Source organism: Curtobacterium sp. AC272, assembly GCF_979258155.1.
The window spans coordinates 1,764,384-1,820,743 of record NZ_OZ409838.1 but is presented as its reverse complement, the minus strand read 5'-3'; the positions used below and the strand labels follow the sequence as shown (position 1 = coordinate 1,820,743).

Annotated in this window: 51 protein-coding genes and 8 pseudogenes (2 of these 59 cut by a window edge); 19 read left to right on the top strand and 40 right to left on the bottom strand. The window is 67.1% G+C overall.

The features are described from left to right. The 6 genes and pseudogenes from ACZZ0J_RS09330 to ACZZ0J_RS09305 all read right to left on the bottom strand — a co-directional run. A protein-coding gene (locus ACZZ0J_RS09330) for an acetyl-CoA acetyltransferase (protein ID WP_463436399.1) crosses the window boundary here: on the bottom strand, positions 1-951 show its 5' portion. Its footprint begins 609 nt before the window's first position; 951 of the gene's 1,560 nt are visible here — the first part of the coding sequence; its start codon is at positions 949-951; its stop codon lies beyond the left edge, outside the window. Next, a complete protein-coding gene (locus tag ACZZ0J_RS09325) occupies positions 948-1,961 on the bottom strand; it encodes an MBL fold metallo-hydrolase (RefSeq protein ID WP_463436397.1) in 1,014 nt (337 codons plus the stop codon). Before ACZZ0J_RS09325 ends, ACZZ0J_RS09330 begins: the two co-directional genes overlap by 4 nt. Positions 1,962-1,964: 3 nt before the next feature. After that, positions 1,965-2,795: a crotonase/enoyl-CoA hydratase family protein gene (locus ACZZ0J_RS09320; protein WP_463436395.1), complete on the bottom strand. Its 831-nt coding sequence runs from the start codon at positions 2,793-2,795 to the stop codon at positions 1,965-1,967. Next, on the bottom strand, positions 2,792-3,397 hold the full coding sequence (locus ACZZ0J_RS09315; RefSeq protein ID WP_463438164.1) for a CoA transferase: 606 nt from the start codon (positions 3,395-3,397) through the stop codon (positions 2,792-2,794). Before ACZZ0J_RS09315 ends, ACZZ0J_RS09320 begins: the two co-directional genes overlap by 4 nt. Before the next feature lie 29 nt (positions 3,398-3,426). Next, positions 3,427-4,035 (bottom strand): annotated as a pseudogene (locus ACZZ0J_RS09310) (CoA transferase); the annotation flags it as partial. A gap of 272 nt (positions 4,036-4,307) precedes the next feature. Beyond that, positions 4,308-5,210: a CoA transferase gene (locus ACZZ0J_RS09305; RefSeq protein ID WP_463436393.1), complete on the bottom strand. Its 903-nt coding sequence runs from the start codon at positions 5,208-5,210 to the stop codon at positions 4,308-4,310. Between the two features lie 62 nt (positions 5,211-5,272). Between ACZZ0J_RS09305 and ACZZ0J_RS09300 the strand changes: the two genes are divergently transcribed. Then, a complete protein-coding gene (locus tag ACZZ0J_RS09300; protein ID WP_463436391.1) occupies positions 5,273-6,007 on the top strand; it encodes a TetR/AcrR family transcriptional regulator in 735 nt (244 codons plus the stop codon). Positions 6,008-6,049: 42 nt separating this feature from the next. Then, a complete protein-coding gene (locus ACZZ0J_RS09295) occupies positions 6,050-6,859 on the top strand; it encodes an alpha/beta fold hydrolase (protein WP_463436389.1) in 810 nt (269 codons plus the stop codon). A gap of 227 nt (positions 6,860-7,086) precedes the next feature. Here ACZZ0J_RS09295 and ACZZ0J_RS09290 read toward each other — a convergent pair whose 3' ends face one another. The 10 genes from ACZZ0J_RS09290 to ACZZ0J_RS09245 form a co-directional block, all read right to left on the bottom strand. After that, positions 7,087-8,697 carry a hypothetical protein gene (locus ACZZ0J_RS09290; RefSeq protein WP_463436387.1) on the bottom strand — a complete coding sequence of 537 codons (1,611 nt, stop codon included), beginning with the start codon at positions 8,695-8,697 and terminating at the stop codon, positions 7,087-7,089. A gap of 1,337 nt (positions 8,698-10,034) precedes the next feature. Further along, positions 10,035-11,198, bottom strand: coding sequence for a hypothetical protein (locus ACZZ0J_RS09285; RefSeq protein WP_463436385.1), 1,164 nt, complete (start codon positions 11,196-11,198; stop codon positions 10,035-10,037). Next, the gene (locus tag ACZZ0J_RS09280) at positions 11,195-11,917 is read right to left on the bottom strand and encodes a serine/threonine protein kinase (protein WP_463436383.1); all 723 of its coding nucleotides are present in this window, start codon (positions 11,915-11,917) and stop codon (positions 11,195-11,197) included. The genes ACZZ0J_RS09285 and ACZZ0J_RS09280 overlap by 4 nt, the downstream gene beginning before the upstream one ends. A 715-nt stretch (positions 11,918-12,632) precedes the next feature. Then, complete coding sequence (locus tag ACZZ0J_RS09275; protein ID WP_463436381.1) at positions 12,633-13,526, bottom strand: hypothetical protein; 894 nt, start codon at positions 13,524-13,526, stop codon at positions 12,633-12,635. A gap of 134 nt (positions 13,527-13,660) precedes the next feature. Next, positions 13,661-13,906: a hypothetical protein gene (locus tag ACZZ0J_RS09270; protein ID WP_463436379.1), complete on the bottom strand. Its 246-nt coding sequence runs from the start codon at positions 13,904-13,906 to the stop codon at positions 13,661-13,663. Next, positions 13,903-14,754 (bottom strand): hypothetical protein, encoded by an 852-nt coding sequence (locus ACZZ0J_RS09265; RefSeq protein ID WP_463436378.1) that lies wholly within the window; start codon positions 14,752-14,754, stop codon positions 13,903-13,905. Before ACZZ0J_RS09265 ends, ACZZ0J_RS09270 begins: the two co-directional genes overlap by 4 nt. 340 nt (positions 14,755-15,094) lie before the next feature. Next, the gene (locus ACZZ0J_RS09260) at positions 15,095-16,105 is read right to left on the bottom strand and encodes a hypothetical protein (protein ID WP_463436376.1); all 1,011 of its coding nucleotides are present in this window, start codon (positions 16,103-16,105) and stop codon (positions 15,095-15,097) included. Next, on the bottom strand, positions 16,098-16,412 hold the full coding sequence (locus ACZZ0J_RS09255) for a hypothetical protein (protein WP_463436374.1): 315 nt from the start codon (positions 16,410-16,412) through the stop codon (positions 16,098-16,100). Before ACZZ0J_RS09255 ends, ACZZ0J_RS09260 begins: the two co-directional genes overlap by 8 nt. Continuing rightward, positions 16,405-16,878 (bottom strand): hypothetical protein, encoded by a 474-nt coding sequence (locus ACZZ0J_RS09250; RefSeq protein ID WP_463436372.1) that lies wholly within the window; start codon positions 16,876-16,878, stop codon positions 16,405-16,407. The genes ACZZ0J_RS09255 and ACZZ0J_RS09250 overlap by 8 nt, the downstream gene beginning before the upstream one ends. Before the next feature lie 818 nt (positions 16,879-17,696). Beyond that, positions 17,697-18,359, bottom strand: coding sequence for a helix-turn-helix domain-containing protein (locus ACZZ0J_RS09245; RefSeq protein WP_463436370.1), 663 nt, complete (start codon positions 18,357-18,359; stop codon positions 17,697-17,699). Between the two features lie 123 nt (positions 18,360-18,482). Here ACZZ0J_RS09245 and ACZZ0J_RS09240 point away from each other — a divergent pair, with 123 nt between their 5' ends. From ACZZ0J_RS09240 to ACZZ0J_RS09195, 10 genes and pseudogenes are all read left to right on the top strand, one after another. Then, positions 18,483-19,382, top strand: a complete 900-nt coding sequence (locus ACZZ0J_RS09240) for a hypothetical protein (protein WP_463436368.1) — start codon at positions 18,483-18,485, stop codon at positions 19,380-19,382. 1,166 nt (positions 19,383-20,548) lie between these two features. After that, positions 20,549-21,382, top strand: coding sequence for a TnsA-like heteromeric transposase endonuclease subunit (locus ACZZ0J_RS09235; RefSeq protein ID WP_463436366.1), 834 nt, complete (start codon positions 20,549-20,551; stop codon positions 21,380-21,382). A 252-nt stretch (positions 21,383-21,634) separates the two neighbouring features. Further along, positions 21,635-23,404: a Mu transposase C-terminal domain-containing protein gene (locus ACZZ0J_RS09230; protein WP_463436364.1), complete on the top strand. Its 1,770-nt coding sequence runs from the start codon at positions 21,635-21,637 to the stop codon at positions 23,402-23,404. Continuing rightward, positions 23,404-24,432, top strand: a complete 1,029-nt coding sequence (locus ACZZ0J_RS09225; RefSeq protein ID WP_463436362.1) for an AAA family ATPase — start codon at positions 23,404-23,406, stop codon at positions 24,430-24,432. Before ACZZ0J_RS09230 ends, ACZZ0J_RS09225 begins: the two co-directional genes overlap by 1 nt. Beyond that, entirely contained in the window at positions 24,429-24,599 is a 171-nt protein-coding gene (locus tag ACZZ0J_RS09220; RefSeq protein WP_463436360.1) for a hypothetical protein, read from the top strand. The genes ACZZ0J_RS09225 and ACZZ0J_RS09220 overlap by 4 nt, the downstream gene beginning before the upstream one ends. Positions 24,600-24,862: 263 nt before the next feature. Beyond that, positions 24,863-25,687 (top strand): annotated as a pseudogene (locus ACZZ0J_RS09215) (zinc-ribbon domain-containing protein); the annotation flags it as partial. Beyond that, entirely contained in the window at positions 25,615-26,334 is a 720-nt protein-coding gene (locus ACZZ0J_RS09210) for a zinc-ribbon domain-containing protein (protein WP_463438163.1), read from the top strand. The pseudogene ACZZ0J_RS09215 and the gene ACZZ0J_RS09210, both read left to right, overlap by 73 nt. 43 nt (positions 26,335-26,377) lie before the next feature. Further along, positions 26,378-26,596 carry a hypothetical protein gene (locus ACZZ0J_RS09205; RefSeq protein ID WP_463436358.1) on the top strand — a complete coding sequence of 73 codons (219 nt, stop codon included), beginning with the start codon at positions 26,378-26,380 and terminating at the stop codon, positions 26,594-26,596. 1,403 nt (positions 26,597-27,999) lie between these two features. Further along, on the top strand, positions 28,000-28,440 hold the full coding sequence (locus ACZZ0J_RS09200) for a hypothetical protein (RefSeq protein ID WP_463436356.1): 441 nt from the start codon (positions 28,000-28,002) through the stop codon (positions 28,438-28,440). Continuing rightward, a complete protein-coding gene (locus ACZZ0J_RS09195) occupies positions 28,383-29,066 on the top strand; it encodes a hypothetical protein (RefSeq protein ID WP_463436354.1) in 684 nt (227 codons plus the stop codon). The genes ACZZ0J_RS09200 and ACZZ0J_RS09195 overlap by 58 nt, the downstream gene beginning before the upstream one ends. A gap of 1,215 nt (positions 29,067-30,281) precedes the next feature. Here ACZZ0J_RS09195 and ACZZ0J_RS09190 read toward each other — a convergent pair. Together ACZZ0J_RS09190 and ACZZ0J_RS09185 are read right to left on the bottom strand one after the other, a co-directional pair. Further along, positions 30,282-31,331 carry a methionine synthase gene (locus ACZZ0J_RS09190; RefSeq protein WP_463436352.1) on the bottom strand — a complete coding sequence of 350 codons (1,050 nt, stop codon included), beginning with the start codon at positions 31,329-31,331 and terminating at the stop codon, positions 30,282-30,284. Between the two features lie 20 nt (positions 31,332-31,351). Further along, positions 31,352-32,313: pseudogene (locus tag ACZZ0J_RS09185) on the bottom strand (putative oxygenase MesX). Between the two features lie 118 nt (positions 32,314-32,431). Here ACZZ0J_RS09185 and ACZZ0J_RS09180 point away from each other — a divergent pair. Next, positions 32,432-33,372 (top strand): annotated as a pseudogene (locus ACZZ0J_RS09180) (LysR family transcriptional regulator). Positions 33,373-33,446: 74 nt separating this feature from the next. Here the strand turns inward: ACZZ0J_RS09180 and ACZZ0J_RS09175 are convergent. Next, entirely contained in the window at positions 33,447-34,940 is a 1,494-nt protein-coding gene (locus ACZZ0J_RS09175; RefSeq protein ID WP_463436350.1) for a family 20 glycosylhydrolase, read from the bottom strand. Between the two features lie 169 nt (positions 34,941-35,109). Between ACZZ0J_RS09175 and ACZZ0J_RS09170 the strand changes: the two genes are divergently transcribed. Beyond that, on the top strand, positions 35,110-36,207 hold the full coding sequence (locus tag ACZZ0J_RS09170) for a GDSL-type esterase/lipase family protein (protein ID WP_463436348.1): 1,098 nt from the start codon (positions 35,110-35,112) through the stop codon (positions 36,205-36,207). Between the two features lie 66 nt (positions 36,208-36,273). Here the strand turns inward: ACZZ0J_RS09170 and ACZZ0J_RS09165 are convergent, their stop codons facing one another. The 16 genes and pseudogenes from ACZZ0J_RS09165 to ACZZ0J_RS09090 form a co-directional block, all read right to left on the bottom strand. Beyond that, positions 36,274-36,495, bottom strand: a complete 222-nt coding sequence (locus ACZZ0J_RS09165) for an SDR family oxidoreductase (RefSeq protein WP_463438162.1) — start codon at positions 36,493-36,495, stop codon at positions 36,274-36,276. Between the two features lie 169 nt (positions 36,496-36,664). Beyond that, a complete protein-coding gene (locus ACZZ0J_RS09160; RefSeq protein ID WP_123341214.1) occupies positions 36,665-37,501 on the bottom strand; it encodes an alpha/beta fold hydrolase in 837 nt (278 codons plus the stop codon). A gap of 109 nt (positions 37,502-37,610) precedes the next feature. Further along, entirely contained in the window at positions 37,611-38,264 is a 654-nt protein-coding gene (locus tag ACZZ0J_RS09155; protein WP_463436345.1) for an esterase/lipase family protein, read from the bottom strand. Between the two features lie 240 nt (positions 38,265-38,504). Continuing rightward, positions 38,505-38,552: pseudogene (locus ACZZ0J_RS09150) on the bottom strand (hypothetical protein); the annotation flags it as partial. Beyond that, on the bottom strand, positions 38,545-40,353 hold the full coding sequence (locus tag ACZZ0J_RS09145; RefSeq protein ID WP_463438246.1) for an ATP-binding protein: 1,809 nt from the start codon (positions 40,351-40,353) through the stop codon (positions 38,545-38,547). The gene ACZZ0J_RS09145 and the pseudogene ACZZ0J_RS09150, both read right to left, overlap by 8 nt. A 344-nt stretch (positions 40,354-40,697) precedes the next feature. Continuing rightward, positions 40,698-41,132, bottom strand: a pseudogene (locus ACZZ0J_RS09140) (ATP-binding protein); the annotation flags it as partial. A 55-nt stretch (positions 41,133-41,187) separates the two neighbouring features. Further along, entirely contained in the window at positions 41,188-42,654 is a 1,467-nt protein-coding gene (locus ACZZ0J_RS09135; protein WP_463436343.1) for an SDR family NAD(P)-dependent oxidoreductase, read from the bottom strand. An 18-nt stretch (positions 42,655-42,672) separates the two neighbouring features. Further along, entirely contained in the window at positions 42,673-43,746 is a 1,074-nt protein-coding gene (locus ACZZ0J_RS09130) for a threonine aldolase family protein (RefSeq protein ID WP_463436341.1), read from the bottom strand. Positions 43,747-43,750: 4 nt separating this feature from the next. After that, positions 43,751-44,421 (bottom strand): annotated as a pseudogene (locus ACZZ0J_RS09125) (SDR family oxidoreductase). After that, a complete protein-coding gene (locus tag ACZZ0J_RS09120) occupies positions 44,418-45,899 on the bottom strand; it encodes a DUF6421 family protein (protein WP_463436339.1) in 1,482 nt (493 codons plus the stop codon). The pseudogene ACZZ0J_RS09125 and the gene ACZZ0J_RS09120 overlap by 4 nt, the downstream one beginning before the upstream one ends. A gap of 190 nt (positions 45,900-46,089) precedes the next feature. After that, positions 46,090-46,386 carry a hypothetical protein gene (locus tag ACZZ0J_RS09115; RefSeq protein ID WP_463436337.1) on the bottom strand — a complete coding sequence of 99 codons (297 nt, stop codon included), beginning with the start codon at positions 46,384-46,386 and terminating at the stop codon, positions 46,090-46,092. Next, a complete protein-coding gene (locus tag ACZZ0J_RS09110) occupies positions 46,386-47,111 on the bottom strand; it encodes a hypothetical protein (RefSeq protein WP_194673168.1) in 726 nt (241 codons plus the stop codon). The genes ACZZ0J_RS09115 and ACZZ0J_RS09110 overlap by 1 nt, the downstream gene beginning before the upstream one ends. Next, entirely contained in the window at positions 47,108-47,557 is a 450-nt protein-coding gene (locus tag ACZZ0J_RS09105; protein WP_463436335.1) for a hypothetical protein, read from the bottom strand. The genes ACZZ0J_RS09110 and ACZZ0J_RS09105 overlap by 4 nt, the downstream gene beginning before the upstream one ends. A gap of 113 nt (positions 47,558-47,670) precedes the next feature. Beyond that, a pseudogene (locus ACZZ0J_RS09100) lies at positions 47,671-47,940 on the bottom strand (ATP-binding cassette domain-containing protein); the annotation flags it as partial. A 62-nt stretch (positions 47,941-48,002) separates the two neighbouring features. Continuing rightward, positions 48,003-48,257 carry a hypothetical protein gene (locus tag ACZZ0J_RS09095; RefSeq protein ID WP_131921396.1) on the bottom strand — a complete coding sequence of 85 codons (255 nt, stop codon included), beginning with the start codon at positions 48,255-48,257 and terminating at the stop codon, positions 48,003-48,005. 59 nt (positions 48,258-48,316) lie between these two features. Then, entirely contained in the window at positions 48,317-48,607 is a 291-nt protein-coding gene (locus ACZZ0J_RS09090) for a hypothetical protein (RefSeq protein ID WP_463436332.1), read from the bottom strand. A gap of 316 nt (positions 48,608-48,923) precedes the next feature. Here ACZZ0J_RS09090 and ACZZ0J_RS09085 point away from each other — a divergent pair, with 316 nt between their 5' ends. Together ACZZ0J_RS09085 and ACZZ0J_RS09080 are read left to right on the top strand one after the other, a co-directional pair. Next, positions 48,924-49,499, top strand: coding sequence for a TetR family transcriptional regulator (locus ACZZ0J_RS09085; protein ID WP_463436330.1), 576 nt, complete (start codon positions 48,924-48,926; stop codon positions 49,497-49,499). Positions 49,500-49,531: 32 nt separating this feature from the next. Next, positions 49,532-49,753 (top strand): hypothetical protein, encoded by a 222-nt coding sequence (locus ACZZ0J_RS09080; RefSeq protein ID WP_123341204.1) that lies wholly within the window; start codon positions 49,532-49,534, stop codon positions 49,751-49,753. Positions 49,754-49,798: 45 nt separating this feature from the next. Here the strand turns inward: ACZZ0J_RS09080 and ACZZ0J_RS09075 are convergent, their stop codons facing one another. Beyond that, the gene (locus tag ACZZ0J_RS09075) at positions 49,799-50,443 is read right to left on the bottom strand and encodes a GntR family transcriptional regulator (RefSeq protein WP_463436328.1); all 645 of its coding nucleotides are present in this window, start codon (positions 50,441-50,443) and stop codon (positions 49,799-49,801) included. Between the two features lie 120 nt (positions 50,444-50,563). Here ACZZ0J_RS09075 and ACZZ0J_RS09070 point away from each other — a divergent pair, with 120 nt between their 5' ends. The 3 genes from ACZZ0J_RS09070 (at position 50,564) to ACZZ0J_RS09060 (ending at position 54,288) form a co-directional block, all read left to right on the top strand. Then, positions 50,564-51,271: a DUF969 domain-containing protein gene (locus tag ACZZ0J_RS09070; RefSeq protein WP_123291728.1), complete on the top strand. Its 708-nt coding sequence runs from the start codon at positions 50,564-50,566 to the stop codon at positions 51,269-51,271. Next, positions 51,268-53,379 carry a 5-oxoproline transporter, DUF979 family subunit gene (locus ACZZ0J_RS09065; protein WP_463436325.1) on the top strand — a complete coding sequence of 704 codons (2,112 nt, stop codon included), beginning with the start codon at positions 51,268-51,270 and terminating at the stop codon, positions 53,377-53,379. Before ACZZ0J_RS09070 ends, ACZZ0J_RS09065 begins: the two co-directional genes overlap by 4 nt. A 150-nt stretch (positions 53,380-53,529) precedes the next feature. Next, the gene (locus ACZZ0J_RS09060; protein ID WP_194647001.1) at positions 53,530-54,288 is read left to right on the top strand and encodes a glycoside hydrolase family 16 protein; all 759 of its coding nucleotides are present in this window, start codon (positions 53,530-53,532) and stop codon (positions 54,286-54,288) included. An 11-nt stretch (positions 54,289-54,299) separates the two neighbouring features. On the opposite strand, the gene ACZZ0J_RS09055 is transcribed toward ACZZ0J_RS09060, so the two are convergent. The 4 genes from ACZZ0J_RS09055 to ACZZ0J_RS09040 form a co-directional block, all read right to left on the bottom strand. Further along, positions 54,300-54,602, bottom strand: coding sequence for a putative quinol monooxygenase (locus ACZZ0J_RS09055; RefSeq protein WP_111086660.1), 303 nt, complete (start codon positions 54,600-54,602; stop codon positions 54,300-54,302). Positions 54,603-54,667: 65 nt separating this feature from the next. Further along, on the bottom strand, positions 54,668-55,567 hold the full coding sequence (locus ACZZ0J_RS09050) for a 5-oxoprolinase subunit C family protein (protein WP_463436321.1): 900 nt from the start codon (positions 55,565-55,567) through the stop codon (positions 54,668-54,670). After that, positions 55,564-56,196, bottom strand: coding sequence for a 5-oxoprolinase subunit B family protein (locus tag ACZZ0J_RS09045; protein ID WP_463436319.1), 633 nt, complete (start codon positions 56,194-56,196; stop codon positions 55,564-55,566). The genes ACZZ0J_RS09050 and ACZZ0J_RS09045 overlap by 4 nt, the downstream gene beginning before the upstream one ends. Continuing rightward, positions 56,193-56,360: the 3' end of a LamB/YcsF family protein gene (locus tag ACZZ0J_RS09040; protein WP_463436317.1), read on the bottom strand. Its footprint extends 594 nt past the window's final position; only the last 168 of its 762 coding nucleotides appear in the window; the start codon falls outside the window, past its right edge — the gene reads right to left on this strand; its stop codon occupies positions 56,193-56,195. Before ACZZ0J_RS09040 ends, ACZZ0J_RS09045 begins: the two co-directional genes overlap by 4 nt.

The following is a 56,360-nucleotide window of genomic DNA, read 5'->3' as shown; positions in this document are numbered from 1 at the left end:
CGCGCGCTCGATCGCCATCGCTGCGGCTCGCACGGATGCGGGGCTGGTCGACAGGTCAGGGCGGTTCAGGAGTGTTCGTTCGCAGAGGTCGGCGTGGCCGTGCAGATAAACCCACCGTGCTTCAGGAACGCCTGCTGCCCGTGCTGACGCGACGCTCGTCAACAGCACGGCAGCGCCTTGGTTCACCTGGTCGCGTGCGACCACGAACCGCGGGTACGGGTCGGCGATCATCCGGTTGCGTTCGGTGACGGTCATCAGGTCGTCCGCGTCCCGTCGAACCGGCGCGGCAGCGAAGGGGTTGGCCGCGGCGACATCGGTGAACGGCGCGAACAGTTCTCCGATCTCCCGCGCATAGTCCTCGCGGCTGTTCTGGTTCCGGAGCCGCCGCGCGGTGTCGAACAGAGCGTACTGTTCGGGCGCGCCGGTGAGCGCATGCTCACCTTGCGCCGCGTCGACGAGACCGTCCAGACCGTATCCTCGGTCTTCGAGGTCGCCATCGATCTCCTCGGAGAAGTCTGGAGCGTCTTCCCTTCCGACGAGCGCGCGCGTCGTGGAGATCGCCTCGGAGCCGAAGATCAGCACCGTTTCTGCCTCGTCGCGTGCGATGACGCCGGCGAATTCGGTGATGAGGTGTTGTGGGCTCTGCCCTCCGGCAACTTCGAGGACCGCTCGTTGAGGTGCGGCACCGATTCGGGCTGCAACGGACCGCGGGTAGTTGTTCGACTTGCCCAATGGCGCTGTGGCAACCGGGGTTGAGATCTCGAACTGCCGGACGCCGGCGACGGTGTCGATCGTGGCGGGATCGACACCGGCATCGAGGATCGCCGCTCGTGCGGCGTTGGCTGCGAGATCGACGGCGCTCCAACGGTGGTACTCCGACGAGTCGATGGGATCGCTTACCTGGCCGACGCCGATGATGACGGGGGTGCGCGGATCGATGGTGTCGCTCATGCGGCTGCTCCTGAGGTCGGTCTGGGGATCTGCGTGGCGCGGACGTGGTCGATGTGCATCTGTGTCTGCGCGAGCGCGGAGTACAGGTAGAAGCCGCGCATGTTTTTCCACCCTGCCGTCCAGGTCAGGGACGACGCGACGTCCCATGTGGTCGCGTCAGGATCCGTCTGCATCACCGCCATGACCTCGTCGGTGCGGCGCTGATGATGGCGGCGGTGTTGGTCGACGCGCTGCAGCAGACCGGTGAAGCGGAAGTTGTGTCCGGGAAGGACCTGGTGGTCGCCGAACGGGGAAAGCAGGTCCAGGCTGCGCTGGTAGTCCCCGACTGGGTCATCCCCTGCATCGCGACCACCGAGTCCGATGCCGGGGTGGAGCGCGGGCAGGACGTGGTCACCACTGAACAGCAGCTTGTCGGCGGCTAGGCGGAAACAGACGTGCCCGGAGGTGTGCCCGGGTGTGTGCAGGGCTTCGATCTCGACGTCGCCCGCATCGAATCGGTCGACCGTGCCGTCGAGGAGGACGTCACTGTGAACGACGGGTTCGTCTGGACGGAGGCTCGCGCGGAGGCTCTTGATCTCGCTGCGTCGATCGTGCGGCACAGCCCAGACGGCGAGGTCCGGGCCGGCCGTCGCGCGGCGCCGCTCGAGCGCGTCGGCTTCTGTCCGGTGCATCACGACACGAGCGCCGGTCTCTTCGCGGAGCGCGTCGGCGAGGCCGAGGTGGTCCTCGTGGAGATGTGTGATCAGGATGCTCGCGACCACACCGTGTGGGCCGATGTGGGCGATGGCGGCGCGGAGACGTGCGCGGTTCTCCTCGGAGTCGAACCCGGGATCGATCACATGGACCCGTCCGTCGTCGTCGAGGAGGAGGTAGCTGAGGGTGTACCCGAGTCTGCGCTGGTGGCTCGGCAAGGCGAGTGGGCACGCCCACACGTTCGCGGTGATCTGCTCCAGTGGGGGAACTGTGCCGTGTGCTGTGGCGTCAGCCTGGGAAGCGCTGGTCGGCAGCATGGGTCACTGGCCTCGCCACTCCGGTGAACGTTTCTCCGCAAATGCCCGCATGCCCTCCTTCGCGTCGTCGCTGCGCATCACCGCCGCCGTCTCGTCGGTAGTTCGGGTCCAGTCCTGGTCCTCGGCAGGCACCCGGCCGTCGATGATCCCAAGGGCGATGCGCTTCGTGGTCTGAACAGCGAGCGGCGCGTTCTGACAGATCGCCTCGGCGAGCTCAACCGCGGTCTCCTGCAGGCGATCCGCGGAGACGACGCGGTTGAGGAGTCCGAGCTCGAGCGCACGTTGCGCCGAGACCGGCTGCCCGGTGAGCATGGCTTCCATTGCGGCCTTCTGCGGGATCTGTCGTGGCAAGCGGAACGCACCACCGGCACCGGCGACGATGCCGCGTTTCACCTCGGGCAGTCCGAAGGTCGCGGTGTCGACGGCGACGGCGAGATCGCTTGCGAGCACGAGTTCGGTTCCACCGCCGAGCGCGAAACCATTGACCGCCGCGATGGTCGGCTTCGAGATGGCGTGCGCGACGTACCCGGCAAATCCCCAGCGTGCAAGGCGTGGATCATCGGTGGTGAGCTCACCTCGGGCGGCAGCCTTGAGGTCCGCGCCGGCGCAGAACGCCCTGTCGCCTGCTCCGGTGAGGATGACGACCCAGACGTCCGGGTCTGCTTCAGCCGCGTCGAGCGCGGTGCCGACGCCGATGGTCAGATCCATGTTCACGGCGTTCCGCGCGTCAGGTCGGTTGAGTGTGACGGTGAGCACGTGTCCACTCAGACTCGTCAGCACCGTCCCGTTGCTGATCGTGGCGACGTCACCGGAGTGCGCTTCTGCGTTGGTCATGCTGCGGTTCCTTGCGTCGGTTGCGCCGCGGCCGAGGGGTGTTCTTCCACGGCGCCGGAAGCGATGAGTGCGTCGATCCGTGTGTCATCGAGTCCCAGGACGTCGCGGAGGACGTCGCGAGATTGTTCCGCCACGAGCGGTGCCGGTCGGAGCTGTGGTTCAGGCAGGTTCGTCGGGATCATGCCGTGGAGCAGCGTCGGGAGCGGCTCTGGGAACTGCGGCTGTGAGAGCACACCGAAGTTACCGCGTGCACGCAGATGCGCGTCGTCCTGCACCTCCTGGATGCGCAGCATGGGGGCCGCGGGCACACCGGCTGCTTGCAGTGCCTCGGCTGCGACTTCCGCGGTCCGTCCACGAGTCCAGTCGGAGAGCCCGCGGTGGAGTTCCTCGGCGGAGTCGGTGCTTCGTCGCGCTCGAGGAGACCCGTACCGAGGGTCCTCAACCCACTCCGCGTGTCCGATCGTGGTGGCCATGCGGCGGAAACGATCGTCGCCGAAGCCGTCGACGACGAGCCACTCGTCGTCGCCGAGGGCTGGGAACACTCCCTGGGCCCGTCGCCGCCGTGCAGGTCGCCGGCTGCGAGTTGGCCGGGCTGCAGCGATTCGCGGACGAGCAGGTCTGCCATGGCGCCGAAGATCGCGTCGACTTGCGCCGTGCTGACGCGGCCGCCTCGGCCGGTGCGGTACCGCCGCAGAAGGAGAGCCCCCACCGCTGCAGCGTTGAGCCGAGCGACGACGTGGTCGGGGAAGACCGTGATGGCGTCGCTGAAGCTGGACGGGTCCTCCGGGTACCGCCACAGCTCACTCATCCCGGCACTTGCACGGACCAGCGGGCCGTAGCCGAGCCGTTGTGCCCACGGTCCGGTGTTCCCGAACGCACTGGATTCGGACAGCACGATGCGTGGGTTCATTCCGCTGAGTTCATCCCATCCGAACCCGAGCTTCTCCAGCGTTCCCGGCTTGAAGTTGGTGAGCACGACATCGGCGCTCGTGACGAGGGAGGCGAACACCGCTCTGCCGTCGTCGGACTTCAGGTTGAGCCCGAGGCTGCGCTTGTTCCGGTGGCCCCAGGCCACACTCTCGCTCAGTTCCTGCCCGGTCGCGGACTGGCGGCTGCCGTCTGGGAATCCGGTGCTCTCGATCTTGATCACGTCAGCGCCGTAGTCGGCGAACAGCCGCCCGAGTTCGGCACCCACCACGATGACCCCGAGGTCGAGGACACGGAGTCCTTCGAACGGCATGTGCGGCGCGGGCGCAGGGAACCGGTCGCGAAGTGGCGGTACGGCCAGCTCATCGCCCTGGCCGACGGCTGGTGCGCCGGAGCGGATGCCCACGCGCACTCCATCAATCTCGAACCAACCAGCGGGTGCAGTCGCAGTGTGATCGCCGAGCTCCACGGCGGTGAAGGCGCCGGCGTCGATGAATGCAGGGTTCGTGAGGATCTCATCCGGCGATGCCAAGCCGACGACGGGAACACCGAGGCTTTGCCCTTGCGTGGTCGCCTCCTCGCGGGTCAGGGGGAGAACAGGCGCCCGATCATCGGATAGAGCGTTCCGGCGGCACGGAACCTCACAGACGTGGCGTCGTACTTCGGGTCCGAGAACTCCTCCGGCTGTCCCAACCACGCGAACATGCCGCGCCACTGGCGGACTCCGAGGACGCAGATGCGAACCCAGCCGTCCCGCACGGGGAAGATCGGGTACTGGTAGCTCACATCCGGACGACCACGGGGAAGGTCCCGCATGGCAGCGCCGGCGCGCGCACTCCCAGCGATGCCGAGCCCCGGGTCGAGGATGTGCACCAGGGCTTCCAGGACGGAGAAGTCGATGAAGTCACCGACGCCGTTCACGGCTCGCTGCGTGAGGGCGAGCGTGACCAACCAGACCGCCTGCGACGCCGCTGCCTGGTAGGCGAGGAACTCGGGCGGTAGCAACGGTTCCGCGAACCGGGGAAGTCCGGACCGAGCCAGAAGCCCAGCCAACGCAAACTGCACCGCAGGACTACCGACCCAGGCGGCACGGGGACCGGTCATGCCGAAGTCCGTCATCACGATGGTGACGAGCCCCGGGAACGCGTCCAGCGTGGCGCCACGGTCCAGGAACGGCAGCGCCGAAGGATCGGCTCGCGCACCATCGAGCAGCAACACGTCTGCGGTGGCGACCGCAGCGCGGACGGCATGCTCGTCTTCGGCAACCGTCGAGCGCTTGTTCGCGTTCCAGACGGTGAACGTGGCGCTCACCCCGTCGATCAGAACACCTCCGGAACGACCAAGCGATCCTCCTCGAGGCTCCACGAGCACCACGTCCGCTCCGAGGTCCGCCAGCACACGTCCCACCGACTGGAGCGGACCGGTCGAGAGATCAATGACCCTGATGCCTGCCAGCGGCAGGTCGGGTCCGTCAGCGGTTTCAGACATGGGCAGTACTCCGTCGTACTCAAGGGTTGGGGTGGTCACTGACCGTCGCGACCCGTTGTGGGATGCCCGACCACGCGAGCTGTGACGACCAATTCTCCGATTTACGGACCATCTTGTCCGAAATGGACGTTAGCCCTACGATCGAGGGAACGCAAGGAGGCCGGATGAGCAGCTCGCCAGGGCGTCCTCGTGCTGCGGACGCCGCAGATCGGGTCACTTCCGCTGCCATAGCCCTGTACGGCGAGCGTGGGTGGCAAGGCTGGTCGATCGGCACGGCTGCCCAGCACGCGGGATTGGGGAAGTCCTCCGCGTACCTCCGGTGGCCGACCAAACAAGCGCTTCTCCGAGACGCGATCAACCGGTTCGCCCCTCACCCGCTCGCGGTCGACACAGGGTCCCTTCAACAAGACCTCATCGAACTCGCAATCGAACTCCACCAGACCCTCACCGGGCCAGGCGGAAACGCAATCCTGCGGCTCCGGATCGACGTGTTGAGCACTCCCGAGCTCGACGAAATCGAAGCAGAAATGCGCGAAACGCAGGTGGACGCTGCGCGTGCCATCGTCCGGCGCGGCGTCGCTCGCGGGGACGTCCCTGCGTCCACGCCCGCAGGCCTGCTGCTCAACGCCATCCTCGGTGGCGTCTTCAACTACGTCAGCACCACCAATGCTGGAGATGATCCGGCCCGACACGCCGCGGAAGCCGAGGAATTCTGCCGACGGCTTGTCGACCTCGTCCTCAGCGGAGCTGCCGTTGTAGCTGCTCACCGAGCAAACCCTCCCGAGCTGCGCGCGTGACGCGACTCGTCCCACAACCCAGTCCACAACAGGAAGCCAACGATGCCCTCCTTCACCACTGACGACGATGTCGAGCTCTTCTACACAGACGAGGGCGAGGGCCGTCCCGTCCTCCTGCTCCACGGCTGGGCGTGCGATGGAACCGACTGGGCCTGGCTCGATACCGACCTGGCCCGAGACCATCGCGTCATCGTCGTCGATCATCGCGGCCACGGACGCTCGGGGCCCGCGACCACCGGCTACACACCACACCTGTTCGCTGCGGACGCCCACCAGCTGATCAGAGCACTCGGACTTCACCAGGTCGTGGTCGTCGGCCACTCGATGGGCACGATCATCGCCTCCGTCCTCGCCGTCGAGCACCCCGAAGTCGTGTCCGGCCTCGCCCTCGTCGACCCGGTGTACGGCAAGTCCGACGACGGCCTGGACCAGGTGCTGGCAGGGATCACACGCAACCCCCACGGCGCAGCACTCGCCGCGTTCGCATCCTTCTACGGAGACGCGGCCCCGAACTGGCTCGCCGCATGGCACCGACGCCGCCTTCTCGGAACTCCTGCAAACGTCGTACGGGACGCGCTCACCGGCCTCTACTCCGGCCCAGAAGGTGTTGGACGCGCTGCAGTAGGACGAGACTTTCTCGCTCGCCGACGTGCACCCATCCTCGCGGTCTACGCGGGTGCCAGTGGTCACCAAAGCGCGGAGTGGGACAGGTCAGTCTCACCAGCTTCGAACAACCGATTCGAAGTCTGGGCGGAGCACGGCCACTTCCTGCACGAGGAAGACCCAGCAAGATTCGCGCACCTTCTACGCGATTGGCTTCCCACCGTCGAGCAAAGCACAACGAAGTGTTAGCGGTGGCCAGCACGACAACCGGATCGCGCGACTTGATCGTCTACCGGTCCGACCACCGAGGCTGACACCGTCCGTTGACCGACCGGCTACCGGGCCGGCGTTCGGCTTCGTTGACTCGCCCCATCTAAGCGCTGGTCATCGCGCTCATTTGTGGGCTTGCCTGCGTCGTTGGGGATCGTGCGGCGACCACGAGGTTGCACCTCGTCAGGACACGCTTCTGTCAATGATTACTCGTCCGCATCACCCGTGCGCTTCTCGTTGGCCAGCCAGCTCACACCCTCATCGAGTCGTGTCTGACGGTCCGACCATGCTTGTGTTTGGGCAGTCACGAGCGTCGAGCCATCACGGTCGGACTTGAACCAGCTGAGCGCCATGTGGAGCGCTGCCGTCGAGGTCCGTTCGGCGTAGTCGCGCACGCTGTACAGCGTCGAGGCGTTGAGGGGAAGGCCGTGGTTCACAGCGTTGCGCACACGCCTATGCCGCGCACGAAGCACGGTGGTCTCGTCCCAGAGCTTGGTGAGCACTTCATGTTCTCGAGCGGGGTTGGTACACACTTCGAGCGCGTGCTCGAAGTCGGAACGCTGCAGGGCGCTCATCTCAAGAGCACGTATTTCCTCGGCGCGCTCCACAACTCGCCGAATTGAGACGGTGCCGCCGTCGTGCGAGTGTTCGATGACCTCTCGTTCGATGCGGTCATGAGCCGCGCGATCGTCCGAGGCCCACTGCCGCTCGAACGGTGCAGTCAGGCCCTGCGCCAAGCGCCGGTCCGCGAGCGCGAGCGCTTCGTGGGACTGGAGCGCATTTGCAAGCTCCAGCGGATGTACGTTCAAAGTCGACGCCAATTGTTCCATTGCATGGTCTTCCAACGCAGTGGCGACTCGTGGTGGGACCGCCTCCGCGTCATAGAACGAAACGTCGCGGTGGTCTGTCACTCGAGCCTGGCGGAGCGCGGCAAGCGCCTCGACGAGCTGCTCTGGCATCGATCGCCGACTGAGCGCGTCGTTGAGCTGAGCGGCGACGTTCTTCATGAGGTCGGAGGTGGCCGCCATGCCATAGGTGTCGTCTCCAGCAACGCGGCGGTCGAGTAGGAGGAAGGGGGATGACATTCGTACTTCGCCGTCGACCAGAGCAGCGCTGGCTCCCGCGTCTCGCCAAGACACACCGCCCGCTTCAACAGCGATACTCAGCAGCGCCTCGACTCTTCTGCGCGCGTCCTCGATAGAACCCGCAACCGGGCGCTCACCAAGATCGACTCGGACGAGCGCGAGTCGGTTCTTGGCAGCCTGCGTAGCCTCTTCGGCGCTCTTCAGCCAGAACACGTCGCGCTTCATAGACCGAAGCTCAGCGCGCTCGACGAAGTCATTCGGGCCATCGCCGAAGGCGACCTGGAAGGCCCAGTCAGCTGCGAGAAAGGTGATTGGCCCCGCTACGAGGCGAAACTCCGAGATCGCCCGCGAATACACGAGCCAGACCACAACGTGCCCGCGCAGTTCGGCGAGAAGCGTCGCTTTCGCCATCTCGACCCTGTCGGCTTCACCGAACGGCGCCGGGAGTGAGTCGCGCTGGCTCCGTGCGAGATCCTCCTCGGAGCCGATGAGCGCCTCGGCAGCGCTACTGAGGACGGAGATTCCTCCGCGGGCTGCGGGTCCGATACGCGAAGCAATGACTTCCGCGAGCTTGCGGAGCCTCAGAGTTGTCACCTGCGGCTGCTGTGCGGCCTCACACAGATCGGCAAATGCTTCCGACACAGTCGCGTCGACCGACCAGGACTCGGCGAATGCGTCCGCTACTCGTGAGACGTCTGCTTGCGAGGTCGCCGCAACCAAGTGCTCGACCACAGTCGCGAACCGTTCGGTCAGTCGTGGACCTAGCCCATCCATCTGTGCCCGCAGCTCTGCCTGGAGGATCTTCGCGTCTTTCGCGAACTGTCCTTCCCCAATCGCGCGGCCGGGTGGACCGCGCCCAGTTCCCGTACTCAGCGACCGCATCGCCTACGGTGTAGGGCAGTTCCGTTCGATGCGGAAGCGGGAGCACTTGCGCCACAGAATCGAGCCACTCCCCGACAATCGCTCGCTCGCCGAACCTCACTCGAAGCGCCCCTCAACATCGATCATCGTTCCACCTTGACAGAAGAGACGAGACGCTAACTCAAATTTGAGGGAAGGAATTCCCGGCTGCGGCAGCTCCCGCCCCTCCGCCGCGTCACCAGGAGGGCCAAGCGTTCTCGGTAGCCGATCCTCTATCGGGGCGGTCTCCCGCAGAGGCGCAGTGCTTCGAGCCGGACGAGTGGTGCTCAGGACCGGCAGCTGCGGGAGGCGCTTCTCGTCCAAATCCGATGCACTGTTTCGTTTCGATTGCCCAGGCCGACCTTCGTCACCGTGCTTCGACAGCGGTCGTTTTGGCCATTCCGGTCCCACAGGCAACGTCACGGCGGGGGCTGAGAGCGCCACTAGGCTGGGAAGATGTCAGAGTGCCCGATCACTATGATCGAGCTGTCAGATGCCGAGCCACTGAGCACCCGCTTCGCACCTGTGCTCGAGCAGGAGCTCGTGCCGGCCCTTCGACACCTCGCACACCGGTTGCCTGGGGCAACCGCCAGCCTTGTCCTCGCTCCGGAGTTTCGAGGGGCTCGTGGGGTGGTCGACCTTCTTGCAGTGACTGGGCACTGCGTGGCTTGGCCGAGCGAGCAGGTGCGGGCCCACCCTTCTATACGTCCGAGTCGGCAAGCTCCGCCTTGGCGTTGCTTTCCGAACGACAGACGCGATCTGCGGCTCAGATGCGCGCGGCGGCTCGGAGTGTCGGATGAAAGAGCCGAGGTCCGGATGAACGCCCTCATCAGGTCGGGTGCCGTTCTTCGAGAAGGTAAAAGCTATAGACGTCGTGAGGGATTTGCGCCAGCCGGACGAGCATACGCGCTCGAGGCAAAGGTGAGCGATTGGCGCCGGGGCCTTGCCCAGGCTCTCCGATACTCAACATGGGCTGACGCAAGTGCTGTGGTGCTCTTGCGCGAACCCAATGACCTGTCCTCTGTAGCCGAGCGTTTTGGCGACCTCCGAGTCGGCCTGGCTGTCGGCCGTCGCTGGATCATCCGCCCAAGACTGCAGCGCCCGATGCCGGGACGACGGCTTGCGCTTGCGGAGCGCCTAGCCGAGCGACTTCACGCGGATGCGTTGAGTCAGTAACCTTCCGCGGTGGCATAGGCTTCGACGACCGCCGCAGGCGCAAGCGCCCACTTCTGCTTATCTGTAGGCCTAATCGGGCCGGGCACGCTGGCTATCACTTCGTCGAATCCTTGAGCCGCCTCCGCATACCGTGCCCGTCCTGCGGCAACGCGCAGTGGTCGATCGGAGAACCGGTCAATCGAATTCACCGCCATCGACAGCTGGGTGAGGTGGTGACCTCGTTCCGCACTGTCGCTCGGTGGCATGACGCCCCCTCTGATCGCTCGAGCTCTGAGCGGGTCATAGCGCTCAATCGCCTCAGCGGCATCGCGACGAAGGACCGCGTTCAACGCTCCCTGTGTAACATAAGACGCGGGGATTCGCGGACCGGGGTTCGAGTCAATCTTGAAGGTCTGCGGGTCGAAGAAGCGCTGCCCGCGGTCCCAGCCGCTACCCACCGAATCTGCGCCGGCCACGACTGCTGGTAACCCAGAAAAGTCTGAGTGAGTGACAACTACTCGTGACCTGAGAGATAGGGAGTGGACGGTGCGCGCGAACCCGACATGAGCATCGAGGTTCGAGAAGTCCGGCACAGCCTCAGCTACTAACGGCGTCGCAAAGGTCAAAACCCACGTCGACACTTTGAGACCCACTAGCGTTCCCACGAAGGCGTCCAGTAGTGGCCCTGATGCCCAGAAGTCGGGTGTTCCGGCAATCGACTGCCAAGCCGCGCCGCTTATTCCTTTGGCTAGACTAGCCAACTCGAGTACGTAGCCTGATTCCGGTGAAGCCGGCGAGCTCAGCACGATCGTCGGAGCAAGAAGCGGAGTTCCCAATGCCGCCTGGTATGAGAAGACACGCTCCACATGCTCGAGGCGCCGGTTTGCGGTATCCACTCCTCTCCCGCTCGGACCCCAGAGCTCCCATTCATCGTAGAAGTCAGTGCGGTTTGTAGTCGCCAGCTGCCGCGCGTGTGTCATGACGTCGAAGAGGACTTCCCCACCCGCCTCGCGAACGTCATCTGCGACTTCCCGGACGTTTGGGTGCCGGGGCTTGGTAATCCTGGGGGTCGAGAACGGCGTGAGGATGGCTCCGCTTGCCTGTCCAGCGCGTACCGCGTCAACTGTCCAGCTTCTGTGGCCGATCCGTCGACCATCGTGGATGAGGACGCCGCTCATGCGCATCCTCCTCGAAAACGTCGCACTGCTGTCTGGAGTTCTTCGCCGTCAAGATAGCGTCTCGCCGGCTGGCGCTTCAAACATGTGTCCACAAGGTTAGTCAGTTCCGGGGAGATGTCCGGCCGTGTCTGCATGACTGACGGGGCATCCTCTTGCGCAAGCCGCCGGTAGTAGTCACTATCATCGTGCCCGTACGGCACAGGAAGCGTCGAGGTGAGTGCGCAGTAGAGGAGAACACCGGCAGAGAAGACGTCGCTTGCCGGCACTGCCCGGCCTCCTGGCACGTGCTCCGGAGACATCCAGCCGTAGCTCCCGGGTTGGCCGATGCCAGTGAGAGCCGTTCGAGCGAGATGGCGCGCCAGTCCTGGATCCATTAGGACATACCGCCCGGAACCGAGGCGTCGAATGTTCCGTGGCGAGAGGTCGCGGTGAACGACTTCTTCCCGATGACACGCTGAAAGAGCGGACGCTAGGTCTTCAGCGAGCAGCCACGCTTCATCTTCGGTCCATTGCCGATCGAAGTGCCGGTCGAGGTCGTCTCCGTCGAGTCGTTCTTCCACCCAGCAAACGACTTCCACGGGATCATCAATCTCCACCGCATCCGTCAGCACCTTCACGACCGTTGGGGAATCAACCGCCGCGAGCAGATCGACCTCTCGATGAGCTCTTTCCACCACAACTCGGCCGTTCGGACCCGCCGGCACCAACACGATCTTCACGACTGCGGGCTGGTCCCCGAAATCCGCAGACGCGACAATCTTCTGACCGCCTTGCCCGAAAGGCACAACATTGGATAGTCCTAGTGCGGTGGCCACTGCGGTCAGCATCTCGTCGATGGGTTGTCTCCCGGGAGATCGGGGGTTGCGGAGAGCGCTCCGCCTGGATCATGTGAACTCTATGCTGACTGACGCTCACTATGGACCCCTTGTTTGGGGGTCGAGCCTTCCGTGCGACTCGCGAAGGTCCTCAGTACGAACACGCGGCCGCCAGCGCCGTCTCAGTGACCGGTCGTCCGGCGGACGAGGCAACGCCGACAAGCACGCTCCAGCGCCGCAAGTAGGTTCTGTCGCAGATAGATGGTCCGAATGCATTCTCGCTGAAGGTCCCATATTCGAACGTCGGTGCCGGCTCCTACTCTCGCGGTCATGGGTCGTCGTCGTTCGGACCGCTGGGTGCCAGCACAGCCGTTCTCGCTTGAGGAAGCTGCTCGCGGAGTTGAGGTGCTTGATCTTGCTGAGCCGCTACCGGTGCACGCGTGGTTCCAGTTGCCCGATCGCCTGATCCGTCGAAATGACGCGCAAGCGTACCGACTAACACGCGACGCGGTTTGGGTGGAAGCCGGCCGTGGCGAGACGAAGCTCGCTGCCTGGGTCTGGCGCAGCTCCGTTAAGCACCGGGCGTGAGTCAAGGGTGCGCCGGCCTGCGCGGTCCTGGTCAGTCGGGCAAGTTGTGGCGGAGGTCGTAGCCGGTGTCGGCGAGGAACTGCAGCCGGTCGCGGACTTCTTCGAGCGAGGCTGCGTCGTCGTCGTTGCGAAGGTCGGCGCGGAGGAGCGTGTTGGCGGTGATGATGTCATCGGTTCGGTCCGTGTATCCGGCGGCTGCTGCGGTGAGGAAGATCGTGGGGTCCGCGGGACGGATCAGTTCGGTGCCGGAGAAGCCGACCGTGTCAGGCTCGAACCCGAGCACAGTCATGTCGAGTTCTTGTTCAGCGAACGCGACCAGCCGGTACGGCATGGTTCGCTTCCTGATCTTGGGGTACCCGGGTCGTTCCGAGATGCCTCGTCCGGAGATGCGACAGCCTGCGCCGATGAGGCGTTCCGCCTGCTCGGCGAGTGGCAGGTCTGACGTCCACTTCGTCCGGATACCGCCTGGGCCGGGGTAGCAGGCGATGGCGAAATCGACGAGCCCACCTACCTGCCGTGACTCCCATCCGATGTCGGTGCGGTGCACACGTTTGCCGAGCCGGGCGAGCGCGTCGTCGACCTGCCCGGGTGTGAGTCCTGCCCGCACCAGGCCGTCAAAGGTGTCGCCGTTGACGGCGAGCATTCGTGCGACTGCGAAGGTGACGTAGATCGGTGCGGCGTCCTTCCAGCGTTCGTGGACGCCAAGTACCTGTTTGCCGTCGATCCACACGCGCCGTCGGTCGACGTCGACGAGCAGGACTGTCTCGGTCTGTTCCGCGAGCGCGATCTGCGTCGGCGTCACGGTCCGCGGTGCAAGCAGCAGCAGTTCCGCGTCGACGGCCAGGTCGTCGCGGGGGCGTTGGGTGAGTGTTGGGATGCGTGCGCGTCGGCCGTCGGCGAGGCGGATCGTGTCGTGCGTCTCCACGACCGCGCGGAGGCCAGCGAGTTGCAGCACCAGGAGAGTGTCGGTGAGGTCGGTGGTGTCACCGAGCCCATACGGCATCGTGATCTGCGGGTTGCCGGCGTAGGCGGCGGCGACCCATTCGAGTCCGGGCCCCATCAGCTGCGTTCCTCTGGGGTGTCGGGTCGGATGAGTGCGATGAGCCAGCGGGTCTCTTCGAGGAATGGTTCCCATCCGTCGCGGGCGTCGCCGTGTACTGGTTCGCAGACGTTGCCGGTGTCGGTGCTGCGGATCATGACCTGCCGAAGTTCGGTGCTGGGTAGGTCGCGGAAGAACACGTGACCGTGCACGCCGGTCGTGTCGAAGGCGATGTTGAGGAGGAACAGGTCGGGTCGGCTGGTCATGGCCGCCACTGCCGTCCCCGGAACAGCGCGACGATCGTCGTGAGGGGGCGGCCTTCCCGCATCCAATCCAGCGGGGTCAGGACTCGATCGTCGACGGTGAGGAAGGTGCGGGGTGTGGTCATGAACTCGGTCATTGCTGCGGCGTCGAGGAGCGGCTGCGGTGCTGCCGCGTAGAGGACATCTAGGCCGGGCAGCAGCGAGCACGGGTCACCGAACTCAGGGAGGGCGGGTCGGACGAGTTGCCAATCGGGGATGCGTTCTTCCCCATCAAGGTCGAAGCTCAGCAGCCGGTTCGACCCGAACAGCTCGCCGACGTCGTCGATGCTGATCTGCAGGGCCGCGGCTGCTTCCGCTTCGGTGAGTGTCGAGTCGAGTAGGTGGCGGCGTATGCGGGCTTGGGTGGCTTGCCACCAGTCCTGGGGCACGTCCGCTCCCTCGACGGGGGCGACGCCGCGCGCGCGGGGAATCTGCCGGTGCTGGTCGGTGTAGGCGTGCAGCTGCTCCCGGCTGATCTCCCCGCGGGCGTACATCCACAGTTGTGATTGCCAAGGGATGTCGTCGGGAGCCCCTTCGAGGTAGCCGGAGTGAATCACAGTCCGGACGGCTTTCTCACGTCGGGCGACCTCCGAGGCGGGGATAAGGAGGGTCTGCACGATGCGGTTCGCTTCCCGCACAGCCGGCACCGTCAGGGCCGACAGGACCGTGTTGTGCTTGTCGTAGAGCTCGTATCCGGGCTCGACGTCGATGGGGCGGACGAGGATCTGCGCCAGGTGCGCGTCCGGGTTGTCGGTGTCTTCGAGGAGGACGTGCCCCCAGAGGATCCGGTCGTTCGAGAGGTGCAGGGACACCAGACGCATCATCAGGGTGACCTCCAGAGATCGGGCGTGAGCGGGGCGGCTCAGGGCTGGGGGCAGTCGGCGGCGGCGCGGCCGATGCGTTCAGGGGGTAGCGAAGGATGAATCGCATGATGCGGTCCGCTTCGACCATCGCCGGGTTGGATGGGTCCTGCGCGGTGGGGTCGACGTTGGTGAGCCGGAACCAGGGCGGTTCGTCGGTGTGGTCGATGAGGACGGTCGGGGGTGGTTCGTCGGGGTGGTCCGTGTCGGTGAACATGACGGCGCCGAAGAAGCGGGTGTCGTCGTACGCCAACGTCATGGACAGGATCTGCAGGGTCATCGGAGTCGCCCTTCAGCTGCCGCTGGGGTGCCAGCGGAGGTCGTGGGCGAGGTCCGCTTGGAAGTGCAGCAGCTGCCGCAGCCCGTTCACCGCGTCCGTGTTCGCGGTCACCCAGCTGTCTTCGTAGATGACGTGCGCGGTGATGAAGTCGTCCGTGCAGCACCCCTCGGCGGCGGTCAGGATGGTGGTGTCCTGCGGGATGACGATCTTCACCGTCGAGTCGTCCGCACTGGCGGGCTCGTACCCGAGTGCCTGCATGTCGGGATGGTGGTCGAAGAACGCGGTGAGGCGGTTCGGTGGAACCAGGACGCCGGACTGCTGCGCCGCCCACCGGTCCGACATGATTCCGCCCAGCCCGATGAGCTGATCTGCTTGCGCGTCGAGGGTGCCGCCGCGCTTCCAGCAGGTGCGGACTCCGCCGACGCCTGGATACGCGGCGATGCACCAGTCGATGAGCGCGGCCCGGTTTCGGGCTTCCCATCCGAGCGGCGTGTGGAACACGTGGGTTCCGAGGGCCGGCATGGCTGCGCGTACGACATCGGCGGGGATGCCGATGCGGTCCGCGACGTCATGCGTGCCGCCACCATGCATGGCGATGGTGCGAGCAATCGCGAACACGTTCCGCCACCCCGGCGTTGCATCCCGTTGCAGCGACGTCCCGTGCACCTGCCGGCCGTTCGCCCAGACGCGCCCGCGTTTCCCATTCACCACGACCAGGTCCGGGTACCGGCGCACCAACGACAGCACCCCACCCTCCGACCCACCCGGCAGCAGGATCACATCATCGGTTCGGCCGTCGTCAGCCCCGTCGTCGATGGTGGCGGTGGGGTCGGGTGTGGCGAGGAACGCAGTCCGGCCGTCGTCGAAGCGGAGCCGGTCGAACGCATCCACACGAGCAGGCATCCCCGCCGCTGATAGGGCGGTGAGGGTGTCGGTGATGTCGATGGTGTATCCGAGCCCGAATGGCAGCGACAGGATCGTCTGCTGCTGACGGATGTCCTGCACCCACTTCCGGTCAGACATCGGCAGACTCCGCCGCTTCCACACCGCGACCGACCTGCCGGAGCTCGGCCAGGATGTCCATCACCTGCCTCGCCGCTTCCGTGAGCGGGTCCGCGGGATCGGTCAGCGGTATGCCGCTGAGGAGCGTGAGCGTCCACCCGTTCTCTGACGGTCGAACGTTGACGTGGCGTTGCAGGATCGCGACGCCGGTCGAGTTCGTGAACGTCATCCCGACCAACGTCGGCCAGATGACGCCGTCGAACTGCGCCGACAACGACAGCAGCCGCAACGGCACCGGCCCGCACCGCGGCGGTTCGCGGTCAGGCATCGCCGGCCAGCCGTGGGTCGTCTTCCGACAGGCGTTCGAGCCCGAGGCCGGACGCGTCGAGGATGGCGTTCTCTGACTCTTCAGTGGCGACGAACGAACCGATCTGCGCGTTCACCGCGACCAGTGTGCCGATTCGACTCCGCGCGTCGAGGACCACTGCGGCGACTTCCTCGTCGGTGCAATCCGAGGTGAGCTCCGGTTTCGACGGGTGCAGGGCGGGGAACTCGAGCTGCTGCATCGGCGGATGCCACTTCACCCCGACACGCAGCACCCGACCGTCTTCGTCGTTGCGGTAGAACATCGCACCGAACGGGTGGCCCAGGTCGAGGGTGAGGTCCGCGCCGTACAGTGTCCAACCGGTGGCGGCGTAGTCGGAGTCCCACCGCTGCACGGTGAGCGCGCCGACGCCCATTTTCAGCCCCGGGATGAGGGCTTGGCCGTCCTGGACCTCGGCGTAGAGCGCCACCAGGTCCGGGGAGTCTGGTTGCGCAGGTCGGCCAAGCGGATCCTCCTCACTCCGCGGACGGCGGCGGGCTCGCTCGCATTCGTCATCTGATGCTCCGACTCCGCCAGATTCAGGGCAATGTCGTCGTCGTCCTGCTCATTCACCGTTACCTCGCCGAAGTCGGAAAGCCCGCAAGCCGTTGCCTTCAATCAGGGCGGCGTCAAGACGTCGGAACTGCCAGGGCGAGCCGCGGAAGGCGTTGCGCGGACGTCCTATGTCGATTGTATTCGACAACAGGCGCCAGGTCCAGCAAGAGCCCAACGGCCCTTGCGCTGCCGGCCGCCTCTTGTCAGTGAAGCCCGTGATGAAAAGGCCCGTGAGGCACGGGGCGCGTCAGCTCTGTTCCGCCGGCCAGGGCCTCACGAGGGTGCTGCAACGCTCGTTCAGCCCGGAGCGGCGGGCTCCGCCTGATCGCGGTGGGGTGGCGCAGGGCGACCATGCCGGCCAGCGCACAGAAGCACTGCCGCAGGCCTGCGCAAAGGCAGTGGGGCGGGTGGCCACCGCGACGAGAGTGACCTACTCCTGCCTGTATCGGGCGAGCATGCCCGGAGGTGAGCGTGAGGGTCCCGGGAGCAAACGGCGAACGTCCTTCGGTCCGCCGCCCCCATGCGTTGCCTCGGTGGCCGCACCGGACCGAGTGTCGAGAGGTGGGGCACCTGAGTAGTGCCGGCAACCGCGCAGAGCCCTGTCGTCGTACCGTACGTGTGCTCCGCCGTGCTGCTGCTAGCCCATCCGCTACCACCCGCGGCCCGCCCTCGCTCTAGTCCGCTAGGGGAGCATCAACGGGAAAGCACCTCATCGTTCATCGGCGCCCGGCTCTCCGGATCGTCTTCCCAGCTTCCGTCGGACATAGCCGCCTCGCCGTGCAGATGCTCAGTGAGCCCGGATCGCGTCATCCGCCGAAGCACGACCGCCGATGCCGCCCCGACGTTGCTGATGGAGTGCGGAATTGAGGCATCGAAGTCGACTGCGTCGCGAGCTGACAACGTGGTCGGAGTCTCGTCACCAGCGAGGTGCAACTCGACAGTCCCGCTGACGACGTACAGCCATTCATCGCCGTCATGCCAGCAGAATCCGTCCGACGCTCCAGCCGCGAGCTCGAGTTCGACCGGGTTGGTGTGGGTTGTGTCGCTGTGCAAGAGGCCCCACCTGCCGTATCGAACTGAGGTGACCGTGGACCGATCCCGGACGTTCGAAGCGCGTAGCGTCCCGAGCAGACTCCAGGGTGCGACGCGAAGAAAATCGGCGATCTTCACCAGCTGGGCGATCGTCGGCGGCTGGTTCCGCTCGATCCTTTTCAGTGTGCTGATGTCGAGACCAGTCCCTGCCGCGAGTGCCGTCCGCATGACCTTTTGTTCGCGGCGGCACCTCGTGATGCGCTGAGGTAGGCGAGCGATTTCCTCGTCGATGACGTCCCGTCGGCACTTCGGGCAGTTGCTCATGCGCTCTCCATCTTTACTGCGGTGCGATGCGGTACTGCGTGACCGCGGCGACTCACCGGCACGACCAGTCAAAGCAGTTTAGGTCGTGCGCGCAGCCCCAGCAGTGGCTATTGTATTAGCCGTATGCTGCCGATCGACGGACTTGAGGCTCCAGGCCGCGATGCCGACCTGGTGCTCGGGCGCGCCGTGCGGGGGTTCGCATCGTTGCTCGTCGCGAACGCATCGCTCCCCGCGGCGCAAGCCAGGGCTGCGTTCCTCGCAGTGTGCGAGTTCGCAACGTGGGGTTGGTCGCTCGGACTTCCTTTGCAGAAGGAGCAGCTGTTTGACCGTGCGGTCCTCAACTTCTACCGCCAAACCGGATGCGACAGCCTCCCTCTGCGCGCACGAGAGACGCGGCTCGTGCTGCTTGAAAGCGTTCGCCGAGCACCGCTGGCACCGAGACCGCGGTTAGCGCCGTCGAGGCAGGACAGGCACAAGCCGTACTCCGATGACGAACTGTTCGGGATGCTCTCATGGGCGCGTGCCCAGCCAACTCTGGACCGACGCCGCAACGCGCACGCGCTCATCGCGCTGTCTGTTGGGGCCGGCTTGACCGCAGGAGAAATCATTGGTCTACGTGCTGGTGACATTGACAGGCGCGGCAGCCGAGTGACGATAGAGGTGCACGGAAGCCGCCCGCGACGCATCCCCGTCCGCAGTGATTACGCGCTGATCGTCCCGTCCGCGCCCTCCGACCCCGCCTGCTACTTCTTCCGGCCACAGCGGACCCGTGAGTACCCCAACGCAATAACCAACTTCACCCACCGAGCTCCGGACCCACATCCACAGGTGCAGCGACTTCGGGCAACCTGGATTGTGACGATGTTGAACTCGGGGGCGCCCATTGCGGTAATCCTGCAGGCCGCGGGGCTCGATCATCCAGGGGCGCTCGCAGCTTTCCTTCCCTACGCTGCCCTACCCAGCGAACGGCAACGCCATGACTTCCTGGAGCATCCGAAAGCTGACCGGGAGGGCCTCGCGTGACAAGGGCCTGATCCGAGTGGTGCGAGCTGCTGTCGCGCGGCTACGCTGGTCGGCGCGACGAGGGCACTGTTTGGCCCGACTCGGTGGCTCAAGCAGTGTGCGTTCCCCTCAGCGTGACCGGCTCAGGAATGCCCGAAGCTGTACCCGTGGGGTCACTCAAGACACGGCCGATAGTCTCTGGTGCCCAGTGTTCACTTCTCGTCGCTCGACGATGCTGGAACATTCCCCCAGACCCGCGCGTCGCAGAGTCGGAACTGACGCAAGAGAGGCAGAGGCATGACTCCCACGAATGACTTTGACAACTCGGTTCTGGAAATTCACTACTCCATCCGTCGTGCGAAGTCCGAAGCGCGCCGCATCCGCCAGCTGGTTCTCTCCGTCGTCGATAGCGGAGCGATATCGCAGCGTGAGCTCGGCCGGCAGATCGGTGTGAGCAATCGAACGATCGCGAATTGGGTCGAGCAAGCTCGCACCGAGCGCAGCGACTCACACCGGTCTGACACGACGTCCGACGGAACCTCCAACCCGACCTAACTCCGTTCGTCCGACTTCACTGGCTGCCCTTCCGCAACTCGTCATCTCCGCCCGCCGGGCGTCATCGGAGGCGGTGCGGTGGCGGCTCGGTACGTGGCGTTCCGCCGGTCCGGATGGACCGGGCGTCCTGCGGCCCCTTGCGGGTGGCTGGTAGGGGCACTAGCCCCCGGTGTCGTTTCGCTTCGACGTGTTGCCTCGCTGAGTGGGCAGCCCTCGGTTGCTGCCCATATGTGTTATGTCTGTGAACTTTTGTGCACATGCGACATCGGCGCGTTGCGCGTTGCAAAACCTCCGGTCGCCTACAGTCGCCCCATGTTTACAGGTCATGAGTCGCCGTTTGAGAAACGCGAGAGGTCGCAGAACGCCCCTTTGCTGTGTAGTCACATACACGTCGCTAGGGGCGATCGTGCCCGACACGGACGAACCGCGGGTGGTTCGGGAACGTCCTGCGTGGGTGGACGCCCAGCCAGAAGCTCCACCCGCGGTGTTCGGCACGTGCCTGCCGTCGGGCGCACGGTAGGTCTCGCCCGTCATCAAGCCCGATGACGACAACGCATGGAGGTGCCGATGCTCACGCAATCTGCGGCTGACGACGATGCGCGACCGCCGATGAGAACAGTTCGATGTCGCCGATGGACAGCCACGCCCAGTCGGTCGGGCCCGTCCGTCGGTGGCCGCCCACCGCGCCGTCGCATCTCGTTCCGGAAGCGGACCGCAGCATGAGGGTTGGCAAAGCGTTCCACATCAGCGGGACCACTATTGCCGGGCTCGCCTCCGTCTCCTGGCGAACTGAGCAAGGCCGCACTCGCAGTGCACGTGCGACGTCGGAGCTACTTCACGAACCCATGACACGGAACCAGCCGTCGCGGCGCCCGAGCACGCATCCGCTGAAACGCAACACGGAAGGGCACTACTGGTTCGAGCAGACCGGGCACCACGTGTGGCATGAGTCTATGGAGGAGTACACGGCGCTGATGTTCCTCGACCACAGCGAGGACGTCGCGGGGATCTGCACGCAACCCCTGCGCTTTGACTTCGCCGATGGCACACACCATTACCCGGACGCGTTCCTGCAACTCCGCGACGGACGCCAAGTCGTCTGCAACATTCGCCCCGCGGCGCTAGTCGACGAAGCAGCGGTCGAACAGTTCGCCAAGACCGCGGACGCCTGCGCACAGATCGGCTGGTCACATCGACTCATCGTCGATGTACCCCTCACCTACCGGCACAACCTCGACCTACTCGCCGCGTACCGACACCATCGCAATCTCCCCGACGACACTCTCGCCGACGCGCTCCTCGGGCTCGTTAACGAACCGACTCCGTTCGGAGCGCTTTGGGCCTTCACCCAACGCACTCCCGGCCCAACCGCACTGGCTGGCCTCTACAACCTCATCTGGCACCGCGAACTCTGCTTCGACATGACCGCCGCCCTCGCTATGAACACCCTCGTTTGGAGACCCTGACATGCCTTACCGATCCATCACCGTTGGAGACGTCGTTCCGCTTGACGGCGGCCAGTACGCCGTCGTGGAGATCTACGGCACCTCAATCAAACTGCGTGAGGTTGGCACCTCCGAATACCGAGTGGTGTCCCTCGACGAACTCAGCGAAGCCCTCGGCCCGATCACCGTGGACACTCCGCCGCCGGGGAACTCGACCTCATCCCCAAGGCCCAGGAGAAAGAGCTTCAGGTTCTCGCGGACCACATCGAGGAGATGCTCACTGGTATCCACCCCCGCCGCCCCGGCGTCTTCAACCCCACGTACCGTCCGAACCTGCCGCTCGGCGACCGTGAGAAGTGCAAGAGCGAGGAACTGACCCTGATGGGGTTGCCCATCAGCGCCCGAAGCCTTCGCCGGAAGCGCAGCGCCTACGCACCCGCTCCCGGAGTGCGCTCACTCGCGGGTCTGCTCGACAAGCGCTCCATCCACGTCCGAAACCCGTTCGCGGCGATCCCCAACGAGTTCATCGACGCAATTCACGAGGTGATTCGTGAAGAAGCCGACGAAACCACGCGAACGAACCGGCCGCACCGCGCTCGTGTGCTGCACTGGCTGAAGGAGCTCCACCCTGACGTTGAAATGAGCATGCCGACACCGAAGACGCTCCGCAAATGGATCGGCATCGTCGCGGCCGGCACGCATCTGGACGGCACCGCAACGCTACGGAACAGTGTCAGCAAGCGCGGTACTTGGGTGTTCAACAGCCGTCCAGCGATCATGCCCGGCCACGAGGTGCAGGTCGACTCGTCGAAGTTCGACATCCTCGTCCGCGACGAGCACAACAACGTGTACCGGGCAACCCTTGTCGCGATGATCGACAAGCGCACCCGGTCCGTTGTCGCGAGCGGCGTTTACGAAACCAACAAGGGTGTCGACCTCGCGCTGCTGCTTGCGCGCGCGCTCAGCCCAAGGAAGGCGCGGCGCCCGGAGCAGCACTTCAAGCACGCCGATCTGCCAACGATGCCGTGGGCGGAAGGCCTCAGCCCAGAGGAACGGGAAGAGTACGACGACCGTGTGCCGTTCATCTACCCGCAGCGACTCATCATGGACAACGGGGCGGACTGGCGGTCCAAGGTGTTCATGTCCGCCTGCGAACGATTCGCCGTCGACGTCTCCATCGCCCCACCCGGATCCCCGACCTGGAAAGCCATCGTGGAGAACTTCTTCGCGATCGTCGCGATCATCTTCGCTGAGCGCGTGCCCGGCTACATCGGCCGCGATACCACGCACCGAGGGCGGAAGGCACCGGACCCCGAAACTCTGCTGACAATCGACCAGCTGGACGCGCTCTGGCAGGAGTTCATCGTCGTGGTCTGGCAGAACCGCATCCACGGCGGGCTGCGCGACCCGCAGGACCGCAGCCGGGCGATGACGCCGAACAAGATGTACCTCGCGTCCTACCCCACCTCCGCGCCTGTCCGGCTGCCAATCACCCACGACGACTACATCGACCTGATGCCGGTACAGTTCCGCGCGATCAAGGCGGACGGCATCACCATCGCGACCCGCCGATACGACTCCCCACAACTGATCAGCCTCCGCGGCCGCGCATCGGGCGATCTGCGCCACAAGAACAAGTGGGCCGTGCGGTACGACCCCTACGACCCGTCTGCAGTCTGGGTGCGAGACCCAGAAACGCTGACCTGGATCGAATGCGACTGGATGAACCAGCGCTGGCTTGGCGAACCCCACCAGGAGTTCATCCGCAAGCAGATTCAGCAGGTCCACAAGGCTGTCCCAGCGCTGAACAACGACTCCGCGTCGGACATGGTCGCCGAAGCAATCCGCAACCTCACCACGAACGCGAACCACTCGAAGAAGCTGCAGCGGCGAAAGAAGCGTGCGCTCGAGGTCCGGACCAGCAACGGCGCGCCGGCGCTGCGCCGGAAGAAGGTCACCCCTGCTCCGAAACCGACCACCAACCCGGACGACGGCGACAACTACGTGCCCATGCGCGCGTTCGACCCCAAGGGAGACTTCTGATGGAAGGCATCTTCAGCCAACTCAACATGTTCGAACTGCACGAGTTCCTGTTCGACCTCCCTCAGCAGCCACGTCTGCTTAGGCGCGGCATGTTCGAGCGACTCGACCTCGCGGACCGCCTGCGCTACAACGACGCCAGACTGCGGTACATCGAGTCCGATTTCATCGTCGCAACCCCGGAACTCAACGGAGCCATCAGCACCGTGAACACGGTGCAGAAACGCAACACACACCGATCCTACGGCCGCTACGCAGTCCTCATCGACGGTCCCAGCGGAGCAGGAAAAACGACAACCCTCGTCGCAGCCGGTGCCCACATGGCTCAGCAGGTGGAGCGTACGGACAAGCCCCTGGTCATCGGTGTGGAAGTACCACCCAGGACAAGTGCGAAGGCGCTCCTCGAAGAGTTCTGCTCCCGCATGGTGATCGAGCCGCCACGGCGAGCCACGATCGGTCAGCTCATGCAGCTCGTCACCGGAAACCTCAACGCGCTCGGCATCCGGCGCGTCCTCGTCGACGAGGTGCAGCACCTTGCCTACCTCAACCAGGGTTCGATCGAAGCGACCAACACACTGAAATCGCTGACAAACAAGGTCCAGGCAACCTTTGTTTACGCCGGTGTCGACGTGAAGAGCAGCGCGCTGATGGCGGGCCCGCACGGTAAGCAGCTCGCACGCCGTACCGTCCGCGAACCCCTGTCGACGATGACCCTCGCAACCGAGGACGAGCAAGCAGAGTGGCACGGCATCATCCGCGCGTTCGAGGAGCACATGGGTCTCCTCGACCACACCCCGGGTGCCCTCGGCAAGGAAAGTGACTACTTGTTCGGCCGCACCAGCGGCAGCATCGGCACGCTTCGGAACATGCTCGTAGACAGTGCAATCGGTGCTATCGAACAGCACTCCAAAGCCCTGCGCATCGGCGCAGAAGGGATGACAGAGCGCATCCGCCGAAACGACCTGGATCAAGCACGCACCGACCTTGGTGTCGACCTGTTCCACGAGCGGCGAAGTCGGCCCGCAGCATGACCGCCGTCGACGCCGTGCGCCCGCTGCCCCAACGGCTCCGCCGGCACCGGAACGAGCGCGACGACAGCTACGTGGGTCGGCTTCTCACCCACCACCACATCGACCCGACCCTGCAGCCGCTCTACGTCAGGGACCTCCGGAAGCGACTCGAGCCGGGGAGCGGCTAGGAGACGCGCTCGCGGGACAGCTGCAGCCCGAATTGAGCAGCACGCTCAATGAGCACATCACCCACTGCGCGGCTTGCGCCGGCGGGCTCTCAGCGCGCTGGGTCTGCCGCCGATGCGCTGGCGGCGCCGCGATCCCGCAAGACCCACATGCCGGCCCCTTCGTGTGTCGCCGACACCGCATATGGGTGGCTCCGGGGACCCTCCCAGCCGAGCAGCGGCGCGTCGGCTATGCGGTGCTCCTCGCCGACCGGAAGTGGCAGCGCATGCTGGCACAGGGACGCGCAACCGCGCCGATCCTTGCAGAGCTCGACCAGCTGATCGGGGACTGGAGAGACCTTTGCGGACGATCCTCAACCGCCGAAGAGCGGTTCGTCCTGGCGGCCAAACTGTGGAACCGGGTGTCCGCGCCGCTGACCCTGGCGGAGCTCACGGACCCAGTAACCACCTTCCAGCGCCGATACGAGCGACTCGAAGACCTCGTCGAGCACGCCGCTGACAACGTTCAGGTCACTCCAATCGTTGATGGCATCTGGGCGATGCTGCGGGTCATGGCGTTGACACGTCGTAAAGATCTCACCGACACCGACACCGACGCACCACTGCACGGGCTTCGACCGCTGACTGGGCACACCGAACTGATGCGACCCGTTCAACCGTTCGCCTGGTATTACACACCGTCGCGAACAAGCCGCGCTGCGCGTTGGCAGGACTTCAACCAGAAGCACACAGTTGATCGAAGTGATGGGGGTGTGCGGTGGTTGCTCGGCCGAGGGCAGGAGGTCAAGATCATCTCCGTCTGCCCAAACGGGCACGCTTCAAGACGCTCCGCCAACTCCAGCTACAGCCGACACGCAGGCAGCTGGGTGCCCTGCGCGATCTGTAGTGGCAGAAAGGTGCTGGCTGGTTACAATTCACTGGCCGACCACAGCTACCGTCTGACGGTGCATTGGGACACGGAAAGGAACGCTCCGCTGACCCCGGCCGACGTCACCGTGACCTCAAGAACCGTCGTTTGGTGGATCTGCAGCGAAGGGCATCGGTTCGACAATCCCGTCTTCATGGAAACGCGACGACGCGGAGGGTGCCCGGTCTGCCGCGGTATTCGTGTGGTGCCGGGCCTAACCGACCTGGCGACTCTAAATCCATCCGCCGCCCTCGAGTGGCATCCGACACGAAACGGGGGCTGGCCCCAAGATCTGTACCCGTTGCCAGCTCGAAGAAGGTGTGGTGGAAGTGCCGACGGGGCCATGAGTGGCGGGCCGTCATCCACTCTCGGCGACGGAACGGATGCCCTGTGTGTGCGAACAGCCGAGTCGATGCGCGGTTCAACTCACTCGCCGTCACGCACCCGGAAGTGGCCGCTCAGTGGGACCCAGTGAAGAACACCATCCGCGCTGACGCCGTGACCGCAGGGTCTGGTCAGAAACTGTGGTGGCGGTGTGCACTGGGGCACTCCTATCAAAGCGCCGTGTGCAATCGAACACGGGGCGTGGGCTGCCGCTACTGCGGCCGGAAAGCAGTGCTGCCCGGCTTCAACGACCTCGTGACGTTGTATCCCGTGCTCGCCAGCGAGTGGGACTGGACCTCTAACACGGATTTCGATCCCCGGGTATGTCTTCCAGGGAACAGATCGCACTGGTGGCGGTGCAGCAATGGACACAGGTCCAAGCAGTCCGTTCCAAACCGTCTCGCAATACGGGGATGCCCGGCGTGTTCAAAACCGACCGGATTTTGAACCGCCGAGAACCCCCAAGGACTGATACGAAGGAAGGCCCTACATGTCCACGTCATCCCAGAAGCGCGCAGCCCGAATGCTCCAGCGCGCCGAGCCGGAGTTCGCGAAGTACACCGATGCGCTACGCGAGGTTCTCGCCCGCGAGGAGCGTGCGCCCGGGCACATCCGAAATCTGCTGCACGAGGACGTCGCCCGACGGCGCGCCGAGAAAGCAGAGGCGACGGCTGACTCTCAAACCGCGCCAACTCAGGAACACCGCTAGGAACGGTCCTCCCCGAGGAACAGGCTGACCTTGCCAGCCCGTGAGGGACGCTGCACGACATCGGCGTATGAGTGCTTGCGGATGGAAGCGAACCGGTCCTGTCCTTGGCGCCGGCTGCCGGCGACGAGAACGAAGCTGTGTTCAACAGTTGCAACGACGGGGGCACCAACACCCCTCGCCACGAGCCGATGTCCCCGGCAGCGACCTGGCGGAACGGACAAGCGACCTATGGCAACGACAGCGCAGAGGGTTCGGCGCCGGTCCCGTTCCACGAACCACGCCGTTGCACAACGCGTCGCCGAGCCCATGAACTAACGATCGTTTGGCACTGGCACTGGCACTGGCACTGGCACTGGCACTGGCACTCGCGCCGTCGCACCCGGACGGCACTTAGCAGTGCCCCGAACGGCCACCGGTCGAAACGTCGAGAAACTGGACCCGCTCGATGGCACTCCGACGGGAGTTTTGCGGTCAGGGAAGCGTCGCCGTCTCTCAATTCAGTCACCCTCCACACGTCGATCGCGCCAACCGGGCCGTCCAGTTCGGCGAGGGACGCGGTGTCAACGCGCGGCACCTCGATCGTCACACCCCTGGCACACTCCTGAGATACGCAGGAGTTGACGCCCCACAGGAACAATCATCCCAACGCACTGGGCGCCACTCCCGCGTGCCGATCGTCGTCGAAGCGCTATCCCCTCCTCGATTCGAGCTGGTGCCGACGCCCCAAGATCGACAGCCACTCGCCGCTGTCGACCTGAATACACCGAACGAACGCCTGCTAGTCGTTGCCGATCGCCGCACTCACACCGCGTCCTCCACGCGACTGCAGTGGATCCTTCGGCACCTCTTGGAGTGCTCGGAATCGACTGCGCGTCCAACTAACTCCGCTTGTAACCGCACGCCGCACGCCCGGTAGGGGCCCAAGCACGAGCGATCCCTGATGAGCTCTGGTGTACATCCCTCGCCCTGCTGTGAGCGAGGATCATCGGCACACCGGGTCGTCAGAGCGCGCGTTTGAAAAGGGGCCAATGGCGCGGCGCCAAAGCGGCCACGGCGCTCCCCGCCGGCACGCCCAGGTCCGGATGCGCGAGTCGTGGGGCCTTCTGGGAGACGTTTCCCGTCCCATGATCGAACCGCCGGTCCTCGAAACTGCCGCCCTGCCGACCGGCTAACATATGGCCACTTATCGATGCCGCCAGATGGATGAAGCGCGAAGGCCGGCCCCCGCCCTAATGCGGGAGTGGCTGTCCAAGTGTGGCCAACCCACGTCAGGGCGGGTCAGCTCGTTGGCTTAGTGATTGGTTCTGTTGGAGGCGGAGCGGCCGGATGGAAGATCGCAATGCGGTCTGTCAAACAGACTCAGCGAGCTGGAGACGGCAGCGAGCAGATCCAAGCTGGCCGGGATGTTCGGAAGAGCTGACAAGTCGGCGCAACATGCTGGCAGCGACGCGATTCAAGTGCAGGCTGGTCGCGATATTGTGCTCGGTGTCAGTGAAGATCGGGCGCGTGAGATTGCTCGGGAATCTGCCGCCGCCGCAGTTAGGGAGTACACAGCTGAGGCGCTCGAGACTGCCAACCGGCGAATTGACCAGTTCGATGATCGCGCTTTGGAAATCCTCGAGCAGGCAAAAATGCTCGACGCAATGAATGATCCTGCCTTCCAGAAAGCGTATCGTAAAGCCCAAATTGGGGCCTCGAGCTCCGAGCGTACCTCGGACTACGAACTGCTCGCTGAACTATTGAAGGACAGGGCCCAGCGGGGGAAGTGCGAGCTGTCCGTGCAGGCGTGGAACGGTCAATCGAGATTGTTGACCAGATCGACGCAGGCGCGCTTCGAGGCCTGACGATTGTCCAAGCGCTTCAGCAATATACGGTACGGGAGTCTCCCTCAGTTGGACAAGCTGTGAGTCTCCTATCGCAGCTTTTCTCATCGCTGATTGATGGCGAGCTTCCCTTGGGGGCCGAGTGGCTTGAGCATCTCGATATCCTTGATGCTGTTCGGGTCAACCCGCTTGGCGGAACGAAGAAGTTTGATGAGTTCATGGCGGAGTACAATTTTACGGGGTTCGTGTCGACCGGTGTTGAAGCAGGAAATGCCCCATCGCTCGCTTCGGAAATCGATCCGCCGCTGCCCTGGCTTGACTTGGTGAAAGACCACGAATTGAAGCCTGGATTCAAGCGCGTAGCTGTCGCCTCTTCCTCTGGTCTCTCGTATCTAGCTAAGCAGGTCGGGCGGGATGGCGCCGAGCTGCTTGGGGCCGCGAACCGGGACTACTCGTTCTCCTCCCCGGACCCGTCCTGTGTAGAGGTTATGTCGGATGCTCTGAAGAGCGATAGCTTTCTCGCACAGCTCGGCAGCTGGTGGGACCAACTTCCTAGCGGCTTTTCGGTCACATCGGTCGGACGTGTGTTGGCGCGTGCGAACGCGGAGCGTCTCGACTCGTCCGGCCTTCTGCCCGCGCTGGATTAGCAGGGTTGCCCCAAAGGCTCGTGGTCACCGCTCGTTGGTAATACTGATCAAGAACTTCGGGCCTAGCAAACCGGAGCGCAGGGCAAGGTAGCCCGCGCGCGGTTCAATTTGGGCTCAAAGCTCCGTAAGATGTGACTTATGCAATTCGCTACTGATCCGGCCAACTGGGTGACGGTGATCCTGACTGGTCTCGCACTTTGGCAGACGGCTGTGGCGCGTCGGCGGTTGAATCGGCCCAGACGTGTGGAATATGTTGTGTCATCTTGTCAAAGATTTCCGCAGTTTGACGATCCGGACGTTGCGGTCACCGTTGCGGGACGAAAGTCTGCACATGCATGGGCGACTGAAGTTCGGATATTGAATTCTGGCGTGACGGCCATAAATCCCTCCGAATGGGTCGAGCCTCTTGAGGTTGAGATGGGCGCCGGTGTCAATGTTTGGAAAACATCCCTCATTGGGTTTCGACCTCGCAGTGTTCGAGCGCGGGCGTCTATCTCGGGAAGTTTGGTTACCTTCGACCGGTTCCTCTTCAATGCGGGTGACCTTCTCATTTGCCAAATTCTCACTAGTAAGCGCCCCGAAATCACAGTTCGCACACGCGTCCAGGATCTCCCTGAGGTGCTGAATGGCAAGATTCCATATTCGCCAGGCAGTGAGCGCGACGGGAGGATGAATTTATTCGACAAATTTATGTGGATCGTCGTCGCGCCGCTCGCACTCTCAGGCCTATTTGCGGTCCTCAGCTGGACTAGGTTTGACACGGGTGATCTCGTGTCGGGGTTCCTCATGATTGCCATGGGGGCGTTGCTTATTTGTGGAGCCTATCCGTTGTACGCGAGTTATCTCGTGCGTCGGCGTGCCGCGTGGACTAGCGCGAGTTGAGGGCGGAGCGGCCAGTGATTGGTTCGGATCAACCGAGAGCTTAAGTAAACGCCTTGCTTTTCGTCTTTACGTCTGTGAAGTGAGCGAATCGATCGTACGCAGAGAGTGGTGGCTCATTCGTACCCAATCTCGGCAGCTCTTGGTCCGAAGCGCTTGGGCAATTGCCGGGCTCGGGGAAGGGGTATTGAAGGGCAAGATTATTACCAACGAGTCTGACCTGCCGCACGGAAGCCGCGCCTCCAGGCCGGATCGAGAGCCGCGCACGCGGCGGACGCAACACGAACGGCGGCTCTCCTCCATCCGGAAGAAAGCCGCCGCGGTGTCTCGCAGTGGTCAGCGCGCAGCCGGCACCGCCGAGTCGACGAGCTCGGCCCGCACGATGTCCGCCCCAGCGGACAGCGCACCGAGCTTGTCCAGCGCGGCACCCCGCGCCAGCGGAGCCATCCCGCAGTTCGAGCTCGCGATGAGCTTGTCCGCGTCGACGAACTCGAGCGCCCGCCGCAGCACCTCCGCGACCTCCTCCGGGGTTTCGACGGTCTCGGTCGCGACGTCGATCGCCCCGAGCATGACCTTCTTCCCACGGATCAGCTCGACGAGCTCGAGCGGCACGTGCGAGTGGATGCACTCCAGCGAGACGATGTCGATGGACGACTGCTGCAGGAGCGGGAACGACTGTTCGTACTGCCGCCACTCGGCTCCGAGCGTCTCTTTCCACTTGTTGTTGGCCTCGATGCCGTAGCCGTAACAGATGTGCACGGCGGTCTCGGCGCGGAGGCCCTCCGTGGCGCGTTCGAGCGCGGCGACGCCCCAGTCCTGCACCTCGTCGTGGAAGACGGTGAAGGCGGGCTCGTCGAACTGGATGATGTCGACACCGGCGGCTTCGAGCTCGCGCGCTTCCTGGTTGAGGATCGTGGCGAACTCCCACGCCAGCTTCTCGCGGCTCTTGTAGTGCTGGTCGGAGAGTGTGTCGATCATGGTCATCGGGCCGGGGAGCGCCCACTTGATCGGACGGTCGGTCTGGGCGCGGAGGAAGCGGGCGTCGTCCACGAACACGGGTGCGCGTCGGCTGACGGCACCGACGACGGTCGGGACGGCCGCGTCGTACCGGTCACGGATCCGGACGGTCTCCTTGCGCTCGAGGTCGACGCCGTCCAGGTGCTCGATGAACGTCGTGACGAAGTGCTGGCGGGTCTGCTCGCCGTCGCTGACGATGTCGATGCCGCGGCGCTCCTGCTCGTGGACGGCGGAGCGGAGTGCGTCCTGCTTGCCCTCGGTGAGCGCTGCGCCCTGCAGGTTCCAGGGGGACCAGAGCTTCTCGGGCTCGGCGAGCCAGGACGGTTTCGGCAGGCTGCCGACGATCGAGGTGGGCAGGAGGGTGCTCATGCGGGTGCGAGTCCTAACGATCAGAGAGAAGGAATGGCGGCGTCGGCCGCGAACCGCGAGAGGAGCGCGTGGTGCGGCGTCACGAGGTGCTCCTCGGTCCACCGACCCTGGGTGATCCCGAGGCGGCTGCGCTCCTCACGGTCGTAGGTGACCGGGGTGGGCGTGAAGTCGGTGTGGTCGAGGGTGGGGTGGTAGGTGCTCCCGGCCGGGGTGTTCGCGGCGTAGATCTCCGGGCGGTAGATCTTCTGGAACGTCTCCATGGTGGCGATCGTGCCGATGAGCTGGAGGTCCGTGTAGTCGCCGGTCAGGTCGCCGCGCGTGTAGAACGCGAGCGGGGCCGACGCTCCGGCGGGCTGGAAGTACCGGACCCGCATGCCCATCCGGCCGAAGTAGTCGTCGGTGAGCGAGGAGTGCTCGTGCTCGTACTCGGCGCCGAGGACGGGGTGGTCGTACCCGGTCTGGCGGTAGGTCTGGCTCGTCGAGACGCTGATGCAGACGACCGGCTCGGCACCGAACCCGTCGCGGAATGCCGGCGACGAAAGGAACCGCTGGAAGAGCGCCCCGTGCAGCACACCGAAGTCGGACGGCAGGCCCTCTGACGACGGCAGCAGCACCGAGAAGTCGTAGTCGCGCAGGTACGACGAGAAGTTGTTGCCGAGGATGCCGTGGTGGTGCTCGCCGGTGTGCTGGTCGACGATCGTGACGTCGAGCATCTCGAGCAGCGGGAACTCGGCGTCCGCTCCTCCGTCGGAGAACGCCAGTGCGGCCGAGACGATGTCGAGCTGCAGGCGGTAGCGGTCACCGGCAGCCAAGAGCTCGTTCGCACGCCCGTCGATCATCGCCAGCGCAGCACGGAGGTTCTGCTGCCGGTGCTCGCCGCGCGCCAGGTTGGCGAAGTTCGTGGTCAGCCGGGAGCTGTCGGCGGGGAGTAGTCCTCGTCGAAGCGGGTCCTGGTGATGCTGAAGGTGAGGTCGTTCGCCATGGTCGGCAATCTGTTCGTCGAGCACCCGGAGGTGCTGGGGAAGGGTTCCTCGATGATGGCGGCAATCTGGAGCCATCAGGTAATACCGAGACGCTATGCACCGGTATAGCCTGCACCTATGGCTCGGGTCTCGAACGACATCACCCTCCAGCAACTCCGGTACTTCATCGAGGTCGCGACCGAGGGTTCGATCAGCGCAGCGGCGGATCTGCTCTACGTGTCGCAGCCGACCATGTCCGCGGCGATGAAGGACCTCGAGACGCGCATCGGACGCCCGCTGTTCACCCGGTCGGCTCGGGGGTCGTGCTCACGGTCGACGGCGTCGAGTTCCTGGGGTACGCCCGGCAGGTCGTCGAGCAGGTGTCCCTGCTCGAACAGCGCTACGTCGGTGGGCAGCCGTCGCGTCGCCTGTTGGGGGTGTCCGCACAGCACTACTCGTTCGCCGTGGAGGCCTTCGTCCGCATGGTCGAGGGCGCGGCCGCGGACGAGTACGAGTTCTCGCTGCGCGAGACACGCACCTGGGACATCATCGAGGACGTCCGCACCCTGCGGAGCGAGGTGGGCATCCTCTACCGCAACGACTTCAACAAGCAGGTGCTCGGCAAGCTGCTGCGGGACGCCGGGGTCGTCTTCACACCGCTGTTCGTCGCCGAGCCGCACATCTTCGTCGCCCGGCGGAATCCCATCGCGTCACGGGAGCGTGCGACCCTCGAGGACCTCGCCGACCTGCCGCGGCTGACGTTCGACCAGGGTGCGAACAACTCCTTCTACCTGGCGGAGGAGATCCTGTCGACGATGTCGAGCAAGCGGGAGATCCGTGTGTCGGACCGGGCGACGATCTTCAACCTCATGATCGGCCTCGGCGGGTACACGATCTCCACCGGTCTGATCAGCGATGACCTCGACCCGGAGATCGTCGCCATCCCTCTCGACGTCGACGAACGCATCGAGATCGGCTGGATCGCGCACGCCTCGGTTCCCCTCACCGTGCAGGCGCAGACCTACCTGGACGAGTTGCGCGCGGTGGTCATCAGTTACGGCGTCGAGCCGCTGGGGTAGGCAGGCGGCGGGTCCGGCGGGTCCGGCGGGTCCGGCGGGTCCGGCGGTCGGCCTGGAGGCGCGACATGCGTCCGTCAGGAGGCTGCGGTCTCGATCATCGCCTTCACGTGCGGCGCGCTCCACCGCAGGAGGGCGTCAGCAGGTGGACCCTCCAGGTCCTCGCCCCAGATCGCGACGGCCGCGCCCGACATCGGAGCAGCGAGACGTGCTCCGGAGTCGCCGTCCCACGTCCGGAGCGACCAGTGCTCGCGGAGATCGGCGACGGTGTACTCGCTGTCGGCCGGGTCGAGTTCGGTCGGTACCTCGTACAGGTAGTACGAGTTGTAGTTGAGCAAGTCGATCCCGGCCTGCTGCAGGTCGACCGCACTGGCCCGTCGCGCTCGGCGTTCGCGACGCTCCGCTGCGTCCTCGGTGTCGCCGTCGAAGCTCCAGTACGTGACGTGGATGCGCGGGTCCAGTCGCCCGACCGCGGCCCGGTCGATCCCGTCGTTCCAGGCCCACACCTCGCGGTTGCCGAGCGCGGCCGCCATCGCGTTCAGCCACGCGACGCGTTGGCCGGCGGTGACGTCGCCGCCCCATTCGTCTCCACCGATGTGCACGGTGCGGCTGGACGGGAAGGTCCGCTGCACCTCGGCGTAGAGCTTCGTCGCCAGCGCGAGACTGCCGGGCGCCGACGGGTCGAGCTCGCTCTCGCCCGAACGGATGCGGTCGACCCACTTCGTGCCGTGTTGCGCCTCGAGCAGGTCGAAGGCCGCAGCCATGTGGCCGGGAGTGTCGATCTCGGGCACGATCGCGACGCCCCGCTTCGCCGCGTACTCGGCGATCGTGCGTGCCTGTGCGGCGCTGAGGAACGGACGGCCGGTCACGCGGCTCGTGTAGACGCCGTGGTCGAGGTCCGCGTTCGCGAGGGTCTGGCCGAGGACCGTGCTCTCGATCCCGACGTTCTGGTCATCGGTGAGGTGCAGGTGCAGGAAGCGGCCGCCGTTGCCGGCGAGCAGGTCGATGTACCGCTTGATCAGTGCCACGGGGTAGTAGGCGCGAGCGACGTCGAGCATCACGCCGGTCTCGGGACGTGGGCGGGGCGTCGGCTTGGCGGTGACGGTCGAAGCGGACGTCCGGCAGTGCTGCCCGGAGTACGCACCCACGCAGGCGAGGACCGAGTACTTCCCGGCCGCGGCTCGGGAAGGCGACGTGCGGACTGCGCTGACCGTCGTGCTCGAACCCGGGCCGAGTCCCTTCACCGCGATCCGGCCGAGCGTGTACTTCTTGGTGCCGGCGGACAGGTACAGCCACGCGGAGGAAGCCGGCTTCCGCACCGAGGCGGTGTTCGTGACCTTCAGGGTGGTCCGGACGGCGCTGCCGGTCGAGGTGACGGTGGACGCCGCGGTGACCCTGGTGACCGTCACCGGCGACGCCGCGGTGTCCGCTGATCCGGCGACCGCATCGATGCCGATCAGCGCTGCTGCCGACACGGCGATCGTCAGACCGACCGCGATGGTCCGTCTGACGGAGTGCGGCGCGGTCGCTGGACCGGCAGTCGGGTCCGCGGTTCCGGTGGAGGATGGCACGGAGACGACGGTAGTTCACCAGGATGCGCGGTTGGCATTCGCCGACCCGGCGCCCGGTCGCGGACCACATCTCACCCAAGGGAGACAACGTGAACGGCCACGAGCGCACCACCGATCGCGGTCGGCGTCGCGGGGCGCCCGGCTCGTCGCCGGCCTGGTCGTCGCACTCGTGTCGATCATCGCGACGGGGTGCTCCGCCGCGAAGACACCGGAGGTCGCCGAGCCGCTCGCGACCTGGAACGCCGCCGTGGCCGACCGGACCGAGGCGCCCGCGAACTGGGTCGCCCTGGGAGACTCGATCACCGAGGGGCAGGGCGCCTCGTCACGCTCCACCCGGTGGATGGACCTCACGCTCGACCAGCTGCGCACGGAGCACCCGACGGGCGGGGTCACCGGAGGGGCCGGGTACCTGCCGGCGCAGTTCGCCGTGTACGCACCGGACTCGACCTGGGGTGACTGGGCGACGGCGCGCACGGGGGAGAGCCAGTTCGACATCACCACCCCCGACCTCGGCTACCGATCGGTCGGCATGCAGGCGGGCGCCTCGCGGAGCTACGACTTCACGGGCACCGGGATCGACATCTGGTGGGCGCGATACCCCGGGTCCGGCGACTTCACCTACAGCGTCGACGGAGCCGCACCGACGACCGTCGCCACGACCGGGACTGCCAGTACCGGGACGATCACGACGGTGGACGGACTGTCGAGCGGGGAGCACACGGTGACCATCACCGCCGTCGCACCGTTCTCCCTGCTGGGGTTCACGATCTACGACGGTGACCGGGACAAGGGGATCCACCGCTACGACTCCGCGCACTCGGGCTCGACGATCGCGACGTTCACCGATGACCAAGAGGGCTTCCTGACGGCGATGCGTCGTGCTGCTCCGGACCTCATCACCATCACGCTGGGTGGCAACGACGCGGCGAAGCTCACACCCGACGAGCTCGGCGCCCAGTACGTGGCGTTCCTCGACACGCTCGCAGCGCTGCCCACGAAGCCCTCGCTGCTCGTGATCGGCGAGTTCACCCCGGCCTCGAGCATGACGGACGGCATGGCGGAGCCGTGGTCGAGCTACCTCGCAGAGATCAAGCGTGCCGCGGCGAAGGGCGGCGCCGCGTACGTCAGCATGGCTGACACCTTCCCCGAGGCCGACACCTCCGGGACGGGGATCTACTCGACGGACGGCATCCACCCCAACGACGAGGGGCAGCGTCGGATCACGAAGCTCGTACTCGCCACCCTGGCTGCGCACGAGGGTGACTGACGGAGTGACGGACGGGAGGCGCGGCGCCATCTTGCACCGTGCCTCCTGTCCGACCCGTGTCCCGGTTCAGGCGATGGTGCTGCCGCCGTCGACCAGGAGCTCGCTTCCGGTCATCCCGGAGCTCTGGTCGGACACGAGGAAGAGGACTGCGGCGGCGACCTCGTCGGGTCGGAGGAGACGACCGAGGGGCATCCTGCTGGCCATCTGTTCCAGCAGCTCGTCGCCGTTGCCCGGAGCGAGACCCTTCAGCCCGGGCGTCTCGGTGGGCCCGGGGACGACCGTGTTGATCCGGATGCGCCCGGAGTAGTGCCGTCACGACCCCGATCAGCTTGCGTACCGCCGGCCGGTCCGCTGACGCACGGTGGGCATCGGACTGGAGGCGCGGTGCAGGTGAGTCGATCGAATCACCCGCACCGCGCCTCCAGTCCGGGTCGCTGCGAACGCAGCGTCAGCGACGTCAGCCGCGGATGAACGCGAGGATGTCGGGGTTGATGACGTCCGCGTGGGTCGTCAGCATGCCGTGCGGGTAGCCCTCGTAGACCTTCAAGGTCGAGTCGCTGAGGAGCTCGGCCTGCTTCAGCGAGGCGTCCGCGTAGGGCACGACCTGGTCGTCGTCGCCCTGCAGGACGAGGACGGGCACGGTGATCGCGCGCAGGTCCTCGGTCTGGTCCGTCTCCGAGAACGCTTTGATGCCCTCGTAGTGCGCGACGGCACTGCCCGTCATGCCCTGACGCCACCAGTTGGCGATGACCGGCTCGGACGGAGTCACGCCGTCACGGTTGAAGCCGTAGAACGGGCCGGAGGCGACGGCCTGGAAGAACTCGGCGCGGTTGGCGGCGAGTGCCTGGCGGAACCCGTCGAAGACCGAGATGTCCGTGCCCTCGGGGTTCGCGTCGGTCTTCACCATCAGGGGCGGCACGGCGGACACGAGGACGGCCTTGGCGACCCGGCCCTGCGGCTGACCGTACTTCGCGACGTAGCGGGCGACCTGGCCACCACCGGTGGAGTGTCCGATGTGGATCGCGTCGTGCAGGTCGAGGTGCTCGACGACGGCGGACACGTCACTGGCGTAGTGGTCCATGTCGTGGCCGGTGCCGATCTGCGAGGAGCGCCCGTGGCCCCGTCTGTCGCTCGCGATCACACGGAAGCCCTCGGCCAGGAAGTACAGCATCTGCGCGTCCCAGTCGTCGGAGGACAGTGGCCAGCCGTGGTGGAACACGATCGGCTGCGCATCGGCGTTGCCCCAGTCCTTGAAGTAGATCTCTGCACCGTCGTCGGTGGTCACGTAACCCATGGTCGTTCTCCTGTGGCTGGTGTTCGGTTGTGGTGGTCGGTGGGTGGTCAGCCGAGTTCGGCGATGGCGTCGGTGATGAAGGCCGCGACCTCGGTGGGGTGCGTCTGCATCACCAGGTGTGGTCCGTCGATCTCGACCACCTTGCGGACCCCGGCGCGCTGGTAGCCGAAACGCTCGACGTCCGGGTTGATGGTGTGGTCGGCGCTGGAGACGATGCCCCAGGACGGCTTGGTCTTCCACGCCGCGACGGATGCGGTTCGCCGAACGCAACCGCGGACAGCGGGCGCTGCGACACTGCGAGGACCTTGGCCTTCTCGAGGTCGAGGCCGCCCGCGAAGACCGCGGGGAAGGCGTCGATGGCCACCGAGACGTCGGTGCCGGGCTCGGCGCCATCGACGGGGTAGGGCGCGTAGACGAGGTTCGCCGCGAGGTCGCTGTCGGGGAACCCGCCCTGGAGGGCGCCGAGGCTCTCGCCTTCCTCGAGCGCGTAGGCGGCGACGAACACGAGCCCGACGACGTTCTCGGCGATACCCGCGACGGTGAGGATCGCGCCGCCGTAGGAGTGCCCGGCGAGCAGGACCGGTCCGTCGATCTGCTCGACGAACGACTTGATGTAGGCCGCGTCGCCGGACAGGCTGCGGTTGAACACGGGCGGAACGAGGACCTCGTGCCCCTGATCGAGGAGGAGCTTCGTGACGGGCGCCCAGCTGGCGGCGTCGGCGAAGGCTCCGTGGATGAGCACGATGGTGGGCGATTCGGTCACGGTGCGGTCCGTCCCGGTCCGCAGCCGGTGCCGCGGACCTCCGTCGGTAGTGGAAGCGTCTGCTTCCGTCCGTGACGCTAGGGCCGCGGGCCGGCGGTGCACATCGGTCACGATGACCGAGATGTGGCGTCGTGTGACTTAGTCGTCCGCCGCGGTCGCCCCGGGTGTCAGGACCGACGGCAGCTGCTGCCTGGTCGAGATGCCGAGCTTCTGGAACGCCGCGTACAGGTGGGCGCCCACCGTCCTGGGGGAGACGAAGAGGTGTTCGCCGATGGCGCGGTTACTCAGGCCCTGGGCTGCGAGCGTGCAGACGCGGAGCTCCTGCGGGGTGAGCAGGTCGATGCTGCGTTGCCCCGTCGTCGGCAGGCGCTCGCCCGTGGCCCGGATGGCGTCTCGTGTCCGCTCTGCCCAGATCGGTGCGGGCATCGCCTCGAACAGGTCCAGGGCTGCGTGCAGGACTGCTCGGGCGGTGGTGCTCCGCCCTGCACGACGCAGACGGCGACCGAGTCGGAGGAGCGCTCGCGCTTGCACGTACGGGACCGGCCAACGATCGTGCTGCAGGGTCGCCCACGCCGACTCGAGGTCGTCGTCCGACAGGAGCGCGGTCCGGGCGGAGTGGACGGCCGTGCACCAGGGGAGCGTGCCACCGCTCGTGGAGCCACTCGAGGTCCGCCAACCGCTGCTCGGCGTCCGGTCGGTTGCCGGACTCCAACGCGGCATCGACGTAGTCGTGGGAGGTCAGCACGGCGAAGGTCGGGTTGAACGCGTCGTCGTCGGGGTCGAAGAGACGTCGCAGGGGCTCGAGTGCGTCCGCCGCCCGGCCGGAGATCAGGTGCGCCAACCCGGTCGCGCCGAGCAGCGTTGCGCGCATCGCACTCGAGCGGAGCACCTGCGCGCCCGCCTCGGTCCCGCCGGCGATCCGCTCGGTGTCGGGCTGTTCGCCCTCGAGGGCGTCGAACCAGGCGAGCGCGCACCGCGCCGCGGCGGAGAACCCGGCGTCGCCCAGGTCCCGTCCGAGCGACGCGGCCTGCTGCGCGAGGGCGCGCGCCCGGGCGACGTCCCCGGCGAGGTACGTGGTCATCGAGGTCCCCATGAGGGCCTGCGGGAACGTCCGCAACTCGCCACGCGTCTGCATGCTCGCGAGGGCACGATCGAGCAGGACACGAGCCGTGTCGATTTCGCCCACGAGGTTGAGCGCGTACCCGAGGAGCCACGCTGTCTCTTCGTCCAGGGCCGCGGGCGCCGCCGCCAACGCGAGCTCCAGCACACGATCGCCCCGGGCCAGCGGCTCGGTCCGGGCGGCCAGCAGGATCGACCGCGGGTCGTCCTCTGGAAGCGCGAGGGCTTCGACGACGACGAGCATCGGGTCGCCCGGGTCCGCCTCGGCAGTGTGGTCCCAGGCGATCGCGGCCAGGTGGAGCAGTGCGGCGGTGGCGTGTTCGACCCCGCCTGCCAGCTGCATCTCGGAGACGGCGTGGAGCGCCGGTCCGAGGTCGCCGACTGCCAGGCCCGTCCGACCAGTGGGCAGGGTCTCGGCGACCCACGCTGCGCGCGCCGCGAGCAGCCCAGGAGGCGCCTCGTCGCGAGCCCGTTGCACCAAGAGCGACGCGTCTGAGGTCCTGCCGGACAGCCCGGCGAGTTCCGCCGCGACGATGCGACGCTCGACGCGTCGGGCCACGTCCGACGTCAGCTCGGCGGCACGCTCGTACGCCCGGCTCGCGACGAAGGTGTCGGACATCGCGGTCCGTTCGTCGCCGAGCGCGGCGATCTCGTCCGCGAGGGGATCGTCGTGACCGGTGGCGAGCTCGGCGCGCCACCAGATGGTCCGCGCCGGGTCGTCCTGGTGCTCGAGCACGAGCGACCGGAGGACCGCGGTGCGCTCCGGCGGTGACGCCACCGACAGGACCGCCGACTGCACGAGCGGATGCCGGAACCGGATTGCACGGGGTGCGACCCACTCGAGGAGCGAGGCCGCTGATGCCTGCTCGGTCCAGGTCGGCGTCGGGAACCTGCCGATTGCGCGTGCGGCGACTCGGGCGGCTTCCTCGGCGACGGTGCCGCCGGACAGCGCCACGGCGAGGATCGCCAACCGGACCCCTTGGTCGAGCTCCGTGTACCGATCCGCGAACTCCTGCTCGACCCGTCCGACGACGGGTCGTTCCGCGTGCGCTCGGCCGCCGCAGTAGACCGGCCGAGCTCGTGCAGTGCCAGGGGGTTGCCCTCGGCGCGGAGCACGAGGTCGCGTCGCGCCTGCCCCGTCGGCGCTCCAGGCACTCCGTCGAGCAGTTCGTCGGCAGCGGACTGGTCGAGTGGACGGAGGTGCAGGCGTCGGATGCCCGGGTTCTCCACCGCATCGGTGTTCCGCGTGGTCATGACGATGACGACCGGGTCCTCACCGACGCGACGGGCCATCATGCGGAGCGCCCACTCGGAGGGTGCATCCATCCAGTGCAGGTCCTCGGCGACGATCAGGAGCGGACGTTCGGCCGCCGCGTCCGAGAGCAGGGTCAGCGCGGCGAGCCCGGCGAGGAGCGGCGACGGCTGGATTCCCGTGGCGACCCCGAACGCGACGTCCAACGCCCGTCGCTGCGGCGACGGCAGGTTCGCGATGCCGCCGCGCAACGGGTACAGGAGCATGTGGAGCGCTGAGTACGGCTCCGCCGACTCAGCGAGGGTGCCGGTCGTCGTGAGTGTCCGCAGTCCGCGGCGGCTCGCGTGCTCGAGCACGTCGGCGACCAGTGACGACTTGCCGATGCCCGCTTCGCCGTCGATCACGAACGCGGAACCACCGCTGTCCGCGTGACCGACCGCGTCTCGGAGAGCCGAGGTCTCCCGCTCACGCCCGATGACGGGCTGCGCCTTCGTCACGTCGTCAGTATGGCAGCGCTGCTGGACCGGAGTGAAGCGGCTCCGGCCGCCGAGCTCACCAGGAACTGGGCTTGTAGTCCTTCAGGAACACGCCGAACACGTCCTCGCCCGCCTCGCCCCGCACGATCGGGTCGTACACGCGGGCAGCCCCGTCGACGAGGTCGAGCGGCGCGTGGAAGCCCTCCTCCGCCAGCCGGACCTTCGTCGGGTGCGGTCGCTCGTCGGTGATCCACCCGGTGTCGACGCTCGTCATCAGGATGCGGTCGGTCTCGAACATCTCCTGCGCACTCGTGCGGGTGAGCATGTTCACGGCGGCCTTCGCCATGTTCGTGTGCGGGTGTCCCGGCCCCTTGTAGGCGCGGCCGAACACACCTTCCATCGCGCTGACGTTCACCACGTAGGTGCGGTGCGCCTCGCTCGCCGCCATCGCGGGGCGGAGCTTCGAGATCAGGATGAACGGCGCGGTGGTGTTCGCGAGCTGGACCTCGAGCATCTCGAGCGGGTCGACCTCGTCGACGGCCTGCGTCCACGAGTTCACGTCGTGCAGGTCGGGCACGAGACCACCGGCGTCGATCGCGGTGCCCATGGCCAGACGCTCGAGCGAGCTCGACCCCGGAGCCATGGCCTGCTCGGTCAGTTCGTCGGCCCGGGCTGCGGCGGCCGCGAGGATCGGGTGCGCTGTCACCGAGCGGGCGAGCGCCTGCGGATGCTGGTCGTTCGTGTGCCCGAAGGTCACGAGCTCGGGCAGCGGGCCGTCCGGCAGCGGCGCGAGTTCGGCGTCGACGAGGGGCTGGTACGCGCCGGGCGACCGGCGGACGGTCTGCGTCGCGTTGTTGATCAGGATGTCGAGCGGGCCAGCAGCGGCGACGTCCTCGGCGAGTCCGATGACCTGGGCCGGGTCACGCAGGTCGATGCCGACGACCTTGAGGCGCGAGATCCAGTCGGCGGAGTCCGGGAGGCTCGTGAACCGGCGCACGGCGTCGCGGGGGAACCGCGTCGTGATGGTGGTGTGGGCGCCGTCGCGCAGCAGGCGGAGCGCGATGTACATGCCGATCTTCGCGCGGCCGCCGGTCAGCAGCGCCCGCTTGCCGGTCAGGTCGGTCCGGGCATCGCGCTTCGCGTGGCTCATCGCCGCGCACGAGGGGCACAGCTGGTGGTAGAACGCGTCGACGACCGTGTACTGCTGCTTGCACATGTAGCAGGGGCGTGACTTCAGCAGGGTGCCGGCGGTGGACGCCGTCGTCGAGGTGCTGATCGGGACCCCGCGGGTCTCGTCGTCGATCCGGTCGGCGGCTCCGGTCGCGGTGGCGGCGATCACGCGGCGGTCGGCCTCGGCGATGACCGCGCGCTTCTCGAGTCGGTGCGCCCGCTTCACGGCCTTGAACATCTTCGCCGTGGCCTGACGCACCCGCACGAAGTCGGGGTGCGTCTCGTCGATGTCGCTCATCTGCTCGAGCACCCGGAGCGTGGCGTCGAGGTCCTCGGGGAGGATGCCGCTGGGTTCGGGGTGCTCGGAGATCACACGGGATTCTACGTTGGATCAGGCCGCGTCGAGCTCCCGCGTCAACGCCGCCACGAAGTCGTCGATGTCCTGCTCCGACGTGTCGTAGGCGCACATCCACCGCACCTCGTTGCGGCTGGCGTCCCAGTCGTAGAACCGGAAGTGCTTGCGCAGCCGCTCGGCCACCCCTGCGGGCAGCGTCGCGAACACCCCGTTCGCCTGGGTCTCCTGGCTGAACCCGACGCCCTGGATGCTGCCGTCGGTGATCCGGGCCTCGAGTGCGCCGCGGAGCCGGGCGGCCATGGCGTTGGCGTGCCCGGCGGAGCGCAGGTACAGGTCGTCGGACAGCAGCGCGATGAGCTGCGCGGAGACGAACCGCATCTTCGACGACAGCTGCATGTTCATCTTGCGCAGGTAGTGCAGCCCCTCTGACGCCGCGGGGTTGAGCACGACGATCGCCTCGCCGTAGAGCATGCCGTTCTTCGTGCCGCCGAAGCTCAGCACGTCCACGCCGGCATCGGTGGTGAAGTCGCGCAGGGGCAGTCCGAGGGTCGCGGCGGCGTTGGAGATGCGAGCGCCGTCCATGTGCAGCGTCATGCCGAGCGGGTGGACGTGGTCCGCGATCGCCCGGATCTCGTCGACCGTGTAGGCGGTGCCGAGCTCGGTGGTCTGCGTGATCGACACCACGAGCGGCTGGGCACGGTGCTCGTCACCCCATCCCCAGGCCTCCTTGTCGATGAGCTCGGGGGTGAGCTTGCCGTCGGGGGTCTCGACCGGCAGCAGCTTGATCCCGCCGATGCGCTCGGGAGCACCCGCTTCGTCGGTGTGGATGTGCGCGGTCGTGGTGCACACGACGGCGCCCCACCGCGGCAGCATCGACTGCAGCCCGACGACGTTGGCTCCGGTGCCGTTGAACACCGGGAACGCCTGCGCCTGCGAGCCGAAGTGGTCGCCGATCACCTCGTTGAGGCGGGCCGTGTAGACGTCCTCGCCGTAGGCGATCTGGTGGCCGTCGTTGGCCGCGGCGATCGCGTCGAGGATCTCGGGGTGGACACCGGCGTAGTTGTCCGAGGCGAAGCCCCGCAGGTCCAGGTCGTGGAGTCGAAGGGTCACTGGTTCATCCTAAGGAGAGCGAGAGCGAGAGACGGGCGCCGTTCACGTCCGCCGGCGGTGCCGCCCAGAGCCGCACGACGTCGTCGCCGAGCCGCTCTTCGAGACCGGCCAGGGCACCGACGACGAAGACGGTGGCTGCCGCCGAGTCCGGTGCGTCCTTCCGGAAGCCCTGGGCCACGGCACGGACCCATGCGTCGGAGGCGGCCTTGGCGGCTGCGTAGTTCGCGGCACCCGCGGTGGGGGAGTCGACGGCGGTGGACGAGACGAACGCGAGTCGTCCGGCCGGTGACGCCACCAGGTCGTCGTAGAAGACGCGCGTGGTGTTCCGCAGGGTGCGGAACGCCCGGTCGAAGAAGTCCCAGTCGTCGTCCGACTGGCCGGCGATGCCGCCGCCCTGCGCCACCCACCGACCAGGTGGACCAGCCCGTCGACCGGTCCCGCCGTCTCGCGGACCGCAGCCGCGAGCGCGGTGACCGCCCCGAGGTCTGCGAGGTCGCACGTGTGGGTCGTGACGCCCGGGACGGAGGCGCGCAGGGCCTCCAGTGCGTCCGGTCTGGTGCCGACCGCGACGACGGCCGCTCCGGCGGAGGTGAGTGCGCGCGCGACGGCCGCGCCGCTGGTGCTGGTCGCGCCCGCGACCAGCACCGTGCGACCGGACAGGGATCCAGCGCTCACGCGGCGACGTCCGGAACGGACGGAGCAGCGGGCGGAGCAACCGACGACGAGCCGGTGATGCCGGCCGTCGATGCGATGACCGCAGCCATCTTCTTGTTCAGTGCCTCGTAGAACATCGACAGCGGGAATTCGTCGTCGAGTACGGCGTCGGTGTAGCCCTTGGGCATTCCGGCGAGCGTTTCCTCCGGCAGTCCCCGCGCCCATCTCGATGCCGGGTGCGGCGTGAGCGTCCGGGTCAGCATCTCGTACGCGGCGAGCCAGTGCGCCGATTTCGGTCGGTCGATCGACCGCCGGTACAACTCGTTGATCTGATCGCTGAGCGCGATGATCACATCGGGAACGGCATCCCAGTCGATGGTGAGCTGCGTGTCCGTCCAGTGCAGGACATCGTGCTGGTGCATCCACGCGAACAACAACTGCCCGCCGAGCCCGTCGTAGTTCCGGACACGGCTGCCGGTGATCGCGAACCGGAAGATGCGGTCGAAGACGACGGCGTACTGCACCAGGCGGGCGTGGTCGCGGATCGCGCGTCGGGCATCGTCGAGATCTGCGTCCGGCACCGCGGAAAGCGCGCGTTCGAGCCGCACGGATTCCCGGAACGCCGTCAGGTCGCAGCGGAGTTCTTCCAGCGAGTAGAGGAAGAACGGCATCCGCTGCTTGATCATGAACGGGTCGAACGGCAGGTCCCCGCGCATGTGCGATCGGTCGTGGATGATGTCCCACATCACGAAGACCTGTTCCGTCAGCTCCTGGTCGTCGAGCATCGCTGCAGCGTCGTCCGGCAACTCCAGTTTGGTGATCTCCGCAGCGGCACGGACGACGCGGCGGTAGCGAGCGGCTTCGCGGTCCTGGAAGATCGCGCCCCACGTGAACGTCGGGATCTCGCGCATCGCGACCGTCTCGGGGAACAGCACCGCAGAATTCGTGTCGTACCCGGGCGTGAAGTCGACGAACCGCAACGCGACGAAGAGCGTGTTGCTGTAGTCGCCCGCTTCGAGTTCCGCGATGAACTCCGGCCAGATGACCTCGACCAGGACGGCTTCGACGAACCGCGAGGAACTGCCGTTCTGCGTCACCATCGGGAAGACGACCAGGTGGCCGAGTCCGTCGATGCGGTGCTGTTGCGGCTGGAATGCGTTCAGTGCGTCGAGGAAGTCGGGAACGCCGAAACCGTCGCGTTCCCAGCGTGCGAAGTCGCGCTGCAGTGCGGCGAGGTACGCCGCATCGTGCGGAAAGAACGGGGCGAGTTCGGCAACGGCCGGGAGGATCGTGGCCAGGTGTTCCGAAGCGGTCGCGTGGTCCGACTGGTCGGGTATCGAGCCGTCGGCCGTCTGCAGCGCACGGAACGACACGACAGCGGCTTTCAGCCGCGTCCACGCGGGATGCTCGGCGACCTCGCGCACCGACGGGCGGTCCTCGACGACCTCGGGTTCTCCGACGATGGCGCCCTGCGTGAACTCCTGGACGAACTGTGACATGTCGAACCTCCCGTCATTGGGCTGGCCGCGGATCTGCGGCGTGGTGGTGCGCTTGTCATGAGCCTAGGGAGGATCGGGGGACGCATTCTTGCCCATCCGCGGGGGTTTCGTGCGCCGGGGCATTCTCCGCGCACGCGATGCCGTTCGGCGCGCAACGTTTCGCCGGCGCGGGCTCGGGGAGCGTCAGCAGCTACGACTTCGTGACGGCGGCGATCGCCTCGCTCATGGTCGAGCTCGGGTGCTCTGCACGCCATCGCCGCACTGCCGCAGGGTCCGGCGATGCTCCCTGGGGGATCGGCGTGGTCCCGATGACGCTCGGCGCAGACGCCGCCCAGGCGAGCGTGGCCAGCGCAGCAACGCAGGCGGAGAGCAGGTCGAGAACCAGCCAGGCGCCGCAGGTCACGACCACCCCGCCGACGAGGTCGAGCGTCGGTACGCGATGTCTCGTAGGGCGCCCGCTTGCCTTGCCCGCGGTCGGACCAAGCATCAGCGAGGCTCCGCGCGGAGTTGTCGGACCCACCCGAGCGCGAGCGGGAGTGCGGTCCAGACCGCGAATGACGTCACCGCGGGCCCGAGTCCGACAGTGGTCTCCGATGTGATGGTCCAGGACAGTTGCGGCTCCGCGAGCCAAGACGCGAAGCCGTACGGGTTCAGCCAGTCGACCAGGCCGGGTGTGAACGCGAGCCCGATGGTCAGGAGAAAAGGTCCGAACACGGCGATGAGCAGGGCGAGCGCCGTTCGCAGCACGAGGCTCGCAACGGCGATTGCCGTGAGGGTTGCCGCGACCGTTGTCGCAAGCATCTGCCAGAACTGCGCCAGAACGGCAACGTCAAAAACGGAACCGACAGAACCGGGCCTGCTGACAACGAAGCCGACGGCTGCGAGGAGATGGATGGCAACGAGAGTCGAGGCAGCGAGGAGCAGGATTGCGGCGTAACGGGCACCGAGTATTCGTTGTCGGCGAGGCGTGACAGCGAACGTCGTCAAAGCAGCGCGCGTGCTCCATTCCGCCGTGAACGCCATGACAGCCAGAAGGCCCATGAGCAGCGGAAGCGCAAGGCTGAGTCCGGCGACGAACGCCGCGAACGTCGTCGCATCTCGCGCAACGACAAAGGACAGCAGGACACCGCTGACGGCCGCCGCCGCGAAGGCCCAGCGCGGCCCGCGCGTATCGACCGCGCGTCGCAGTTCGACGAAAACTAATCGGATCACGTCGACTTCCCCTCGTATTCGGTCTCAGTGATGGAGGACAAGTAGGAATCAAGCCGGACGTCCTCTGCGCGGAGTGCGGAGAGCGCGATGCCCGAATCTCTGGCAAGCCGCCCGACTTCCACGGGCTCGAGGTCCACGAGCAAGCCTTCTGCCATCGGAGATGGGTGCGCCCCGACGAGCCGCAGAGCATGCGCGAAGCGCGGTTGATCCTCGGCCACGAGGAAACTCCGCCCGGTTCGTGCGCGCAGCTCCTCAAGCCGAACCTGGTCGACGACCCGTCCGCGCGAGATCGCAACGATGCGATCCGCAGTCCGCTCCACCGCCGCGAGCTGATGTGTGGAGACCAACACCGTCCCGCCCTGATCAGCGAATTGGCGAAGCATCCTGTCGAGCCACTGCATTCCTTCGGGATCCAGACCGTTGGAGGGCTCATCCAGGACGAGCACCCGAGGGCGTCCGAGTAGTGCATGCGCAAGCCCGAGTCGTTGCCGCATGCCGAGGAGAGCTTGCCGACTCGCCTCGCGGCCACCGACTGCAACCCGACGGTCTCGAGGCACTCGTCGACTCGTTGCCTGGGCTCACCGATGGTGAAGGCGGTGAGTCGGAGCGTCTCGCGAACCGACCGACCTGGGTGAAACGCTGACGCGTCGAGAAGGGAACCGAGGAACCTGGCCGGAGCGGGCAGCTCCTGGAGTTCCTGACCGTTCACCATCGCAGTGCCGACGTCCGCTCGGGTGATCCCGGTCAGGATCCGAAGCGCGGTGGACTTGCCGGCGCCGTTCGGTCCGCAGAACGCTGTGATCGTCCCCTGCGGGCAGGTGAAGGACACATCGTTGAGGGCGACGTGCTTTCCGTAGGCCTTGCGGACCCCGCGCAGTTCGATCGGGTCGCTCACGAGACCACCTGATGGACAACCAACGCCGTGCCGATTGCTGCAACGCAGATCAGGAAGGCGGCCGGGGCGGCCTTGCTCTTCGGATCGACGGTGCCTGCAAAGCCTGAGGCGGTCAGCCCGGCTGCTCCGGCTGCGACCGACAGCGGCCAGCCGCTGGCGACGAGCACGACACAGGTTGTCCCGAGCAGGACTGCACTCACTGCGAGCCCGGTGCTGACCATGTGGCGCAGACGAGAGTGTTTGACGGGCACGGACCCTCCTTCTTCGTGCGCCGGAAGGGGCGGCGGAGGCCACCCCTTCCGGCGATGGATCAGTTGAAGAACTTCCAGATGTCCCAGGCAGTGATGAGGGCGCTGATGGTCTTCACGACCGTCTTGATCGCCGGCCACGCCGTCCGCTGGAAGGTTGCGTAGGACTTCTTGACGCCGTCGGAGAGCTTCTTCCAGAGCGCGGGGATCTTCTTCAGGGCGTTGACCGCGGTCCGGATGATCGTTGACCAACTCCGCGCACTGTCACCGTCGTGACCAGAAGTCGTCGCGCCAACGGCCCCTGGCCCGGAGGGCGCAACGGCTCCCGTCGCGGCGCGGACGTCAGTCTGCACAGTTCGGACCGTGGTGCTCGACGCGGTCGCGGACGCGGACTCGGATGTCAGCGCGGACGTAAGGGGTGCCGTGGCGTTGGCTGGCACCGCGGTTCCGAAGACGGCCGCCGCCGTGATGCAGGCTACGACCCCGGTCGAGGTCCAGTTTCGCCGCTTACGGTGATGCATGATTGCTCCTTCGCGATCAACAAGGGCGTCGGACCGTGCCTGGTCCGGCGCCCGTTCGTACACAGTCGACGCTAGCAAAGTTTCAGTATCACCGGTGTGACACTGAAATGTTGCCACGAGTTGCCATTGCGTCAGTACGGTTGTCTCCATGGCACGCTTCACGCCCCCAGCCGCCGACGCGATGCGCGCACGACTCCTGCTCGCAGCACGCGACGAGTTCGCCGCAGCTGGGCTCGTCGGCGCCAAGATCGAGCGGATCGCCGCGGCGGCGTCGAGCAACAAGGCGCAGGTCTTCCACTACTTCGGCAGCAAGGAGGGGCTGTTCGACGCCCTCCTCGCCCAGACCGTCGCCGAGACGTTCGACGAGGTCCCCGTCGACACCGACGACCTCGCCGAGTGGGCTGCCCGGCTGCACGACTCGTACGTCCGGCGTCCGTGGGCCGAACGGCTCGCGACGTGGCACCGCCTCGAGCGGGGGAGCGACGGTGCGCTCGAAGCCGTCGTCGTGAGCAACGCCGAGGCCGTCGCCGCGGTGGAGCACGCCCAGCGCGCCGGGGTCCTGCCGCGCAGCTACCGGCCGGCGGTGCTGCTGGGCCTGGTGATGCACCTCGCGGCGTTCTGGAGCTCGAGTTCTCCCGAGTACGGCTCATTGGTCGCGGCGGTCGCACCGGCGCGGCGTCGGCAGATCGTGATCGACGCGGTGAAGGCACTCGTCGGGGGCTGACGTGGCGCACGGCCGGGCGTAGGGTTCGGCCCATGAGCAGCGACAACCGGTTCCTCCGCGCGACCTTCGGACGTCCGCTGGTCTGGGTCGGCGTCGTGTGGCTCGCGGTCGGGGTGCTCTGGAGCGTCCTGGCGATCATCGAGCCGAGCACGTTCCGCGCGATCATGGCCGTCCTGTGGCTCGTGCTCGGCGGCAGCATGCTCGCCGTCGCACTCCGCGACAGGAAGCGCGGCCTCGGCCGGTACCAGCGCTAGTCGAGGCGATCCGAGCGCGCAGGCAGGACCCGCACCGGGCCCCCGTCAGCCTGCCGCGTCCGCGGCCACCCGCAGCGTCCGCTCCGCATCGTCGAGGTAGTCCGCCAACAGCGCCGACGCTCGTGCCTGGTCGCCGGCGCGCAACGCCGCGACGATCGCGTCGTTCCGGTCCACGAACTCGGCGTGGAACGACCCCGGGTCGTCGGTCGTCAGGAACGCCAGCCGCATCTCGGCGAGCAGCCCGTCCATCAGTCCGTGGATCCGCGCGCTCGGGACCGCGCGCACGAGCTCGGAGTGGAACCGGATGTCCGCGGTGCCCACGGCGCCCCAGTCGCCCGCGGTGGCAGCGTCCCGTGCGGCCGTGACGGCCGCAGCGGCTGCGTCGAGCGCGGGTGACGTCGGCGAGCACGCGCGGACCGCGGCTTCCTCGAGCACCCGTCGGGCGGCGTACAGGTCGGCGACGTCCTCGGCGGAGAGGCGTCGCACGAAGACCCCGCGGTTGAACACGTGCTCGACGAGCCGGTCGCGCGCGAGCAGCCGGAAGGCCTCGCGCAGGGTGTTCCGCGACACCCCGAGCTGGTCGCTCAACCGCTCCTCGGACAGCTGCGTCCCGGGGGAGAACTCGCCCGCCGCGATCAGGGTGCGCAGCCGGTCGGCCGTCGAGTCGGCACCGCTGACGGTTCGGGTCATGTCCCGATCCTGACACGGCCTCGGGCATCGCAGGTGCGAACCCCGCGCCGTGTGACCGTCGTGTTACAGAGCAGAACACCCCCTTGCGATTGTTGAACAATGCGGTCCAGACTGTCCCGCATGTTCGTCCTCATCGGCGTCGCCGTCGTCATCATCGGGTTCGCGTTGCGCATCAACGCGCTGCTCGTCGTGACCGTCGCGGGCATCGTCACCGCGGCCATCGGCGGGATCGGTCCCGTCGGCATCCTCACCGCCTTCGGCGACGGCTTCGCGTCGAGCCGGTCCGTCACGACCTTCGCGCTCGTCCTGCCGGTCATCGGCCTGATCGAGCGCTACGGGCTGCAGGACCAGGCCAAGCGCCTGATCGCGAAGCTCGACAAGCTCACGACGGGTCGTCTGCTGGCCGGGTACCTGGCCATCCGGCAGGTCACGGCCGCGGTCGGCCTCACCAGCATCGGCGGGCCGGCGCAGACCGTGCGGCCCCTCGTGCACCCGATGGCCGAAGGGGCGGCGATCAAGAAGTACGGCCGGATCGACGAGCGGATGCGCGAGAAGATCAAGGGCTACTCGGCGTCGTCGGACACCGTCGGGGTCTTCTTCGGCGAGGACGTCTTCGTCGCCGTCGGCTCGATCCTGCTCATCACGACCTTCGTCGACGCCACCTACGGTCTGTCGCTCGAACCCATCGACCTGGCGCTGTGGGCGATCCCGACCGGCATCGCCGCGCTCCTGGTCCACGGCACGCGGCTGCTGCTGTTCGACCGCACGCTCGACAAGATGGCCGCCGACGCACGCGTCGACGCCCCGACGCAGGGAGCCGCAGCGTGATCACCAGCGAATGGCTCTACTGGCTCATCGGCGCGTTCTTCATCGCGGTCGCCGTCCTCATCGTCACGGACACCTCGCACGCGAAGCGACTCGGCAACGCGGCGTTCTGGGGGATCCTCGGGGTCTCGTTCTTCTACGGCACCTTCGTCGCCGCGAAGACGGCGCCGTCGTGGGTGCTCGGCATCGCCGTCCTGGTGATGGTCGCGCTCGCCGGACTCGGGTTCACCGGGACCACCAGTCGCACGCGGGTCGCCAGCATCCCGGGTGCCGGCACGGGGGCGGAGACCGGCCCGGCCGAGCCCACCGCTGCCGCCACGAAGCCGTCCGCCAGCACGAGCGTCCTCGCCACGACCAGCCCCGACGAGCGCGCGGCGTTCGCCACCCGGTTCGGCAACAAGCTCTTCATCCCGGCGCTGGTCGTGCCCGTGGTCGCCGTCCTCGTGGCGACGCTCGGTCCGCTCGTCTCGATCGGCGGCGAACCGCTGCTCGCCGAGGGCAGCGCGACCCTGACCGGCCTGGGCATCGGGTCGGTGCTGGCTGTGGTCGTCGCGGTGTTCGTCCTGCGCCCGCCGAGGATCGCCACGCCCATCCGCGAGGGCGGCCGTCTCCTGCAGGCCATCGGGTGGGCGGCGCTGCTGCCGCAGATGCTCTCCACCCTCGGCATCGTGTTCACCCAGGCCGGGGTCGGCGACGCCGTCGGCACGATCATCAAGTCGATCCTGCCCGGCGGTTCGCTGATCGCCGCGGTCGTCGTCTACTGCCTCGGCATGGCGCTCTTCACGATCATCATGGGCAACGCGTTCGCCGCTTTCCCGATCATGACGGCCGCCATCGGCTGGCCCGTCCTGGTGCAGGGCTTCGACGGCAACCCCGCCGCGATCTTCGCCATCGGCATGCTCGCCGGGTTCTGCGGGACGCTCGTCACGCCGATGGCCGCGAACTTCAACCTGGTGCCGGCTGCCCTGCTCGAGATGCGGGACAAGTACGGTCCGATCAAGGCGCAGATCCCGACCGCCGCCATCCTGCTCGTCGTCAACATGGGAGTCATGTACCTTGTCGCTTTCGATGCTGCCCCGCTCGACCTGACCCGGGCCGCGTGGGCTGACCGCTTCGCGGCCGTCGCCGCCGAGAACACCTCGCGCGAGTACCCGTACGCGGCGCACCACACGACGTCCGGCCCGGACGACCGGGCGCTGCCGGTCGAACTGCACCCCGCCTTCGCGACGTCCTACGACTGGCACTCGTCCGTGCACATGCACTGGCTCGCAGCGCGTCTGGTCGCGCACGGTCTGCCGGCCGACCTGGAGGCCCGGCTCACCACGATCCTGCAAGCCCACCTGAGCGCGGATCACCTGGCGACGGAAGCCGCCTACTTCCACACGACGCCGCACTACGAGCGCCCCTACGGGTGGGCCTGGCTCGCGAAGCTCGCCGCCGAGGTCTCCGCGTCCGAGGTGCCGGCCATCCGGCAGCTCGCCCCCGGGTTCGCGCCCGTCGTCGACGTTCTCGAGGACCTCGTCACCCGGTGGGTCGACGGCGCCGCCCACCCGGTGCGGCACGGGGTGCACTCGAACTCGGCCTTCGGGCTGCTGCTCGTGCTCGAGGCCGCACGGTCGCTCGGCCGCGACGAGCTCGCCGCGACGGTGGAGCGGGCGGCGCGCGAGTGGTTCGGCGAGGACGCCGGGTGGCCGTTCGACTGGGAGCGCAGCGGGCACGACTTCCTGTCCGCCGGTCTGGCCGAAGCCGACCTGATGCGGGCCGTGCTGACCCCGGCCGAGTTCGCGACGTGGTCGGACGGCTTCTTCGCCCAGGTGCGGTCGGGCGACGCGATCCTGCAGTCGACGGTGGTCCGTGACGAGAACGACCCGCAGCAGGTGCACCTGTTCGGGCTCGACCTGTCGCGAGCGGGATCGGCCCGACGCATCGCGGACGCCCTGCGCGCCGGCGAGCTCGACGACGACGGGCTCGCGAGCCTGCTCGACGAGGCGGCCGACCGGCTGTTGGCCTCGGGGCTGGCCGCCAGCGTCGGCGAAGAGTACTACTCCACGCACTGGCTCGCGAGCTTCGCCTGGGATGCCATGGAAGCACGCGAGCACGCCGCGCGCTGACCCTCGAACGAGGGGCATGGTCGCCGGTCCGGCGTGCTGCTGTCAACCCCCTGCATCGGTTGCAGAATGCACCTACCCTCGGTGCGCAGCCGAGATCCGGCTGGGTGCCCGAGGGGAACGGGTGCCACCAGTCACACCAGGGAGTGACACATGCAGCACCGCAGGATCAGGCGGACCGCACTCATCGCCGCACTCATCGGAGCCGTCGTCGTGGCGGCACCGCTCGGAGCGGGAACCGTTGCCTACGCGGGGGTCACCGCCCCGGTCGGCAACGTCGGCAAGTTCAAGCAGACCTTCGTCGAGAACTTCAGCACCACGGCCTCGGCGAACGGCCAGTTCGCGAAGACCTACGCGAACTCGTGGCAGCCCTACCCGGACGGGACGGGCGGCACGTACTACTCGGGCTCGCAGGTCAGCGCCCGCAACGGCTACATGGACGTCACGCTCGACGGCAAGCACGGAGCCGCGGGGACCTTCGGGACCCCGAACGGCGCGTGGTCGCACGTGGGCGGCAAGTTCAGCGTCCGCGCGAAGGCCACGGGCGGTGTCGGGAACGGTGCAGCGTTCATGCTGTGGCCGTCGTCGAACGTCTGGTCGGACGGCGAGATCGACTACCCGGAGGCGAACTTCGAGGGGTCGCCGATGCTCCACCACCACTCGATGGTCGCCGGGCAGGAAGCGAACTCGACGAGCATGAGCACCGGGGTGACCTGGCGCAGCTGGCACGTCTACTCGGTCGAGTGGATCCCCGGCAAGTCGGTGCAGTACCTGCTCGACGGCAAGGTCATCAAGACGGTCACGTCGAACGTGCCGAAGACCGCGCACCGGTACATGTTCCAGGTCGGCAACTGGGGTGCCGCCGGGCACCTCGACATCGACTGGGTCAGCACCTACGAGTACACGGGCTGACCCACAGCAGGTCAGCTGATCGCGATCGTCCGGGCGAACGTCCGCGCGACGGGCGGTGCGGCGACGATCGGTCCGATCGCTGCGGCACCGTCCGGGGTCGCCCGCCATGCCTCGTAGGCGTCGTGGGCGGCCCCGCTCGTCCAGGACTCGACGACGACCATGCGCGTCGGGTCGGCGTCGTCGACCAGCACCTCGAGGGACTCGCAGCCGTCGAAGGCGCGGGTCTGGGCGAGCGTCTCGCGGATCGCCGCCTCGACGGTGTCGGCAGGGACGTCGCTCCGGAACTGGACCTCGAGCAGGACGGTGATCGACATGTGGTGCACCTTTCGTCAGCAGTGTCCGACTCAACCCGCAGCGGCGCCGACCTGTTCCGGATCGGTCAGCGAGCCGGTCGTCGGTGGACGAGCCGGAAGCGGATGGTGTCGCCCGGCCGGAGCTGCGCCGCCCGGTCGACCGACTCCGGCGTGAGGACCGCCACGACGGGGTAGCCGCCGGTCACCGGGTGGTCGGCGAGGAACAGCACCGGGAAGCCCTCCGGCGGGACCTGCAGTGAACCGGTCTCGACCCCTTCGCTCGGCAGCTCGTGCGTCACGGCGCGGACGAGCGGCTGCGGAGCCGTGGTGCGGACCCCCACGCGGTCGCTGTCCGACCCGACGGTGAAGTCCTGACGGGTCAGGGTGTCGCGCCAGTCCGGCGTCAACCAGTCGTCGCGGGGGCCGGCGGTGACGTCGAGGACGACCGGGTCGTCCGGCCAGTGCTCGTCCGGTTGCGGCACGGCGTCGACGATCGGCCACGAAGCGCGCGCGTCGCCGATCGGCAGGACGTCACCCGGCGACGACGGCGGAGGCCCGAGGCGTGCGAGCGAGTCCCACGAGCGACTGCCGAGCACGGGCTCGACCGCGAACCCGCCGAGGACGGCGATGTAGGAGCGCAGCCCGGCGGTGGCCGTACCGATCCGGAGCGTGTCGCCCGGGGCGAGCATCAGGACCTCGTGCGAGGCCGCACCGCGGACCCGGCCGTCCGCCCGCTCGATCTCGACCGGGCAGGCGGCCCCGGCGGTGGCGACGGCCACGTACGCGTCGGTCCGCAGCGTGACGGAGCCGAGCAGGGCCTCCAGGACGGCCGCATCGGGACGGTTGCCGACCAGCCGGTTGGCCAGTGCTGCGGAACCACGGTCGGCGGCGCCCGCCGCGCCGAGGCCCATGTCACTGAAGCCGGGACGCCCCAGGTCCTGCGTGGCGACGCCGAAGCCGACCTGCAGGACGGTCAGCGCGCTCATGCCGCACCCGCGTCGACGAACCGGACCCGTGTGCCGGCGGGTGCCAGCGCCGGCGGTTCCCGGTCGAGCGACCACATCGGCACGTCGGTGCGGCCGATGAGCTGCCAGCCGCCGGGGGAGACGCGCGGGTAGACGGCGCTGAACTCGCCCGCCAGTGCGACGGCACCGCTCGGCACGGCGGTGCGCGACGTGCTCCGGCGAGGCAGGTCGAGTGACGGCTCGGTGCCGGTGAGGTAACTGAAGCCCGGGGCGAAGCCGCAGAACGCGCTCGTCCAGAGCTGGCCGGTGTGCCACGCGATCACGCGGTCGCGGCGCATGCCCGTCAGGGCGACGACCTGGTCGAGGTCCTCGCCGTCGTAGACCACCGGGATGACGAGTGGGTCCGCGGCGCTCGCCGCATCGGCGTCGGCGGACGGGACGACTCGTTCGAGTGCGCCGCGGAGTCTCGCGGCGTCGGTCGTCGCCGGGTCGTAGCGGAGCAGCAGGGTCCGTGCGCCGGACACGACCTCGGTCAGGCCGGGGACTGTGGCCGTGGTCAGCCCGGCGCGGAACGCGACGACCTGCGGCAGCGAGTCGAACGTGGCGAGCAAGGCGGTGCGCCCAGCTGGTCGGAGGTCGAGGACGGTCACGGTGCGAACGGTGCGATCGTGACGCCGTGCTCGGTCAGCAGGGCTCGGATCGCGCGGGCCATCGCGACGGCACCGGGGGAGTCGCCGTGGACGCAGACGGAGTCGGCGCTGACCCGCAGCTCGGAGCCGTCGACGGCGGTCGCGACCCCGTCGGTGACCATGCG

What these genes read in the sequence shown, in the direction of transcription:
- ACZZ0J_RS09325 (WP_463436397.1), bottom strand. Translation starts at nt 1,961, where the DNA reads ATGCTGCCGACCAGCGCTTCCCAGGCTGACGCCACAGCACACGGCACA.
- ACZZ0J_RS09320 (WP_463436395.1), bottom strand. Translation starts at nt 2,795, where the DNA reads ATGACCAACGCAGAAGCGCACTCCGGTGACGTCGCCACGATCAGCAAC.
- ACZZ0J_RS09305 (WP_463436393.1), bottom strand. Translation starts at nt 5,210, where the DNA reads ATGTCTGAAACCGCTGACGGACCCGACCTGCCGCTGGCAGGCATCAGG.
- ACZZ0J_RS09300 (WP_463436391.1), top strand. Translation starts at nt 5,273, where the DNA reads ATGCCCGACCACGCGAGCTGTGACGACCAATTCTCCGATTTACGGACC.
- ACZZ0J_RS09295 (WP_463436389.1), top strand. Translation starts at nt 6,050, where the DNA reads ATGCCCTCCTTCACCACTGACGACGATGTCGAGCTCTTCTACACAGAC.
- ACZZ0J_RS09285 (WP_463436385.1), bottom strand. Translation starts at nt 11,198, where the DNA reads ATGAGCGGCGTCCTCATCCACGATGGTCGACGGATCGGCCACAGAAGC.
- ACZZ0J_RS09270 (WP_463436379.1), bottom strand. Translation starts at nt 13,906, where the DNA reads ATGACCAGCCGACCCGACCTGTTCCTCCTCAACATCGCCTTCGACACG.
- ACZZ0J_RS09260 (WP_463436376.1), bottom strand. Translation starts at nt 16,105, where the DNA reads ATGTCTGACCGGAAGTGGGTGCAGGACATCCGTCAGCAGCAGACGATC.
- ACZZ0J_RS09255 (WP_463436374.1), bottom strand. Translation starts at nt 16,412, where the DNA reads ATGCCTGACCGCGAACCGCCGCGGTGCGGGCCGGTGCCGTTGCGGCTG.
- ACZZ0J_RS09245 (WP_463436370.1), bottom strand. Translation starts at nt 18,359, where the DNA reads ATGAGCAACTGCCCGAAGTGCCGACGGGACGTCATCGACGAGGAAATC.
- ACZZ0J_RS09240 (WP_463436368.1), top strand. Translation starts at nt 18,483, where the DNA reads ATGCTGCCGATCGACGGACTTGAGGCTCCAGGCCGCGATGCCGACCTG.
- ACZZ0J_RS09235 (WP_463436366.1), top strand. Translation starts at nt 20,549, where the DNA reads ATGGACAGCCACGCCCAGTCGGTCGGGCCCGTCCGTCGGTGGCCGCCC.
- ACZZ0J_RS09230 (WP_463436364.1), top strand. Translation starts at nt 21,635, where the DNA reads ATGCTCACTGGTATCCACCCCCGCCGCCCCGGCGTCTTCAACCCCACG.
- ACZZ0J_RS09225 (WP_463436362.1), top strand. Translation starts at nt 23,404, where the DNA reads ATGGAAGGCATCTTCAGCCAACTCAACATGTTCGAACTGCACGAGTTC.
- ACZZ0J_RS09220 (WP_463436360.1), top strand. Translation starts at nt 24,429, where the DNA reads ATGACCGCCGTCGACGCCGTGCGCCCGCTGCCCCAACGGCTCCGCCGG.
- ACZZ0J_RS09205 (WP_463436358.1), top strand. Translation starts at nt 26,378, where the DNA reads ATGTCCACGTCATCCCAGAAGCGCGCAGCCCGAATGCTCCAGCGCGCC.
- ACZZ0J_RS09200 (WP_463436356.1), top strand. Translation starts at nt 28,000, where the DNA reads ATGTTCGGAAGAGCTGACAAGTCGGCGCAACATGCTGGCAGCGACGCG.
- ACZZ0J_RS09190 (WP_463436352.1), bottom strand. Translation starts at nt 31,331, where the DNA reads ATGAGCACCCTCCTGCCCACCTCGATCGTCGGCAGCCTGCCGAAACCG.
- ACZZ0J_RS09160 (WP_123341214.1), bottom strand. Translation starts at nt 37,501, where the DNA reads ATGGGTTACGTGACCACCGACGACGGTGCAGAGATCTACTTCAAGGAC.
- ACZZ0J_RS09120 (WP_463436339.1), bottom strand. Translation starts at nt 45,899, where the DNA reads ATGTCACAGTTCGTCCAGGAGTTCACGCAGGGCGCCATCGTCGGAGAA.
- ACZZ0J_RS09115 (WP_463436337.1), bottom strand. Translation starts at nt 46,386, where the DNA reads ATGCTTGGTCCGACCGCGGGCAAGGCAAGCGGGCGCCCTACGAGACAT.
- ACZZ0J_RS09085 (WP_463436330.1), top strand. Translation starts at nt 48,924, where the DNA reads ATGGCACGCTTCACGCCCCCAGCCGCCGACGCGATGCGCGCACGACTC.
- ACZZ0J_RS09080 (WP_123341204.1), top strand. Translation starts at nt 49,532, where the DNA reads ATGAGCAGCGACAACCGGTTCCTCCGCGCGACCTTCGGACGTCCGCTG.
- ACZZ0J_RS09075 (WP_463436328.1), bottom strand. Translation starts at nt 50,443, where the DNA reads ATGACCCGAACCGTCAGCGGTGCCGACTCGACGGCCGACCGGCTGCGC.
- ACZZ0J_RS09070 (WP_123291728.1), top strand. Translation starts at nt 50,564, where the DNA reads ATGTTCGTCCTCATCGGCGTCGCCGTCGTCATCATCGGGTTCGCGTTG.
- ACZZ0J_RS09060 (WP_194647001.1), top strand. Translation starts at nt 53,530, where the DNA reads ATGCAGCACCGCAGGATCAGGCGGACCGCACTCATCGCCGCACTCATC.
- ACZZ0J_RS09055 (WP_111086660.1), bottom strand. Translation starts at nt 54,602, where the DNA reads ATGTCGATCACCGTCCTGCTCGAGGTCCAGTTCCGGAGCGACGTCCCT.
- ACZZ0J_RS09050 (WP_463436321.1), bottom strand. Translation starts at nt 55,567, where the DNA reads ATGAGCGCGCTGACCGTCCTGCAGGTCGGCTTCGGCGTCGCCACGCAG.